At 60.9% G+C, this 57,671-nt stretch carries 45 protein-coding genes, 1 tRNA gene, 3 pseudogenes and 1 other annotated feature (1 of these 50 running past the window's edge); of the genes and pseudogenes, 23 read left to right on the forward strand and 26 right to left on the reverse strand.

Translation table 11 applies throughout. The features are described 5' to 3' along the window. Positions 1-1,611: pseudogene (locus tag ASG25_RS23025) on the forward strand (hypothetical protein); the annotation flags it as partial. 167 nt (positions 1,612-1,778) lie between these two features. On the opposite strand, the gene ASG25_RS20745 reads toward ASG25_RS23025, so the two are convergent. Further along, positions 1,779-2,792 carry a zinc-binding alcohol dehydrogenase family protein gene (locus ASG25_RS20745; RefSeq protein WP_062478946.1) on the reverse strand — a complete coding sequence of 338 codons (1,014 nt, stop codon included), beginning with the start codon at positions 2,790-2,792 and terminating at the stop codon, positions 1,779-1,781. A gap of 121 nt (positions 2,793-2,913) precedes the next feature. Here ASG25_RS20745 and ASG25_RS20750 point away from each other — a divergent pair, with 121 nt between their 5' ends. The 9 genes from ASG25_RS20750 (at position 2,914) to ugpC (ending at position 12,765) form a co-directional block, all read left to right on the forward strand. Continuing rightward, entirely contained in the window at positions 2,914-3,318 is a 405-nt protein-coding gene (locus tag ASG25_RS20750) for a helix-turn-helix domain-containing protein (protein WP_062478949.1), read from the forward strand. A 97-nt stretch (positions 3,319-3,415) separates the two neighbouring features. Then, the gene (locus tag ASG25_RS20755; RefSeq protein ID WP_062478951.1) at positions 3,416-4,357 is read left to right on the forward strand and encodes an MYG1 family protein; all 942 of its coding nucleotides are present in this window, start codon (positions 3,416-3,418) and stop codon (positions 4,355-4,357) included. Between the two features lie 26 nt (positions 4,358-4,383). Further along, positions 4,384-4,866, forward strand: coding sequence for a transcription elongation factor GreA (gene greA / locus ASG25_RS20760; RefSeq protein WP_062478954.1), 483 nt, complete (start codon positions 4,384-4,386; stop codon positions 4,864-4,866). A 131-nt stretch (positions 4,867-4,997) separates the two neighbouring features. Next, complete coding sequence (locus ASG25_RS20765; RefSeq protein WP_062478957.1) at positions 4,998-6,092, forward strand: LacI family DNA-binding transcriptional regulator; 1,095 nt, start codon at positions 4,998-5,000, stop codon at positions 6,090-6,092. Between the two features lie 137 nt (positions 6,093-6,229). Further along, the gene (locus ASG25_RS20770) at positions 6,230-7,498 is read left to right on the forward strand and encodes an extracellular solute-binding protein (RefSeq protein ID WP_062478960.1); all 1,269 of its coding nucleotides are present in this window, start codon (positions 6,230-6,232) and stop codon (positions 7,496-7,498) included. A 156-nt stretch (positions 7,499-7,654) separates the two neighbouring features. Continuing rightward, positions 7,655-8,566, forward strand: coding sequence for a sugar ABC transporter permease (locus ASG25_RS20775; RefSeq protein WP_062478962.1), 912 nt, complete (start codon positions 7,655-7,657; stop codon positions 8,564-8,566). Between the two features lie 32 nt (positions 8,567-8,598). Next, a complete protein-coding gene (locus ASG25_RS20780) occupies positions 8,599-9,417 on the forward strand; it encodes a carbohydrate ABC transporter permease (RefSeq protein ID WP_062479258.1) in 819 nt (272 codons plus the stop codon). Between the two features lie 10 nt (positions 9,418-9,427). Continuing rightward, on the forward strand, positions 9,428-11,674 hold the full coding sequence (locus ASG25_RS20785; RefSeq protein WP_062479261.1) for a glycoside hydrolase family 2 TIM barrel-domain containing protein: 2,247 nt from the start codon (positions 9,428-9,430) through the stop codon (positions 11,672-11,674). Between the two features lie 8 nt (positions 11,675-11,682). After that, the gene (gene ugpC, locus ASG25_RS20790; RefSeq protein ID WP_062478965.1) at positions 11,683-12,765 is read left to right on the forward strand and encodes a sn-glycerol-3-phosphate ABC transporter ATP-binding protein UgpC; all 1,083 of its coding nucleotides are present in this window, start codon (positions 11,683-11,685) and stop codon (positions 12,763-12,765) included. Between the two features lie 294 nt (positions 12,766-13,059). On the opposite strand, the gene ASG25_RS20795 is transcribed toward ugpC, so the two are convergent. From ASG25_RS20795 to ASG25_RS20820, 6 genes are all read right to left on the reverse strand, one after another. Continuing rightward, positions 13,060-14,430, reverse strand: coding sequence for an alpha-glucosidase/alpha-galactosidase (locus ASG25_RS20795; protein ID WP_062478968.1), 1,371 nt, complete (start codon positions 14,428-14,430; stop codon positions 13,060-13,062). A 16-nt stretch (positions 14,431-14,446) separates the two neighbouring features. Then, positions 14,447-16,117: an ABC transporter ATP-binding protein gene (locus tag ASG25_RS20800; protein ID WP_062478971.1), complete on the reverse strand. Its 1,671-nt coding sequence runs from the start codon at positions 16,115-16,117 to the stop codon at positions 14,447-14,449. A gap of 13 nt (positions 16,118-16,130) precedes the next feature. After that, positions 16,131-17,288 (reverse strand): ABC transporter permease, encoded by a 1,158-nt coding sequence (locus ASG25_RS20805; protein WP_062478974.1) that lies wholly within the window; start codon positions 17,286-17,288, stop codon positions 16,131-16,133. Continuing rightward, positions 17,285-18,298 (reverse strand): ABC transporter permease, encoded by a 1,014-nt coding sequence (locus ASG25_RS20810; RefSeq protein WP_062478978.1) that lies wholly within the window; start codon positions 18,296-18,298, stop codon positions 17,285-17,287. The genes ASG25_RS20805 and ASG25_RS20810 overlap by 4 nt, the downstream gene beginning before the upstream one ends. A 148-nt stretch (positions 18,299-18,446) precedes the next feature. After that, complete coding sequence (locus ASG25_RS20815) at positions 18,447-20,534, reverse strand: ABC transporter substrate-binding protein (RefSeq protein ID WP_062478981.1); 2,088 nt, start codon at positions 20,532-20,534, stop codon at positions 18,447-18,449. 120 nt (positions 20,535-20,654) lie between these two features. After that, the gene (locus tag ASG25_RS20820) at positions 20,655-22,121 is read right to left on the reverse strand and encodes an alpha-glucosidase/alpha-galactosidase (protein ID WP_062478983.1); all 1,467 of its coding nucleotides are present in this window, start codon (positions 22,119-22,121) and stop codon (positions 20,655-20,657) included. 188 nt (positions 22,122-22,309) lie between these two features. Here ASG25_RS20820 and ASG25_RS20825 point away from each other — a divergent pair, with 188 nt between their 5' ends. Further along, the gene (locus tag ASG25_RS20825; protein ID WP_062478986.1) at positions 22,310-23,224 is read left to right on the forward strand and encodes an AraC family transcriptional regulator; all 915 of its coding nucleotides are present in this window, start codon (positions 22,310-22,312) and stop codon (positions 23,222-23,224) included. A 219-nt stretch (positions 23,225-23,443) separates the two neighbouring features. Continuing rightward, entirely contained in the window at positions 23,444-23,587 is a 144-nt protein-coding gene (locus ASG25_RS22380; RefSeq protein WP_082475727.1) for a DUF1127 domain-containing protein, read from the forward strand. A gap of 108 nt (positions 23,588-23,695) precedes the next feature. On the opposite strand, the gene ASG25_RS20830 is transcribed toward ASG25_RS22380, so the two are convergent. Next, on the reverse strand, positions 23,696-24,532 hold the full coding sequence (locus ASG25_RS20830) for a LysR substrate-binding domain-containing protein (protein WP_280136453.1): 837 nt from the start codon (positions 24,530-24,532) through the stop codon (positions 23,696-23,698). Between the two features lie 834 nt (positions 24,533-25,366). Between ASG25_RS20830 and ASG25_RS20835 the strand changes: the two genes are divergently transcribed. The 3 genes from ASG25_RS20835 to ASG25_RS20845 all read left to right on the forward strand — a co-directional run bounded on the left by ASG25_RS20835 (position 25,367) and on the right by ASG25_RS20845 (position 28,555). Then, on the forward strand, positions 25,367-26,803 hold the full coding sequence (locus ASG25_RS20835) for a sodium:solute symporter (RefSeq protein WP_244479478.1): 1,437 nt from the start codon (positions 25,367-25,369) through the stop codon (positions 26,801-26,803). A 20-nt stretch (positions 26,804-26,823) separates the two neighbouring features. After that, positions 26,824-27,123, forward strand: coding sequence for a hypothetical protein (locus ASG25_RS20840; RefSeq protein ID WP_062478996.1), 300 nt, complete (start codon positions 26,824-26,826; stop codon positions 27,121-27,123). Positions 27,124-27,235: 112 nt separating this feature from the next. Then, positions 27,236-28,555 carry an LLM class flavin-dependent oxidoreductase gene (locus ASG25_RS20845; protein WP_062478999.1) on the forward strand — a complete coding sequence of 440 codons (1,320 nt, stop codon included), beginning with the start codon at positions 27,236-27,238 and terminating at the stop codon, positions 28,553-28,555. 413 nt (positions 28,556-28,968) lie between these two features. Here ASG25_RS20845 and ASG25_RS20850 read toward each other — a convergent pair. Beyond that, a tRNA-Ile gene (locus tag ASG25_RS20850) sits at positions 28,969-29,044 on the reverse strand. Positions 29,045-29,554: 510 nt separating this feature from the next. Here ASG25_RS20850 and ASG25_RS23635 point away from each other — a divergent pair. Beyond that, positions 29,555-29,680, forward strand: a complete 126-nt coding sequence (locus tag ASG25_RS23635) for a hypothetical protein (RefSeq protein ID WP_280136452.1) — start codon at positions 29,555-29,557, stop codon at positions 29,678-29,680. A 57-nt stretch (positions 29,681-29,737) separates the two neighbouring features. On the opposite strand, the gene ASG25_RS23525 is transcribed toward ASG25_RS23635, so the two are convergent. From ASG25_RS23525 to ASG25_RS20860, 3 genes and pseudogenes are all read right to left on the reverse strand, one after another. Then, positions 29,738-29,941, reverse strand: coding sequence for a cold-shock protein (locus tag ASG25_RS23525; RefSeq protein WP_062479000.1), 204 nt, complete (start codon positions 29,939-29,941; stop codon positions 29,738-29,740). Between the two features lie 204 nt (positions 29,942-30,145). Further along, positions 30,146-30,358: pseudogene (locus ASG25_RS23665) on the reverse strand (DNA adenine methylase); the annotation flags it as partial. A gap of 92 nt (positions 30,359-30,450) precedes the next feature. Continuing rightward, complete coding sequence (locus ASG25_RS20860) at positions 30,451-30,855, reverse strand: hypothetical protein (RefSeq protein ID WP_062479003.1); 405 nt, start codon at positions 30,853-30,855, stop codon at positions 30,451-30,453. A 239-nt stretch (positions 30,856-31,094) separates the two neighbouring features. Between ASG25_RS20860 and ASG25_RS23645 the strand changes: the two genes are divergently transcribed. After that, positions 31,095-33,635, forward strand: coding sequence for a HAMP domain-containing methyl-accepting chemotaxis protein (locus ASG25_RS23645; protein ID WP_062479006.1), 2,541 nt, complete (start codon positions 31,095-31,097; stop codon positions 33,633-33,635). A gap of 82 nt (positions 33,636-33,717) precedes the next feature. On the opposite strand, the gene ASG25_RS20870 is transcribed toward ASG25_RS23645, so the two are convergent. Then, a complete protein-coding gene (locus ASG25_RS20870; protein ID WP_062479009.1) occupies positions 33,718-34,869 on the reverse strand; it encodes a gluconeogenesis factor YvcK family protein in 1,152 nt (383 codons plus the stop codon). A gap of 72 nt (positions 34,870-34,941) precedes the next feature. Further along, positions 34,942-36,114, reverse strand: a complete 1,173-nt coding sequence (locus ASG25_RS20875) for an MFS transporter (RefSeq protein ID WP_062479013.1) — start codon at positions 36,112-36,114, stop codon at positions 34,942-34,944. 126 nt (positions 36,115-36,240) lie between these two features. Here ASG25_RS20875 and ASG25_RS20880 point away from each other — a divergent pair, with 126 nt between their 5' ends. The 3 genes from ASG25_RS20880 to ASG25_RS20890 all read left to right on the forward strand — a co-directional run bounded on the left by ASG25_RS20880 (position 36,241) and on the right by ASG25_RS20890 (position 38,099). Beyond that, the gene (locus ASG25_RS20880) at positions 36,241-36,993 is read left to right on the forward strand and encodes a DeoR/GlpR family DNA-binding transcription regulator (RefSeq protein ID WP_244479470.1); all 753 of its coding nucleotides are present in this window, start codon (positions 36,241-36,243) and stop codon (positions 36,991-36,993) included. A 285-nt stretch (positions 36,994-37,278) separates the two neighbouring features. After that, positions 37,279-37,782 (forward strand): ferritin-like domain-containing protein, encoded by a 504-nt coding sequence (locus ASG25_RS20885; protein ID WP_062479016.1) that lies wholly within the window; start codon positions 37,279-37,281, stop codon positions 37,780-37,782. Between the two features lie 74 nt (positions 37,783-37,856). Next, entirely contained in the window at positions 37,857-38,099 is a 243-nt protein-coding gene (locus ASG25_RS20890) for a hypothetical protein (protein ID WP_062479018.1), read from the forward strand. 112 nt (positions 38,100-38,211) lie between these two features. Here the strand turns inward: ASG25_RS20890 and ASG25_RS20895 are convergent, their stop codons facing one another. Then, positions 38,212-38,514 (reverse strand): hypothetical protein, encoded by a 303-nt coding sequence (locus ASG25_RS20895; protein WP_062479020.1) that lies wholly within the window; start codon positions 38,512-38,514, stop codon positions 38,212-38,214. A gap of 146 nt (positions 38,515-38,660) precedes the next feature. Here ASG25_RS20895 and ASG25_RS20900 point away from each other — a divergent pair, with 146 nt between their 5' ends. Further along, entirely contained in the window at positions 38,661-39,371 is a 711-nt protein-coding gene (locus ASG25_RS20900; RefSeq protein ID WP_062479022.1) for a Crp/Fnr family transcriptional regulator, read from the forward strand. Between the two features lie 1,554 nt (positions 39,372-40,925). Here ASG25_RS20900 and ASG25_RS20905 read toward each other — a convergent pair. From ASG25_RS20905 to ASG25_RS20955, 10 genes are all read right to left on the reverse strand, one after another. Further along, positions 40,926-41,264, reverse strand: coding sequence for a hypothetical protein (locus tag ASG25_RS20905; RefSeq protein ID WP_062479025.1), 339 nt, complete (start codon positions 41,262-41,264; stop codon positions 40,926-40,928). 267 nt (positions 41,265-41,531) lie between these two features. Then, complete coding sequence (locus tag ASG25_RS20910; protein WP_062479027.1) at positions 41,532-43,442, reverse strand: TniQ family protein; 1,911 nt, start codon at positions 43,440-43,442, stop codon at positions 41,532-41,534. 1 nt (position 43,443) lies between these two features. Beyond that, complete coding sequence (locus ASG25_RS20915; protein WP_162242213.1) at positions 43,444-44,439, reverse strand: TniB family NTP-binding protein; 996 nt, start codon at positions 44,437-44,439, stop codon at positions 43,444-43,446. A gap of 57 nt (positions 44,440-44,496) precedes the next feature. Further along, a complete protein-coding gene (locus ASG25_RS20920) occupies positions 44,497-46,692 on the reverse strand; it encodes a DDE-type integrase/transposase/recombinase (protein WP_062479034.1) in 2,196 nt (731 codons plus the stop codon). Beyond that, the gene (locus ASG25_RS20925; protein ID WP_156466916.1) at positions 46,673-47,323 is read right to left on the reverse strand and encodes a hypothetical protein; all 651 of its coding nucleotides are present in this window, start codon (positions 47,321-47,323) and stop codon (positions 46,673-46,675) included. The genes ASG25_RS20920 and ASG25_RS20925 overlap by 20 nt, the downstream gene beginning before the upstream one ends. 2,076 nt (positions 47,324-49,399) lie before the next feature. Further along, entirely contained in the window at positions 49,400-49,933 is a 534-nt protein-coding gene (locus ASG25_RS22385) for a YidB family protein (protein ID WP_082480440.1), read from the reverse strand. Positions 49,934-50,509: 576 nt separating this feature from the next. Further along, positions 50,510-51,730 carry a DNA (cytosine-5-)-methyltransferase gene (gene dcm, locus ASG25_RS20940; RefSeq protein WP_062479045.1) on the reverse strand — a complete coding sequence of 407 codons (1,221 nt, stop codon included), beginning with the start codon at positions 51,728-51,730 and terminating at the stop codon, positions 50,510-50,512. A gap of 445 nt (positions 51,731-52,175) precedes the next feature. Further along, the gene (locus ASG25_RS20945) at positions 52,176-52,703 is read right to left on the reverse strand and encodes a hypothetical protein (protein ID WP_062479048.1); all 528 of its coding nucleotides are present in this window, start codon (positions 52,701-52,703) and stop codon (positions 52,176-52,178) included. 1,000 nt (positions 52,704-53,703) lie between these two features. Further along, positions 53,704-54,198 (reverse strand): DUF892 family protein, encoded by a 495-nt coding sequence (locus tag ASG25_RS20950; RefSeq protein ID WP_062479051.1) that lies wholly within the window; start codon positions 54,196-54,198, stop codon positions 53,704-53,706. 51 nt (positions 54,199-54,249) lie between these two features. After that, complete coding sequence (locus ASG25_RS20955; protein WP_062479054.1) at positions 54,250-55,161, reverse strand: hypothetical protein; 912 nt, start codon at positions 55,159-55,161, stop codon at positions 54,250-54,252. A gap of 267 nt (positions 55,162-55,428) precedes the next feature. On the opposite strand from ASG25_RS20955, the pseudogene ASG25_RS20965 reads away from it, so the two are divergent. Next, positions 55,429-56,516 (forward strand): annotated as a pseudogene (locus ASG25_RS20965) (IS3 family transposase). Beyond that, positions 55,569-55,685 (forward strand) — a sequence feature (AL1L pseudoknot). (Overlaps the previous pseudogene by 117 nt.) A gap of 119 nt (positions 56,517-56,635) precedes the next feature. Here ASG25_RS20965 and ASG25_RS20970 read toward each other — a convergent pair. Next, on the reverse strand, positions 56,636-57,214 hold the full coding sequence (locus ASG25_RS20970; RefSeq protein ID WP_062479059.1) for a TetR/AcrR family transcriptional regulator: 579 nt from the start codon (positions 57,212-57,214) through the stop codon (positions 56,636-56,638). A gap of 114 nt (positions 57,215-57,328) precedes the next feature. On the opposite strand from ASG25_RS20970, the gene ASG25_RS20975 reads away from it, so the two are divergent. Then, a protein-coding gene (locus ASG25_RS20975) for an alpha/beta hydrolase (RefSeq protein WP_062479062.1) crosses the window boundary here: on the forward strand, positions 57,329-57,671 show its 5' portion. Its footprint extends 764 nt past the window's final position; the window shows 343 of its 1,107 coding nt (coding positions 1-343); its start codon is at positions 57,329-57,331; its stop codon lies off the right edge, out of view.

Genomic DNA, 57,671 nt, shown 5'->3' on the forward strand with positions numbered 1-57,671 from the left:
CTCACCTCCGCACAGATCGGCGCCCTGACCACCGACGGCATCGCCTCCTTCTCCACCGATCAGGTGGCCGCTCTCAGCGCGGCCGGCGTCGCGGCCCTCTCGTCTGCCCAGGTCAGTGCCCTCAGCACCACCCAGCTCAACGCCTTCACCACAACCCAGCTGGCTGCCCTGTCCTCGGCCGCCGTCGCCGGCCTCGACACCGACGACGTCGCCACCATCTCGTCCGCCGAGATCTCCGCCATCAACGCCAAGACGCTGGCCGGCCTCTCCACCGCAACCTTTGCCGCCCTCACGTCCACCCAGCTCGGTGGCCTGACGACTGCACAGACCGGATCGCTCGGCACGGCCCAGGTCAAGGCGCTGACCACCGCGCAGATCGACGGCCTGACCACCGCTCAGGTCGGGGCTCTCAGCTCCGCCCAGATCGGTGCGCTGACCACGGATGGCCTGGCTTCCTTCAGCACCGACCAGGTCGCAGCCCTCAGCGCCGCTGCTGTCGCGGCCCTGTCGTCGGCCCAGCTTGGTGCCCTGTCGTCGACCCAGCTCGATGCCTTCAGCACCAAGCAGCTGGCGGCCCTGTCCACTGGCGCCGTCGCCGGCCTTTCCACCGAAGACATGGCGACCATCTCCTCGACCGAGATCTCGGCCCTCAGCGCCAAGACCCTCGCCAGCATCGCCACGGCCAACTTCGCGGCACTGACGTCCACCCAGCTTGGCGGACTGACGGCCACGCAGACCGGATCCCTCGGCACGGCCCAGATCAAGGCGCTCTCGACCGCGCAGATCGACGGCCTGACGACGGCCCAGGTCGGGGCGCTCACCTCGGCCCAGATCGGAGCCCTGACGACGGATGGCATCGCTTCGTTCTCCACCGACCAGGTGGCGGCACTGAGCACAGCGGCGATCGCTGCGCTCTCCTCCGCACAGGTCGGCGCCCTGTCCTCGACGCAGATCGACGCCTTCAGCACGGCTCAGCTGGCGGCACTCTCCAGCAACGGCATTGCCGGGCTCGAGACGGGAGACATGGTGACGATCAGCTCGACGGAGATCACGGCTCTGCGCGGCAGCTCCCTCGCGGGTCTCTCGACGGCGAACTTCGCAGCGCTGACGTCCACCCAGCTCGGCAGCCTGACGACCGGCCAGGCCGCGTCGCTCTCGACGGCCCAGATCAAGGTGCTTTCGACCGCACAGATCGACGGCCTGTCGACGGCCCAGATCGGTGCGCTCACCTCGGCGCAGGTCGGGGCGCTGTCTTCCGATAACCTCATCTCGCTCTCGACCGACCAGGTCGCGGCCCTGAGCACGGCAGCCGTTGCCGCCCTCTCGACCACACAGCTGGATGCGATGTCGTCGGACCAGATCGGCGCTCTCACGGCGACCCAGGTCGCAGCTCTCGGTTCGGCAGCCATTGCCGCACTGTCCTCGCAGGACCTCCTGACCTTCTCGACCGCCGACATCGCTGCCATCAGCGCCAAGGCAATCGCAGGGCTCTCGACGTCGGATATCACCAACCTGACCACCGCCCAGCAGGTCGCTTTCACGACCGCGCAGATCCAGGCGATGAACACCGACCAGACAAACGCGATCGTTCGCGCTTACCAGTCGATCTAAAACGGACACCGCCATCCCGGACAGCCCGGATGGCGGTGCAGACCAACGATCGTTTCGCCGGTTGACGCTTCCGCGTCCGCCGGCGAAACGCGTTCTGGGCCTTGGAGAGAGACCCCATGTGCTCCGCACAGCCGGCCGACCTCCGCGACCGGCCGCGGCGGTCGGGGTCAGAAACCTTCGAGCACGATCTTCCCGCGCGCCCTGCCGCTTTCAATGACGGCATGGGCTTTTCTGAGATTGCCAGCATTGATGGGACGGAGCACGTCGGTGACCGTCGTCCGCAGTTTGCCGGCATCGATCAGCGCGGCGACCTCGTTCAAAAGCTTGCCTTGTTGATCCATGTCGGCCGTCTCGAAGATCGAGCGGGTGAACATCAGCTCCCAGTGGATCGAAACCGCCTTGCGTTTGAAGCTGACGACATCGAGACGATCCGGGTCATCAATCAGGCCGAAACGGCCCTGCGGCGCGATCAGCTCGACGATCTCGCCGAGGTGGCGGTGCGTTTCAGTCGTCGAAAAGACGAAAGCTGGCGCGCCGAGCCCCAATGCGGATATCTGATCCGCCAGCGGTCGGGAATGATCCACAACATGGTGCGCGCCGAGTTCGCTGACCCAGGCTCGTGTCTCCGCGCGGGAGGCCGTGGCGATGACCGTGAGATCGGTGAGGGCACGGACAAGCTGAATGGCAATCGATCCGACGCCGCCGGCCCCGCCGATGATGAGAATTGCCGGCGCAGCGCCGGGCACAGGCTTGCGGACATCAAGGCGATCGAACAGCATCTCCCAGGCCGTGATGGCTGTCAGGGGCAGGGCCGCCGCCTCGGCGTTGGACATCGAGACGGGTTTCCGGCCGACCAGGCGTTCGTCCACGAGATGATACTCGCTGTTTGCGCCCGGCCGCAGCAGGGAGCCTGCATAGTAGACCGCATCGCCCGGCCTGAACGCGGTGACGGCAGAGCCGACCTCGGCCACGCGCCCGACGGCATCCCAGCCGAGGACCTTGGGGGAACCAGCCTCGGGCGCCACGGACCTGCGGATTTTCGTATCCACCGGATTGACCGAGATCGCATCGACGGCGACCAGAAGATCGCGCGGGCCGGGCGCGGGCCTCTGAAGATCGAGATCGACGAGCGCGTCGTCGCGCTCGATCGCGCCGGCCTCGGTATAGGCAACTGCTTTCATGTTGGAACTCCTCGTTGTCTCGCGACCAGCTCGCCCGGTTGCGTCCGACTGCATATGGGCATACATTCCCGAAATTGGCATAAGCACAATGGTAGCCCATAGTGTCGAAAAGGATACCGTGATGGCAAAAGCCCGGCACTCCCGGTTCGACTGCAGTCCTGGTTGTTCGGTCGAGGCAGCGATCGGGCTGATCGATGGCAAGTGGAAGTCGGTGATCCTTTTTCACCTTCTGTCCGGCACGCTGCGTTTCAACGAGATCCGCCGCGCGATCCCCGCCGTGACGCAGCGGATGTTGACCCATCAGCTGCGGGAACTGGAGGAGGACGGTCTGATCTCGCGCAAGGTCTACGCACAGGTTCCGCCAAAGGTGGAGTACAGTCTGTCGCCGCTCGGCCGGTCGATGGAGCCTGTGATGCTCGCGCTGAAACAATGGGGGGATGCACATCTCGGCCTTTACGGGAAGCCGAAACCGGCGACCGGCACAGACGCGCCGCCTCCAGGCATTGGCGAGAGTACCGTCGCGTGAGGACACATCATCCGAAACGGGTTGAGGTCAGGCGGCGGAGTGGCTATCTCATGACCGGCGCACAGGCGCACTTCTCCCCAAAAGCAAGGCAGCCGGAATGAACCCCACTTTTCTCGTGACGCACTCCGGTGGCTTCCATGCCGACGAGCTTCTATCGAGCGTCATCCTGACGCGACTGTTTCCCGACGCAAAGATCGTGCGCAGCCGTGCGCCGGACTGGATCGCAGCGGGTGCCGATCGCATCGTCTACGACGTGGGCGGCGCCTATGACGCAGAGACAGGCATCTTCGACCATCACCAGCGTGGTGCGCCACTGCGCGACGATGGCCAACCCTACAGTTCCTTCGGTCTGATCTGGCGCCATTTCGGGCGGGATTATCTTCGTGCCACCGGTCTTCCCGACGCGCACATCGAGGCCGTTCATACGTCATTCGACGGCAGTTTCGTCCTGCCGGTCGATCTGGTCGACAACGGTGCGCTGAGCCCTTCGACGGCGGGTGTTCTCGCCGGACTGACGCTTCCGGCACTGCTCGAAACGCTGAAGCCGGTCTTCGACGACGCGGATCCGGAGGGGGAAACGCAGAGTTTCCATCGCGCCCTCGCCATCGCGCGTCATTTCGTCGAGGCGGGTATCGGGAAGGCCGCAGCCAAGCTTCGGGCCGAAGCCCTGGTGATGAATGCGATCGCATCGGCGGGGCAGGGGCGCATTCTGGAACTTCCGTTCGGGATGCCATTCCGATCGGCGGTGGTGAAGGCCGGGGCCGATCATCTGCTTTTCGTCGTCCATCCGCGCGACAAGGACTGGTGCGTGACCGGGATCCGTCGGGCGGACGAGGGGTTCGACCTTCGCGCCGACCTTCCGGCAGCATGGGCAGGCCTGGTCAATGCCGAGCTCGAAGCGGCCAGCGGGGTCGCAGGTGCGAGTTTCTGCCACAAGGGCCGCTTCATCGCTGCGGCGCGCACGCGCGAAGCCGCCCTTGCTCTCGCCGATATCGCCGTTCTCGAAGCGCAAGCCGAACAGGCGCGCGCCGTCGCCTGAAGGCGGTCGCGTCGGAAAGAGAAGTCATGAGTGTCGCCTTTACCAAGGAAGAAAGCTTCGAGACGGCGTCGGAAACGCTGATTCCCGACCGGCCGATCTCCCCGCATCCCAATCTCGTCACACAGGCAGGGTTTGCGGCACTGGAGGCGGACCTGGAAGCGGCGCGGACGGCCTACGCGGCGGCAAACCTGATCGAGGACGTCAATGAAAAGCGTCGCCAGGCGGCCGCGCCGCTGCGCGACCTCCGATACCTGTCGGCGCGCATTCGATCGGCACAGATCATGCCCGAACCTGCTTCTGCAGACATCGTTGCGTTCGGCAGCACTATTACGTTTGTCCGCGATGACGGCCGCATTCAAACCTACCGGATCGTCGGGGAAGACGAGGCGGACCCGAAGGCCGGAACGATCTCCCACGTCTCGCCTGTCGCGGTCGCCCTGATGGGCAAACCATTGGGTGATGTCGTCTCGGTTGCAGGGCAGGAGCTGGAAATCGTCGGGCTCGGCTGATCGTGCAGGAGCCAACGAAAAAATGTCATCGTCGCCGGGTTGTATAGTAAATATTTACTGACAGCCCGTCGGCAATCGGGCAGGTTGCGTTTTTTCTGCACCCTCCTCTCCGTATCGAGCGTCAGCATCTCATGGTCACGATCAAGGAAATTGCGAAAGCCGTCGGCGTGTCCTCGGCGACCGTTTCGCGGGTCCTGAACTACGATCCCGCCCTTTCCATCTCCGCTGCCAAGCGGCAGGCCGTCATCGAGACGGCGGAAGCGCTGAATTACGCAACGCCCCGCAATCGCGCCCGCCAGAACGAGGCATTGCAGCAGGATGCGGTTCCCGACGGTTCCGGCCCGCAGGGAAGCACAGAGCCGACGCCTCTTCCGCGGCTCGCCATCGTGCATTTCCTGGAGCCGTCGGACGAGGTGGCCGATCCCTATTATGTTGGCGTGCGCCTCGGCATCGAGAACCGTTGTCGCGAGCTGAAAACGGATATCGTCAAGGTCTTCCATTCCGACAGCATGCCGGATCCGGCCCTGCTGGCGGATGTCGCCGGCGTCATCGTCATCGGCAAGCACTCGGACAACGAGATCGCCTGGCTGGATGAACACTGCCGCCACATCGTGTTCGCCGACTTCGTGCCGCCGTCCGACCGCTTCGATTGCGTCCATAGCGATCTCGTCGCGGCCACCCACAAGATCCTCGATACGCTCGACAATCTCCATTACGAGCGCATTGCGTTCATCGGAAGCTACGAACATCTGAACGGAGAAACACAGCGGTTCGGAGAGCGGCGCTGCAAGGCCTATATCGACTGGCAGAAGGGGAGGGGCACGTTCGATGCGGATCTGCTGGTGCTGGGGGAAAGTTGCGATTCCGGACAGAACCTGCGGCTGGAAACCGGTTACGAGCTTGCCCGCCAGCTCCTGTCGCGCCGGCCGCTCCCCGACATCATCGTAACCGCCAACGACAACATGGCGATCGGCACCTATCGCGCAGCGCGCGAGGCCGATCTGTCGATTCCCGATGATGTGGCGATCGTCTCCTTCAACGACATCCCCGTCGCCCAGTTCCTGACACCGCCGCTGTCGACCGTGAAGATCCACGGCGAGCACATTGGCGAGACCGCGGTGAACCTCCTGCTCGAGCGGCTGGGTGGGCGGACCTATGCGAAAATGGTGACGATCCCGACCGAGACCGTCTGGCGCGGAAGCTGCCGCACGCCAGAGGCTTCGTGATCGCAGGTGCAGCAGACGTTTTTGCACCGCGATAAATATTTACTAAATTTCGGTTGCCCTGGGACAAAGTTTAGGAAATACTCCCTCCCAAGACAGGTGGAGCTGTCTCAATAACGGGGACTTCAGGGAGGAAGACCATGCATTTCCAGCGTATTTCCAAGACCTTCGCCGCCGTCGCTCTGGCGGGCTCGAGCCTTTTTGCCACCACAGCAGCCTTCGCCGGCGAAATCACCGTGTGGTGCTGGGATCCCAATTTCAATGTGGCGATCATGAAGGAGGCCGGCGCGCGCTACACCGCGAAGCATCCGGAGACCACCTTCAATATCGTGGATTTCGCGAAGGCCGACGTCGAGCAGAAGCTGCAGACGGCGCTGACGTCCGGCACGACGGACGCGCTTCCCGATATCGTCCTGATCGAAGACTATGGCGCGCAGAAATATCTGCAGTCCTTCCCCGGCGCCTTCGCGCCGATGTCCGATACGGTCGATTACGCCGGCTTTGCGCCCTACAAGGTCAAGCTGATGACGGTCGAGGACAAGGTCTACGGGATGCCGTTCGACAGCGGCGTCACCGGCCTCTATTACCGCAAGGACTATCTGGAGCAGGCCGGCTTCAAGCCGTCGGATATGCAGGATATCACCTGGGATCGTTTCATCGAGATCGGCAAGGTCGTCGAGGAGAAGACGGGCAAGAAAATGCTCGGTCTCGACATCACCGATGCCGGGTTCACCCGCATCCTTATGCAGTCCGCCGGCCAGTGGTACTTCGACGCGGAAGGCAATCTGAGCATTGAGAACAACACCGCGTTGAAGGCGGCGCTCGAGACGCAGCAGAAGATCCTGAAGGCCAATATCTACAAGCCCGCCGCGGGCTGGACCGACTGGGTCGGCACCTTCACGTCCGGTGATGTCGCCACCGTGACGACCGGCGTCTGGATTACCGGCACGGTCAAGGCGCAGGCCGATCAGTCCGGCAAGTGGGGCGTGGCACCGCTGCCGAGCCTCGGCATCGAAGGCGCGACACACGCCTCCAACCTCGGCGGTTCCAGCTGGTACGTGATCGAGAGCTCGGCCGAAAAGAAGGAAGCGATCGACTTTCTCAACGAGATCTATGCCAAGGACGTGTCGTTCTATCAGGATATCCTGACGACGCGGGGCGCCGTTGGATCGCTGATGGCGGCGCGCACAGGCGACGCCTACATGCTCGCGGATCCCTTCTTCGGCGGCGAGAAGGTCTGGCAGAACTTTTCGGATTGGCTGTCCAAGGTCCCTGCGGTCAACTACGGCATCTTCACCAATGAGGTCGACACCGCCGTGACGGCGCACCTGCCGTCGCTCGCGCAGGGCGCAGACATTCCGACGGTGCTGAAGGAAATCCAGTCGCAGGCCGAAGGGCAGATCCAGTAAGCGGTTCCTCCCCACCGCGCTGCGGTGTCGCGCCTCCCTCCGGGCGCGGCACCCTTTTCCGCCGTGGCACGAAGCCCGGGCGGCGAGGGCCGACACGCGTGACAGCGTAAGCGGTCCCGTGCGTCATCATCATCTCAACAGGTTCCGGTCGAAACCATGGCTCACGCGAAAACAAGTGGCGCGCGATCAGGCGGGCTGAAGCGCTATTACGACGTCAACGGCTGGCTCTTCATCGCACCGGCCATCGGCCTTATCGGCCTGTTCCTCATCTATCCGATCTTCCGCTCGCTCTACCTGTCGTTCTTTTCCGGCAAGGGCATGATGATGAAGTTCGCGGGCTTCGGCAACGTTGCGCGGCTCAGCAACGATCCGGTCTTCCTCAAGGCGCTGACCAACACGACGATCTTCTTCGTGGTGCAGGTGCCGATCATGATCGTGCTCGCGCTCATGCTGGCCTCCCTTTTGAACACGGACCGCCTGAAGTTCGCAGGCGTGTTTCGGACCGCCATCTTCCTGCCCTGCGTTGCCTCGCTCGTTGCCTACTCGATCCTGTTCAAGAGCATGTTCTCGATCGACGGCGTGATCAATCAGGCCCTGCTGGCCGTCGGCCTCATCGGCTCGCCGATCGGCTGGCTGACGGAGCCGTTCTGGGCGAAGGTCCTCGTCATCCTCGCCATCACCTGGCGGTGGACCGGCTACAACATGATCTTCTATCTCGCAGCGCTGCAGAACATCGATCGGTCGATCTACGAGGCCGCCCGCATTGATGGCGTTCCGGCCTGGGCGCGTTTCGTGCACCTCACCATACCCATGCTGAAGCCGGTCATCCTGTTCACCACGATCATCTCGACGATCGGCACGATCCAGCTGTTCGATGAAGTCTACAACCTGACCGAAGGCAAGGGCGGACCGGCCGACGCGACGATCACGCTGTCGCTCTACATCTACAATCTCACCTTCCGCTACATGCCGAGCTTCGGCTACGCCGCCACGATCTCCTATGTGATCGTCGTCATGGTGGCGGTGCTGTCCTTCCTGCAGTTCTACGTCGCACGGGAGCGTTCATGACCGCCGTATCAGCCGACCACGCTGCCCCCGCCATGTCCCGGTCGAGCCGTTTCCTGCCGCGGGCCGCCACCTATGTCACCCTGTCCGTGGCGGCTTTCGTCTCCGTCTTTCCCTTTATCTGGATGGTGATTTCCTCGACAAACACGTCGATCGACATCATCAAGGGCAAGGCGACCTTCGGGAGCGCCTTCTCGAACAATGTCACGAATTTCTTCGCCCAGGTCGACGTGCCGCTGGTGTTCTGGAATTCGGCCAAGGTGGCGATCCTCGCAACGTTGCTGACGATCGCCGTATCCTCGCTGGCGGGTTACGGTTTCGAGATGTTCCGGTCGAAGATGCGCGACAGGATCTATTCGCTCGTGCTCCTGACCCTGATGGTCCCGTTCGCAGCCCTGATGATCCCGCTGTTCATGATGATGGGGAAGGCCGGGCTGATCAACACGCACCTGGCCATTCTCCTGCCGACGATCTCGTCCGCTTTCATCATCTTCTACTTTCGCCAGGCCACGAAGGCGTTTCCGACCGAGCTTCGGGACGCGGCAAAGGTGGACGGGCTCAAGGAGTGGCAGATCTTTCTCTACATCTACGTTCCCGTGATGCGATCCACCTATGCCGCCGCGTTCGTCATCGTCTTCATGATGAACTGGAACAACTACCTCTGGCCGCTCATCGTTCTGCAATCGAACGATACGAAGACGATCACCCTCGTGGTCTCGTCTCTGGCGTCGGCCTACTACCCCGATTTCGGCGTGGTCATGATCGGCACGATCCTTGCCACCCTGCCGACCCTTCTCGTCTTCTTCGTCATGCAGCGCCAGTTCGTGGCGGGCATGCTCGGTTCTGTGAAATAGGATGTCGATAATGCGCAGATATGAAAGCTTCAACGGCGACTGGATGTTCACCGAAGGTTTCGACCCGGCCAAGGCGGGCCAGATCCTTGTCGGCGAACGCATCCGCCTGCCGCACACCGCCGTGGAGCTGCCCTACAACTACTTCGACGAGACGTCCTATCAGAAGGCTTTCACCTATCAGAAGGTCATCGCGTGGGAGCCGGGCTTCGAGGGCCGGGAAGTCTCGCTCGTTTTCGACGGCGCCATGGCCGACAGCGAGGTTTTCCTCAACGGCGAGAAGGTCGCCTTCCACCGCGATGGCTACACGCCGTTCGAGGCCCGGCTGACCGCAGGGCTCAAGCCGGGCGACAACCTCGTGACGGTCAAGATCGACGGATCGGAAAATCCTGATATACCGCCCTTCGGCGGCATGATCGACTATCTCTGCTACGCCGGCATCTACCGCGATGTCTGGCTGAAGGTCGCAAGCCCCGTCTCCATCCGCAACATGAAGATCGAGACGCCTGAGGCGCTGTCGGCCAGCAGGGTCACGGTTCGGGTCGATCTTGCAAACCCGCAGGAGAAGCCGACCGCCGGCACGATCCGCGTTTCCATCGCCGACAAGGCCGGTGCGGTCGTCGGCAGGGGAACGGCCGACGTCGACGGCGACAGCACGACGATTGCAATCGACGGCCTGTCGGGTCTGTCCCTCTGGGACATCGACAATCCCGTGCTCTACACGCTCACGGCAGAACTCGAGACGGCCTCCGGCACCGACGCGCTGTCCGGCCGTTTCGGTTTTCGCACGGCGGAATTCACGCCGGAAGGCTTCCTTTTGAACGGCAAGCCGCTCAAGCTGCGGGGGCTCAACCGCCACCAGGCCTGGCCCTATTCCGGATACGCCATGGGGCGGCGCGCGCAGGAGAAAGATGCGGATATCCTCAAGTTCGACCTGCGCTGCAATATCGTGCGGACCTCGCATTACCCGCAGGCCAAAAGCTTCATCGACCGTTGCGACGACATCGGCCTTCTCGTGTTCGAGGAAATTCCGGGCTGGCAGCACATCGGCGGGGAGGCCTGGAAGAAGGAATCCGTGGAGAACGTCCGCCGCATGATCGAACGCGACTGGAACCATCCGTCGATCATCATCTGGGGCGTGCGCATCAACGAGAGCCAGGACGATCACGATTTCTATGCCGAGACCAACCGCCTCGCGCGTGAACTCGACACGACGCGCCAGACGGGCGGCGTCCGATTCATCACCAATTCCGAGCTGCTCGAAGACGTCTACACGATGAACGACTTCATTCTCGGCCAGGAAGAGATGCCCGGCAACAACCGCGGCCGCGTTGTCCTGCGCGATCGGATCGAGACGACGGGCATCACAAGGCCGATCCCCTACATGATCACCGAGTATAACGGCCACATGTACCCGACCAAGCGCTTCGACCAGGAGCAGCGACAGGCCGAGCACGTCACGCGCCACCTGCTGATCCTCGATGCCGTCGCCGGCCGCGAGGATATCTCGGGCTCCACCGGCTGGTGCATGTTCGACTACAACACCCACAAGGACTTCGGCTCCGGCGACCGCGTCTGCTACCACGGCGTGCTCGACACGTTCCGCGAACCGAAACTTGCGGCCTATGCCTATGCATCGCAGGGCGACCCGACCGGCGGCGTGGTCTTGCAGCCGGTGACGTACTGGGCGCGCGGAGAGCGCAATATCGGCGGTGTTCTCCCGCTGATCATTCTCACCAACTGCGACTATCTGGAGATCACGTTCGGCGACTTCGCACCGAAACGCGTCGAGCCGGATCGCGAAACCTATCCGCACCTTGCGCACCCGCCCGTCATTCTCGACATGCGCAATGTCACGCCCTCCGAATTCGGCACCTGGGGCCGCATCTGGCGCGACGGTGTCATCACCGGCTATGTCAACGGCAAGGCCGTCAAGACGGTCGTGCTGCCGGCCGATCCGCTTCCCACGACGCTGGAGATCGCACCGGACGACACGCAACTGCGCGCCGGAGAAAAGGATGCCGTTCGCGTCATCGTCCGCGTGCTCGATCAAGGCGGCAACATCCTGCCCTTCTTCGAAGAGCCGATCCGCTTTGCCGTGGATGGCCCCGGCCGCATCATCGGACCGTCTCTGCAGAGCTTCAAGGGTGGGGTGACGGGCTTCTGGATCGAGGCTGGCGATGTCGCCGGCACCATCACGCTGACGGCGGAATGCGGCCTGTTCGCAGCCCAGTCCGTCACCTTTACCGTCAGCGCATAGGAGCTGGTATGGCCGACGTCATTCTCAAGGATATCCGCAAGACCTTCGGCGTGCTCGACGTCATCAAGGGCGTCGATCTCGACATCAAATCCGGGGAGTTCGTCGTCTTTGTCGGCCCGTCCGGATGCGGCAAATCCACCCTGCTGCGCATGATTGCCGGGCTGGAGGACATTTCGTCGGGCGTGCTAGAAATCGGCGAGCAGGTGATGAACGATGTCGATCCCTCCAAGCGCGGGATCGCCATGGTGTTCCAGTCCTATGCGCTCTATCCGCATATGACGGTGCGCGAGAACATGGGATTTGCGTTGCGCTTCGCCGGTCAGGACAAGGCCGAGATCGCGCGCCGCGTGGATGCGGCGGCGAAGATCCTCGAGCTCGGGCCGCTGATGGACCGCAAGCCCAAGGCACTCTCCGGCGGGCAACGCCAGCGCGTCGCCATCGGCCGCGCCATCGTGCGCGAACCGGATGTCTTCCTCTTCGACGAACCCCTGTCGAACCTCGATGCGGAGCTTCGGGTGCACATGCGGGTGGAAATCGCCCGCCTGCACAAGGAACTGAACGCGACCATCATCTATGTGACGCACGATCAGGTGGAAGCCATGACGCTGGCCGACAAGATCGTCGTCCTCCGGGCGGGCATCGTGGAGCAGGTCGGCGCGCCGCTCGATCTCTATGACGACCCCGCCAATCTCTTCGTCGCCGGCTTCATCGGCTCGCCGCGCATGAACGTCTTTGCCGGCCGGGTCCTCGGGGCCAGCGGAGCCGCCGCTCTCGTTTCGCTCGATGGCTTCGCCGACAAGGAAATAGCCGTGCCGCTGCAGGGGCAGGTGCCGCCTGCGGGCACGCCGATCCGTCTGGGTATCCGGCCGGAACACTTCACCGATGCGGGGGAGGACAGCCTGTCGATCACCATCGACATGTTCGAGCATCTGGGCGGCGAGACCTTCGCCTATGGTCGTTCGACGTCGGGCGAAACCATCGTCGTGACCACGCGCAACGGTCGCAGCCTCTCCACCGGCCACGTGCTGAAGGCGGGCTTCGACCCGACGCGGGCCCTGCTTTTTGCAGAAAACGGCAAGCGTATCCGCTAAGGCATGTCGCCCGAAAGTGCACAGCGGTTTCGGGAAACGACATGCGTCAAAACAAGACCTTGAAGGGCGTTGCGTGAATCGTTTTTCCAGTAACGCGCTTTAGGCTCCACAAGGTTCGAACGAAGACGCGCCGGGCCCTTGCGGGTTCCGGCGCGTCTTGCTTTGGAGGACCGGCGCGTTGTCGAAGGGGTCACTCGAACGACGGACCGGATGGCGTGGCGCCATCCGGTCCGTCGGCGCGGCGACGGCGATCGCCGTCTCGACCCGGGAGGGGAGGTCGCGCGCTCCGCGACGTCAGGCGGCGCGGACCTTCTTTTCGATGCGGGCCCACTGCGGAATCCATTCGTCATGGGCAATCAGCAGATCGTCCACCAGAGACCAGATCTGGTCAAGGTCGAGTTCCGCGGCCGTATGCGGATCCATCATGGCAGCGTGATAGAGATGCTCGCGGTTCTCCGTCATCAGCGCCTGAACGGTCAGTTCCTGGACATTGATGTTGGTGCGCATCAGCGCGGTCAACTGCGGCGGCAGGGCGCCGACGAATGTCGGCTGGATGCCGTTCTCGTCCACGAGGCAGGGCACCTCGGCCGCACAATTGTCCGGCAGCGAGGTGATGCAGCCATTGTTGCGCTGGTTGCCGTAGATCACCGACGGTTCACCGGTCCAGACGGAGTTGACGATCGAGGACGCGTATTCCTTGGACTTCTTCACCTCGATCTTGTCCGCCGACATATAGGCGGCTGCCTGCCCCTTCCAGCGCTCGATCTGTTCGACGCACCGCTTGGGATATTCGTCGAGCGGGATGCCGAACTTCTCGATCAGGTCCTCGCGGCCCTCCTTGATGAAGTACGGTGTATATTCGGCGAAGTGCTCCGAGCTTTCCGTGACGAAATAGCCCAGTCGCGTCAGCATCTCGTAGCGAACCTTGTTCGGGCAGCGCGGATTCCAGGTCGCCTTCGGGGCGTGGCCTTCGCGATAGCCGCGCAAGAGGTCCGGGTAGAGATCCTTGTACGAACCATCGGGCTGGCGGTGCTCGAACTTGAGGTAGAAGGCCATGTGATTGATGCCGGCAGACTTGTAGCGGATCTCCTCGTAAGGGATGTCCAGATCCTCGGCGAGTTCCATGGCAGTGCCCTGCACCGAATGGCAGAGGCCGACCTGCCGGATCTTCGGGTACTTCTCAGCAATCGCCCAGGTGTTGATGGCCATCGGATTGACGTACTGCAGCAGGATCGCCTCGGGGCAGACCTGCATCATGTCCTCGCAGATCGACCAGAGGTGGGGAACGGTGCGCAGGCCGCGCATGATTCCGCCGACGCCGAGCGTGTCTGCGATGGTCTGGCGAAGGCCGTATTTCTTCGGCACTTCGAAATCGGTCACCGTGCAGGGCTCGAAGCCGCCAATCTGGAAGGCGACCACGACGAAGTTGGCGCCGTCGAGCGCACGCTTCTGGCTGGAATGCATCTCGATGGTGGCCTTCGCGCCAAGCGACGAGACCAGCTTGCGAACGATGACCTCGCTTTCCTGAAGGCGTTCGGCATTGATATCCATCAGCGCGATCTTTGCCCCCGACAGGGCCGGACGCTGAAGGATGTCGCCGATGATGTTCTTCATGAACGTGGTCGATCCCGCGCCGATGAAGGTGATCTTGGGTTGTCTGGTCATGGGGGCCTCTTTCTGCTCAGGCTGCAACATTGAAGGCGGCTCGCACGAGCCGCTCGGTGTATTCGGTCTTGGGGTTGGACAGGACGTCGGCGACCGGGCCTTCCTCGACGATCTTTCCGCGCTGCATCACCGCCACACGGTGGCAGAGCGCGCGGACGACCTTCAGGTCATGCGAGATGAACAGATAGGAAAGACCGCGCTCTTCCTGCAGCTTGCGCAGCAAGTCGATTATCTGGGCCTGCACGGAGAGATCGAGGGCCGAGGTCGGCTCGTCGAGAAGAATGAATTCCGGTTCCAGCGCAATGGCACGGGCAATGGCAATGCGCTGGCGCTGGCCGCCGGAGAACTCGTGCGGGAAGCGCCCGAGAATGTTGCCCGGCATGCCCGCGCTTGCCAGCGCCGCATAGATCCGTCCCAGACGCTCGTCGCGCGTTGCGCCGAGCCGGTTGACGATGAGGCCCTCCTCGATGATCTGCCCGACGGACATGCGCGGGTTGAGCGAGGAGAAGGGGTCCTGGAAGACGATCTGCATGCGGGCACGCAGCGGCCGCATCTCGCTGCGGCCGTAGGACTGGATCGCTTCGCCATGGAACGTGATCTCGCCGCTCTCGGCATTCAGGAGCCGGATGAGCGCCTGGCCGAAGGTCGTCTTGCCCGAGCCGCTTTCCCCGACGATGCCAAGCGTCTCGCCACGTTTCAGCGAGAGGCTGAGATTGTTGACCGCAAGGAGTTCGCTGAACTGCGGCTTGAAGAACCCGCCGGATTTCAGGGTGAAGGCAACGCGGACGTTACGGCCTTCCAGGATGACGGGCGCCGTCTGCGCGATGGGCGCGACCGTGCCTTTCGGCTCGGATCCGAGAAGCTTGGCGGTATAAGGGTGGCGCGGATCGGCGAAGAGCGCTTCGGTCGAGTTGTGCTCACGGACTTCGCCCGAACTCATGACGTAGACATAGTCGGAGAACTGCCTGACGACGGTGAGGTCATGGGTTATGAGGATCACCGCCATGTTCATCTCGCGCTGAAGCGAGCGGATGAGATTAAGAATCTGCGCCTGCACGGTCACGTCGAGTGCTGTCGTCGGTTCGTCGGCGATCAGCACATCAGGCTTGTTGGAGAGCGCCATGGCAATCATGACGCGCTGGCGCTGGCCACCCGACAGCTGGTGCGGATACTGGTTGAGCCGCGCCTCGGGCTCGGGAATCTGGACATGGCGCAAAAGCTCAAGTGCTTCCGCCATGGCGGCCTTCCGGCTCATCCTACGGTGCACGAGGATGGCTTCGGCAATCTGCGCACCGATCGTATAGACAGGATTGAGCGAACTCATCGGCTCCTGAAAGATCATCGAGATCCGGTCGCCGCGCAATTTCCGCCGGCGATTTTCGGAGAACTTCAGAACGTCCTCGCCCTTGTAGGCGATGGTCGAGCGCGGGCTCGTCACGGCGCGCTTGGAGAGCAAGCCCATGATGGTGCGGGCGGTGACGGACTTGCCGGACCCGCTCTCCCCGACGATGGCGATCGTCTCGCCGCGGTAGAGCTGGAAGGACACGTCCTTCACGGCGCTGACCATGCCGTGCTCCACCTTGAAATCGACCGCGACATTGCGGGCGTCGATGATCGGCGCGTCCGCGTGCGCCGCGCGATCCAGACGCTCGGCAGGCGCCGTGACGGTGATATCCGATGTCGTCATGGTCACGCTCCTCTCAATAGGGATCTATGGCGTCGCGCAGGCCGTCGCCGAGTGCATTGAAGGCGAAGACCGTGATCAGGACGATGCCGACGGGCGACAGGATCCAGGGGTAGGATCCGATGACGGAGTAGTTCGAGGTGTCCTGCAGCATCAGCCCCCAGGAGATCAGCGGCGGCTTCACCGCGAAACCGAGAAAGCCCAGGAACGATTCCAGCAGAACCACGCTCGGGATGGCGAGCGTCACCGCGACGATGACGTGGCTCATGACGTTCGGGAATATGTGCTGGAGGATGATGCGTCGATCGCTCGCCCCGACGGCGATGGCGGCCCGGACATAATCGATCCGGGCGAGCGCCAGCGTCTTACCGCGCACCTCGCGCGACATCTGCGCCCAGCCGAGCGCCGACATGACAGCGACCACAAAGACGATGAACACATGCGTCGGCGCGGTGACCGGGATGAGGGATGTGAGCGCGAGGTAAAGCGGAAGCTGCGGGAAGGCCAGAACGAGCTCCACGAAGCGCTGCGTCCAGGCATCGAACCGACCCCCGAAATAGCCCGAGACCATGCCGACCGTCGTGCCCACCACGGTGACGATGAAGACGACCGTCAGGGCGATGGAAAGCGAGATCCGCGCGCCGTAGAGCATGCGGGACAGAACATCCCGGCCGAACTTGTCCGTGCCGAGAAAATGAATCGGCGAACCGTCCTGCGTCCCCACGAGATGACGATCGAGCGGAATGATGCCGAGAAGCTTGTAGGGAGCGCCCTTTACGAAGAGACCGATGATCTGCGGATTGTCGTAGTCGGGACCGATGATCGGCTGGAACGTGACGGGGTCGAGCGCATCCGTCTCGCGCACAGGATAGGCACGCGGCGGGAAGACGAAATTTCCGTCCCTGTCGGTGAAGCTCGGCAACTGCGGCGGAGAGAACCCGATATTGGTCGCCTTGGGATCCACCGGAGCCAGGAAGTCCGCGAAAACAGCGGAAAACAGCAGAAGGCAGACGAGGTAGAGGCCGAGCATGCCCGTCCAGGATTTCTTTAGTCGCCGCCACACGAGCGACATGTAGCTTTCGTTGCGATGCACGTCGGCAGGCCGCGCCTCGACGGCGTGGTGCTCGGCCTCGGCGGTCGCAACCGGCAGGGTCGCCTGGGTTTCGAAGCTCATGCTGTGGCTCCTCCCATCTGGCGAACGCGCGGATCAAGGGCAGCCAGCAGCAAGTCGGCGATGATGTTGCCGACGATCAACGTGGCCGAGAGGACGAGCATGAAGGTCGCGGTGACGTAGACGTCGCCCACCGCCATCGACCCCACGATCGCAGGACCGACGGTCGGAAGCGCGAAGATGATGGCCGTCTCGATCTCGCCGGTCAACATGTAGGGGAGAACGACACCCTGATACATGACCAGCGGATGCAGCGCGTTCGGCACGGCGTGCCGCAGGATGACCTTGCGCTCCGAAAGACCCTTGGCCCGCGCGGTCTCGACATATTGCGCGTTCAGCGTATCGAGCAGATTGCCGCGCATGACGCGCATGTTGTAGGCGAGGCCGCCGAACGTCGCGATGGCGATGACTGGCCAGACGTGTTTCAGAAGATCGACGAATTTGTCGAACGACCATGGCGCGCCACCGTATCGAGCCGACTGGAACGAGCCGATCTCGCTGACATTGAAGTGAAACACCATGATGTAGACGATGATCAGCGCCATGAGAAAGCGCGGTACGGTCATGCCAAGAAAGGAAATCCCGGAAAGCAGCGTATCCACCCAGGTGTATTGCCGCGTGGCCGCGAGGATGCCGAAGGTGATTCCGATCACGGAAGCGAGGATGTGGCAGACGAGTGCCAACGCCAGCGTGCGGGGCAGGCGTTCGCCGACCACATCGGACACCGGCTTGTTGTAGAACAGGCTGTGGCCGAAATCGCCGCGGGTGACGATGCCTGTGATCCAGTTCACATATTGAAGGGGCAAGGGCTTATCGAGCCCGTTCGCGATCTTGTACGCCTGTGCCTGGGCGTCGGCTTCCTCGAACGAGGCGCCTCCCTGGTTGATCGCCTGCGAGCGAATGTAATCGCTGTAATCGCCGGGCGGAGCCTGGATGATGGCAAAGGTGACGACGCTCAGTACGAAGAGCACCGGCAGCGCGGAGGCGATCCGCACAAGCAAAAACCTGAGCATGTCGTATCCTTAAGGAGAACCGACGCCGGACGCGACGCTGCCATGCGCCCTGGCGACCATGTTTTGTCTGCCGCCGGAGGTCCGGCGGCGGCGATCTCGAAAGGCAGGCCGGCAATCCTGCGACAGACCGGCCTGGCGCTGGACCGGCTCAGTTGATCGGGCCGGCTTCCCCGGGCTTGCCGGGCAATTGCTGCTTGAACAGCTCGTAATCGCCCTGCTTGTCGGCCGCGACGAAGACGCGTTCGCGCAGGATCGTATCCTCGGCCCAGTTGAACATGAAGATCGGCGCACCTGGGGGGATGTTGGAGAACCGCTTGTTGATGATCAGCGCGCCGGGATATTCGGTCAGACCCACCGTATCGACGTTCTCGGTTGCAATCTTCTGATACTGTTTCATCAGATCCGTCCGCTCGGCGTTGTCCTGCGACGCGATGAACCTGTTGACGATCGACACCATGTCTTTCTCGTAAGGCAGGAGATCAACCGTGCCGTCGGTGCCGGCGCGGTGGTTCCAGCTCGTGCGCGGGCCGGTCGGGGCGAGCTGTGTGGTGTTCTGGACGACGGTCGTCAATTCCGGATCGTTGCGGCGGATCGTCCAGTCGAACTGGCCGGCGTAATGGGCATTGTCCTTCTTGACGCCGTCGAGCGAGTTGAGCGTGACCTTGAGGCCGAGCTGCTCCATCTGGCCGATGATTCCCTCGGCAAGGTTCTTGTCCGTTCCATAGTCGGCGTTGGACAGAAGCACGATCTGCACGTCCTGCCCTCCGTCCGTACCGGCCGGGAAGTTGACGAACCCGTTGCCGTCGGTGTCTTTCAAGCCGACCTTTTCGAGGAGGGCCTTGGCGCCTTCCAGGTCGAACGGATAATAGACGGTCGACTGGCGGTCGTAGAAGCTGGTGCCGGACGAGAGCCCGCCCGGATAGATGGCGGTGAACGGACCCTTGACCAGTGAGTCGCCGATCTTCTTGCGATCGACCGCCATGGTGATCGCCTTGCGGAAATCGGCATTCCGGTTCAAGGCGCGAACGGCCTTGCCGCGCTCGTCCGGGTCACCCCATCCATTGCCGGAGAGGTTCATGCGGAGATTGTAGCCGATCAGGCGCGCGCCGAAGGCGAGGCGGGCAGGGGCGGTTTCCTGCGCGGCGCGCTTGAGGCTCTCGACGAAGTTTTCCGGCTGCTCGAGGTTCGAGAAATCGCCGGAGCCGGCAATGGCCTGGACGTCGCGGTCGGCCCAGGTCGAGAGCTTGTAGTGCAGTTCGTTGACATAGGGCAGCTGGTGCCCCGCTTCGTCGACCTTCCAGTAGTAGGGATTGCGGCGCAGCACGATCATGTCGTCCGGCCGATAGGACACGGGCACCCATGCACCCATCACCGGAATGTTCATGTAGTCGGCGGGAAAGCCGTTCTTGTACTGCTCGTAGGTAAAATCCTTGTTGTACTTCGGATGCTTGGTTTTCAGGATATGTGCCGGGCCGGGGCAGAAGGTGCCATAGGCCATGGCGAAAAGATGCTGGCGCGGGAACGCGTCCTTGAAGGTCCATTCGACCGTATAGGCATCGACCGCCCTCAACGTCGTGCCTTCGCCGAACGTTTCGGGCGAAGCGCCGTTGAGGGGCGTGACATTGGGATCGACGACATTGTCGTTCCAGTAGAACATGACGTCATCGGACGTGAACTCGACACCGTCGGACCACTTGGCGCCTTCCACCAGATGCATGGTGAGCTTGTGACCATCCTGCGACCACTCCCAGCTCCGTGCGAGGTTCGGAAGCGGCTCGACATCGGTCGCCTCGACCTGAAACAGCGGTGCCGTGCGCGTCAGGCACTCCGACATGGCGATGTCGATACCGCCCCAACCCTGGGTCTGACCGGCCGAGTAGTTCCAGCCTTCCGGCCGGCCGCCGATCACGTGGCGAAGCGTGTCGCCGTAAACACCGACCCCGTCCGGCATGTTGCCGGTCTTGTAGACGAGAGGCTCTTTCGGCAGACGCTGTTCCACGGGCGGCAGCTTGCCGGTCGCCACGAATTTTTCCGTCACCCAGTCCGGTTCGCTGTATTTCGGAAGCGCCTTGAACTCGAGAATGGAGTCGCGCGGCACATAGGTGATCTTGCCTTGCCCCGGAAAAGGCTGCGCTTCGGGTACGACCGTCGGCTCGGAGGCCGAGGCGGTCATTGCAAAGGCGGATACGCCGAGCATCAACCCGGCGACGGCTCTCAAATGGCGGTTCGTTGTCATGGTCGTGTCTCTCCCTCAAACTTTGCCGGCCCGGATTCTCCGGCTGCGGCACTTCCTCCGGAACGAGCCGGTCCGCTTCTCCTCCAGACGCGGGCCGGCCGGCGATATGGGCTTCTCTGCCTAGCCTGCGGCCTTGAGCTCCGCCTTTTCGGCCCTGAGCTCCTCGATGGAGCGAACCTCGCGGCGCGCGACGCCCTTCCAGTCACGGGTCTTGACCGTGGCGTGCTTCAGCCGCTCGCGGGCTGCCGGAATGGCATCAGCATATTGCGGCAGCCACTCCGCCTGGGCGACGACCATCTCGTCGACCATCTGCCAGACCTCGTCCGGGGTGCAGATCGCACCGACCAGCGGATCATGCAGCACGGCAAGCTTCAAAAGATCGATGTCGCCGGAGATCGCCGCGTGCACGGACATGCGTTGGACGTTGATGGAGGCGATACAGGTCGCCGCGCAGGCTTCCGGCAGCGTGATGCCCGCCACCATGTTGACGCCGAAGCGATCGACGAAACCGGGCGACTCGATGATGGCGTCGGCCGGGAGATTGGTGATGACCCCATTGTTCTTCACGTTGAAGTGGCCACGATAGACGCGCCCTGTTTCCAGCGCCTCCAGGATATGGCTGGCATGCTCATTGGAGCGCTTCGCGGGATCCAGTGGCTTGCCCGCACTTTCCAGGAACTGCGGGAACTCGGTTTCGAACCAGTTGCGCGTTTCCGTCGAGTAGCGGAGATAACCTCCGGTCTCCCCGTGGATCCAGTCCGACATGTCGATCCAGCGGGTAATTTCCTCCGGCCGCTTGCGGTACCAGGGCAGATACTCCGAGAGGTGTCCATTGCTCTCGGTCGAGTAGACGCCGAAACGCTTGAGCACATCGATGCGCAGCTTTTCCTGCTGCGAGAAGACGGGGTGCGCCTCGAAAGCGGCAACCAGTTCGTCCTTGCCGATCTTTCGGCCCTTGAGGCGAACATCCGTGAACCAGGTCTGATGGTTGATGCCCGAGCACACGAAGTCGAGTTCGCCGTCCTTGGCTCCGAGGATCTCGGCGATCTGCTCGCCGCCATGCTGAACGCCGTGGCAGAGGCCGATCGTCTCGACCTTGCCATATTCGATCGCCGCCCAGGTGTTCATGGCCATCGGATTGGCGTAGTTCAGAAATTTCGCGCCGGGCTCGGCAAGCTCGCGGATGTCCTTGCAGAAATCGAGGATGACCGGAATGTTGCGCTGGCCGTAAAGAATGCCGCCGGCGCAGATCGTGTCGCCGACGCACTGGTCGACGCCATACTTCAAGGGGATGCGGATATCATCGGCATAGGCACCAAGCCCGCCGACGCGGACGCAGCTGATGACGTAGCGCGCGCCCTCGATGGCCTTCCGCCGATCGGTCGTCGCCGTCACTTTGGTTCCGAGGCCGTTGGCCTCGACGATTCGGTCGAGGATCGTCTTGATCATCGAAAGGTTCTGTTCGCTGAGATCGGTCAAGGCGACCTCGATCTCCGCGAATTCCGGTACGGACAGAATGTCCGTGAAAAGCTTCTTGGTGAAGCCGACGCTGCCTGCGCCGATGATGGCGATCTTGAAGCTGCTCATGGCCGCTGGTGTCCTCCGCATAGGGCTTATCGTCTAGCCGGGTAAAATCGCGCGGTGCAATCGACGCGCAAAGCCTCCCCGGCTCCCCGCTCGAATGCTACCCACCGCTTTCCATACGCCCGGTATTGCTCCCTGAAGCCGCATTATGCGTATAATGCAGAAGTGAGATAGAGAGGGATTGTGCTTTTATGGGTAATTCTATGCTGCAGAGACTGATGGCGAGTGGGCCTTGTATGAAGACGGTTTCCCTGCCGCGCGGCCGGCATCGGCTGCACACGATGCCGACGAGCACCGGTTACGAAATTCGGGAAAAACCGAACTACGACTGGAACGGGCGCAAGCGGGGGCAGACGCCGTTCACGGTTCTCCAGCACACGATCGCCGGGGTCGGCAACCTGCGTTACGACGGGCGCACCTACCGTGTGCTGCCGGGCGAAACTCTTCTGGTGACGGTGCCGCACAATCACCGCTACTGGCTGGAGCCCGGCGAGCGATGGGAGTTTTTCTGGATTTCCATGAACGGCGAGGAGGCGATGCGTCTTCACCAGGCCATCCTTTCGGCGAACGGCCCGGTCCTAACGCTTCAGCCGGATACGATCGAGCACCTTGCCGATTGCAGCTACAGGCTCATCCATGGCGGGGGCGACATGCCGGGGCGCGCCTCCGCCATTGCCTATGAGGCCGCAATGGCGCTGTACGATGACGTCTTCGGCGCCCACCCTGTCTTCGGGCAGGAATACCGAACCATGCAGCACGTGCTGACCCATATCGCCGACAATCTGGAAAAGCCGCTGCCTGTCGAGGATCTCGCGCGCGTTTCGGGTCTGAGCCGTGCGCATTTTTCCCGTGTGTTCAGTGCGACCGAAGGCATGCCGCCAGCGGAATTCGTGCTGCGCAAGCGGCTGCAGCGCGCCGCCAAACTCCTGACCCAGGCGGCCAATCTCTCGGTCAAGGAAATTTCGCTGATGTCGGGTTTCGACGAGCCCAACTATTTCGCCAAGGTCTTCCGCCGGCACTTTGGTGCAAGCCCGACGGAGTTTCGAACGACCGGGATGTATGCGAGCGTGGGCGAGCCACGCCGTTTGGCGAAAGAAGCGATCTGAGCCGTCGGATCGGCTTGGCAAGGCATAAACTTGTTAAAGAAGTCCTACGTTCGCACCCCGTCGGTTGCCAAAACCGGCTGAGGCATGCGGGGTCTGCATATGTCACCTGAGGCAATTGCGCTGGTCGCTGCTGCCGTGCACGCGTATAAAAGTCCCAACGCAGCGAAGAGACGAAACAGGGGTTTCGCCGACGCTGCAGACCTCGGAAAGGGGATTATCATGAACGTAGCACGCTCTTTCAACAACTGGCGCAAGTATCGTCAGACCGTAACCGAACTCGGCCGCATGTCCACGCGCGAACTCAACGACCTCGGCATCTCCCGCTCCGAGATCACCAGCGTCGCCCGCGCCGCTATCCGCTAAGATCGACGTCCGGCTCTTCGACGACGTCAACAGACGACCCGCTGCACGCCCGCGAACCTCGCGGGCGTTTTGCGTTTCAGGCAACACCCGCGACACGGCCCGGCCGTTTCATTGGTGATGCGGCGCGATCCGGGCGATAATCAGGTTCGACAGGGCCTCCATTAACGCCGCGTCTGCACCGCGTCGGCGCACGAGCACGAATTCCACATCGGCCAGCGGCGGCAACCGGTCGGCGGAGACTTCGCGCAGACCCGTCGGCGCCATGCTGCGCGGCTGGACCAGAAAACCCATGCCGGCCCGCGCCGCCGCCGTCAGCCCGCTCAGACTGCCGCAGGTGCAGACGATCCGCCACGGTCGGTGCACCGCATCGAGCGACTCCTGCGCGATGCGGCGGGTGATCGAGGGGGGAGGGAAGGCGATCAGGGGCAGCGCCTCGCCGCGCGCCATGAGAAGATCGGGATCAAGAGCGAGCCAGACCAGCGGCTCCCGATAGAGCAATTGCCCGTGCGTTTCGCCGATATGCCGTTTGGCAAGCACGAGGTCGAGATCGCCCGCATCCTGCATCTGGTTGAGAACGGCGCTGAGGGCCACCGTCATTTCGAGGTCGACCAAGGGGTAGAGCCGAATGAAGTCGGCAAGGATCGTTGTCAGGCGACTGGCCACGACGTCCTCCGACACGCCGAGACGCAGCCGACCACGCAGTCGGTTTTCGCCGAAGAGCGCGACCACCTTGCCATTTAGATCGAGCATGCCGCGGGCATGGCCAAGCAAGGCCTCGCCCTCTGCCGTCAGCCGCACCTGATGCGTATCGCGAAACACCAGTTGCCGACCGAGCGCTTTTTCCAGCCGCTGGATGTGTTGTGTCACGGTCGACTGGCCAAGGCCGAGACGCGTTGCGGCCTCCGTGAAACTGCCGGTGTGTTCCAGCATGACGAAACTGGCGATGCTCCTTGCCCAATGATATGCGTCCTAACGGCAAGAATCGCTAGTTTTCACCCCATTCTTGCGTCGAGATTGCCCTCAGAAACGCGTCCAAGCAGTGTTGGTACTCTCGAAGACTTTGAGCGCTAGGTACCATTGCTAAACATTTTCGCTGCCGTCTGCAGCTAGGGGTGGCTCAAGAAATCTAGACAGCAGGGATGATTAGAGTATCTGCCTGACTTCTGCTTAGATGCCGAGAACATGAGATAACGTAAGGGAAGCACCCGAGCACCCAGGCCGTTGATCTCGTACGCACCAAAAAGATCCTTCGGAGAATATCGGCGTATATCGCGCGTAGAATAATCTAGCGGCTAGTTCGATTCTACTCGAGGCGCCGGATGGAACTGCCTGTTTGGGGGATATAACTCCTGCACGCGTTGCGACCGGTGGCTCATATCCATTCAAGGCGAAGGTGTCGGTTTGGATTGCGTAAAAGTCTGGGCTTATCGGCGCGCCCGTGTACGTCGCCGATCGCAAAAGTATGTTCAGTCATCCGGTAAAGCCTCGGTTTCCTCCGCACCTTGCCGCTCAGCGTTTAGGAAACCGTTCAAAGATCGTGACCTCGGCTGACGATCACCAGTGACATGGTTTCCCCAGCCATCTCCGCGGCGGATGGTTTTTGCTGGAATCACGGTAAATATGGGATGAACACGTTGGCCATTGTCAGGAGTAAGCTGAACTCTGCCTTCAATTGTCGATAAAAATGATATTTTTTATCTGCATACAGGGGGTACACTGATGGACAAGTCGATATTCACTACCAACGCCGCGCTTACGCCGGCTTTGGGCTACTCGACAATGATCGGGTTAGGCCTATTCTCTTTAGCGCTCGCTTATATCGTGCGCCTCTATCTGGTGCGTAACACACACGATTTTATCATCGCTGACAGGAGGATCGGCTTCGGCTTCGGAGTGGGATCTGTCATTGCCGTATGGACATGGGCCATGGCGGTTATGATGAGTTCGGCGATGACCTATCAGTGGGGTCTGTCCGGACTGTTCTGGTTCGTCGTCCCGAACGGCATCGCCGTCATGGCAATGGTCCCGTTCGCTCGCATTCTCAGACGCAATATGCCCGAGGGCTACACCATATCGGAGTTCATCGCGCTCCGGTTCCAGCAATCCAAGGTCGCCACCGGCATCGTTACCGTCACGATGGTGTTCGGCATCATTCTCGAGATTCTGATCAACCTCAAGGGCACATCCGTTGTCGTATCGACCGTGTTCTCGATCGACTGGCGCGTGGCGACCATCGTCGGCATCGTCTGCGTTCTAGCCTATTCCTACTTCGGCGGTCTCTGGACCAGCGTCATGACAGGGACGCTGAACACCCTCATGATCACAGTGCCTGCCGCGATCGTGGTCGTTGCCGTCTACGATAGAATCCCAGGCGGAGCCGAAGCGGTATTCTCCGCCGTCGGAGCGGCCGACCAGAGGAACCTGTCGGTCCTTCGTCCGGACGCCGCGGCGGGTTTCGGGATTACGCTGGCCTTCGGTCTGCTCGCGGCCACAGTCGCGGATCAGACCTTCTGGCAGAAGGTCTGGGCGATCAAGAGTCGTGACGTGTCGCGGACCTTCCTATGGGCCGGAGCGCTATTCTATCCGATCCCGATCTGCCTCGGGATGCTCGGTCTCGTGGGGATCGGCTACGGGCTCGTTCCATCAGACTTCGGTGGCGACATCGCCGCGGTTGGGCCTTACATCGTGTCCCACATAGGCCTGCCTCTGACCCTCATACTGCTCTACGTGCTGGTGATCCTCGCAGCCTGCTACTCGACGATCGACGGCGCGAGTGCCGCGCTTTCATCGATCGTGGCGGTCGACATCGTCAAACGGTATTTCCCGGGTACTTCCGAGAGCAAGCTGTTCGTCATCACGAAGCTTTCCGTTCTCGCCGGGGGTGTCATCGCTACGGTCATCGTGTTGGCGGGCATCGACTTCACGACGCTCGTCCTGACTACCTACGCGCTGAAAACGTCGGTTCTTTTGCCGCTGGTCTTCGCGATCCTCTGGCCGCGAACCAACACGATCGGCTTCGTCGGTGGCATCGTCCTGGCGATATTGATCGGCATGCCGATTTACCAGTTCGTGGGAGAACTTTCCGGAACCCTCGCGATCGTGGCCATCAGCGGGCTCACCGTCATCGTTGCCGGACTTCTCAAGCCACAGGCATTCGACATCGCGTCACTCAAGGACGCGAACGGCGCAACCTCGGCCCCGACGGCCGGCGAGTGATTCCAGCAGGAGCGAGTGAAATGACAGTCTACTCTATCATCGTCGCTTTGGGCGTCGTTGCGACCGCACTCTTCATCGCCGGTTTCGCAAGGGGTCTGCGCAATGCCATTGCCGAGTACCGGTCCGCGCAACCCGAGCCTAACGAGGTGCCATCCGACACATTCAGTGTCACAGCAGCCATCTCCGTTGTCGCATCGTCGATCGTGATCGCACTGGCCGGGTTCTCGCCGAAGTTCATATACCTCGGGCCATTCCTGGTCCTCGGCACTGCTGCTGCATGTGGATTGGCGTTCTTCCTCGAGAAGCGTGCGAAGCGTTGATTTGAGACCGGGTCTCCGTAGACAAGCAGAACGCTTGGACGGCCACCAGGCGGTCCATTTTCGTTACCGATAGGAACCGGCAGACCGGTTCTAGGACAGGAAAGCAATCTGAATGGCCAAGAAAAAAGCCCATCTTCTGGGATTCATCCAGCATGGCGTCAACAGCCATGCCACCGGCATGTGGCGGCACGAGCGTGACAAGATCGGCTGGAACTTCGCCCGCCCGGAATACTGGCAACATATGGGCCGCACGATGGAGCGCGGATTCTTCGACGCGATGTTCATCGCGGATGAGCTCGCGCCTTACAACACGCACGAAGACAGTTCCGACGCCATCGTGAAATGGGCAGTACAGAGCCCGACACATGAACCTTCGACGATCGTCCCCATCATCACCTCGGCGACGAAGCACCTCGGCGTTGGCGTCACTCTGTCGACCGCGTTCGAACATCCTTACTCGATGTGTAGACGCCTTTCGAGTCTGGACCACCTCTCGAACGGTCGTGTAGCCTGGAACGTGGTGTCCTCATACTCGAAGAGCGAGTGGGACGCGTATGGGCATACGATGACCGAGCGCGGCGGTCGCTACGACCGTCTCGAGGAATACATGGAGCTCTGCTACAAGCTCTGGGACTCCTGGGAGCCCGACGCGATAATCGCCGACAAGGCTTCAGGGATTTACGCGGATCCCGCCAAGGTGCATGTCGTCAATCACGAGGGGACGTTCTACAAATGCCATGCCCGGCATTTCTGCGCGCCCTCTCCCCAGGGTCGCCCCGTTCTCTGGCAGGCGGGCTCTTCCGACCGTGGCCGCGACTTCGCCGCCAAGCACGCCGAGGCGATCTTCGCGGTTCACCCCAACGTCGACCGGATGAAACAGTATGCAGGCGATCTCAACGAGCGCCTAACATCGAAGTACGATCGCCCGGAAGGCTCGGTCAAGCTGATCTACGGCCTCCAGACCGTGGTTGCTGACACGCGCGCCGAGGCGGAGGAGAAGTACGCCCGTATCAAGGAGTGCATACCGCCGGAAGGGGCGCTCGCCTGGATGTCGGGGCACTTCGGACTCGACTTCTCGAAGTTCTCCCCGGACGAGATCGTTCAGAACATCGAAGTCCCCGGCATCCAGGGTCTCTTCGATTCGATCATCTATGCGAAGGGCGGGGCGCCGGTGACCGTCGCGGAAGCGGCGATGATCTACGCACAGGGGATGGGCATGCCTGTCGCGGTCGGGACGGCGAAGGATATAGCCGATCAGATGGAGTTCTACATGGACGAAGGCGGAGCCGATGGCTTCATGCTGGCCGCCACCTACACGCCAGGTTGCTTCGAAGAGTTCGCGGATCTTGTCTCCCCGGAGCTGCAGCGGAGAGGCAGGCTTCGCGATCGGTACACCGGCTCCACGTTGAGAGAGAACCTGCTATCGAACTGAAAGACGCGTATCTAAGATGGACCGGCATTGAGGTGTCGGTTCATCAGCAGTCGAGCCCACGGTACGAGAACCTTAACGGCATCCTGGTTTAGCGTTTTCGTCGATGTCGATCTCGACACACGACGCTTGAGACGTAACGCCCGACCGCGAATCGATGTGGAAACCAGCGTCGAGTATCAGGTCTGCAAGCCTTCCGTCAGCGTAACCATCCAGTCCATTGATAGAACGATCCACGGATGCCTTGCACGCCGTAGATCCATTCCGACCGCCCTTGCGCCTGCTTTGCAAACCTATCGGCACTTTTCACGCAGATCAGTGTGGTTATACGTAAACCTAAGGAACGAAATTAGCTTGCGTGACCATAAGTCCAGGAAAGTTGGCGATTGTCCAGGCTTTATATTGCGACGCAGCAATGGTAGGCCCGGCAGGACTCGAACCTGCAACCAATCGGTTATGAGCCGACGGCTCTAACCATTGAGCTACGGGCCTTCGACGTCATTGTCAGTCGCTTGATGAGCTGTGACATCATGACCTGATCCAGGCAATCTCAGGTCCTTCGTAAGAGCGCTGTAAAACGAGGACGCCTAACCATGGTCTCATCAGGTCACGGTATCGACCGGAGTTACGCCAAAGTCGCGATGATCTATCGCGTATGCGCACGGATAGCTTTCGGAAGCGAATTTGCACCGCAGATGTCCATCCAGAAATCGCGCCGTGCGCCGCTTTAAGAGTCGTTAGGTTTGACGGCCTTGAACGTACGGCGCCTGCATAAGGTGTGAAAGGCCATTCCGAAGACCGGCTTGTTTTTCGCGGGCAAGCTGCCGGTACGGGAGAGTTCCAGGATGGACCGGTACCCGACCCCCACGGAAGGTGCTTGAGCGACGTGGCAACGCTGCAGATATTCGTCGGCGAACCGGGATCGTCGCCGAAGATGTCGGGTGAGGTTTCACCGCTCGTGGGGTAAAGTTCGTCTCCGGGTGCAATCCCGACGACGATGTCGTGACCCTCGAAACACCTGGCGGATCGTCGATAACCTGGGATTTCCGCTCGACCATCGGCATCGAGGAGGATGGGGGTCAAAGCGAACTGCTCTCCGGTTACGGAGAGCAGTTCGGTGCTCACTAGGCCGTCTGCGTCGCGCAGTGTTTGACCGAACAGACGATGCTTAGGCTCGACCTGAGCTCAAAGAACGGAAACGTTTTCCGCCTTGGATTTCCCCGTCTTCCGATCTTCGCCTACCTCGAAGCTGACCTTGTCGCCTTCGCGCAAAGATCCGCCTCTCGAAAGAGCCGAAACATGCACGAACACATCCTGCCCGCCATCCTCCGGAGTGATGAAGCCAAACCCCTTGTCGTCGTTGAAAAATTTCACTTTGCCTACTGCCATGCACGGCCTCCGTTTACTCGTTTGCTTGCATTGCGATACATACTGCGCAGGAGAGCTATCGGAAAGACCGGTTTGACATGAATTGGTCGATAACGCTTGCAGCTTTCGTATGGACGGAGATCCTAGCGACGCCGAGGAGAGAAGATGATCTAGATTTTGATCGGTTGTGCGGTGCGCTACCCTGCGGCCCATCGACTTCATGAGATACCCAACGCTTCCAGAGCCTAAAAACGGGTCCATGGCGCTTGCGAAATCAAGGTCGTCGAAGATCTCGAAGATCCAGGGCAGGAGCCGCTTTTTCGAGCCCATGTACCGTAGTTCCGGATGCTTCGCCGCCTTGATTCGGCATGAAGGGGGAGGCTGGTGCCCTGATCGGGACGACGTTGGCGAAATCGATGGTGTGTGCTGCGGATTCATTCATGCATCGATGGTGTCTGTGTGATGGCGAAAGTGTAAAGCCTCCTTGGATGATGCCCATAGAAAAGCGTGAAACCAGGGTCGGGAGCGCGTTAGCGGAGATAAACCGACCGACAGGCCATGCTAAGCAGCGCCTGGTCTACCTCCGGACTGGCTTGGTACAAGTGGTGGTTCAGCATAACGAGAAGCTTCGGTTTCCTGCTCCGGAAGCTGCTTGCGGCGACACGGCTATGTCGAGTAACGGCGCCGACCGGATGCGACATGGGCTTGGCCCGGTTTCGCCCCCGCCGGTCTGCAGAAAATGGCGAGCGTCCACGCAGGCGCGCGTCGACAAAGCGACCGCCGAACTCATTGCTCCAGTAGATCAGCGTTTCTCCATCGGCGGAAATAGTCAGTCGGCGAATGTTCTGAATGCTGTCGGCAAATGCGGCGAGGTTCTGATTGGTGGGCTGTAGGCTGCAGATCGCGCCAAGCGAGAGATCATGCGCAGATTCCATGACATCCGAAATGGTCTGTTCAGAGTCATTTGGGGATTTCAGAACGCCTCAAGGCACCAACGGCATTATGGTGACACGGGCGCTCGTAGCTACGAAGAAGTTGCCCGAAGCGCTGAATACGTCGTCTTGATTAACTGTTGCTCAATGGAAATCGAAAAATAATGCTTCAGTCCTGCATGATGCTGGTTGTTGCCACCGCTTACACATGACGTTGTCGGGCGGGTCGGCGAAGGGTTTCCATGTCTTTCATCGACCGCCTTTTGCAGGGCCGCCGCATCGTCACCAAGGTTTTGCTGTTCGTCGTTCCCCTGGTGCTTCTGATCGCCGGCGTCGGCGTGGCGGGCTTCTTCACCTCGACGATGCTCAACGGACACATGACGGTGACGCGCGCGACGATCGACAACATCCGGGATTTCGACAATCTTCAAAGCGCTTTCCAGGAAATGACGCAGCGGCCAGACGATGCAACGCTCTCGGCCCTGAAACAGGCCATCAACCGACTGGACAAAGGTGTCGGGGCTCTGAAAAACCTGGTCTCATCTGAAGATCTCCGGCGCATAGATACCGTCGTGAAGCTCGCGCCTGCTATTCAGGTCCACACGGAGTCGCTGTGGACGATCAAGAACGAGCGCGACGCAAACGCCCGCCGAATCGCCGCCAGCCTGACAACCGTCAAGATGATCGCGGCTGACGTGAACCAGAAGCTCGGAAATCTGAACAAGAAATTCGACGGACAGGAAGCCTTCGCAAAGAGCGCCTTGTTCGATTCATTTGCCTATACCTCCGTGGCCGAGCGACTGGCGAGCCTGCGCAGCGCGATCACGAAGGCTGCGTCCGACGACGCGACCATCAAGGCATCGGCCTCTCAGGCGGGTGCCCTGCTGGCCGAGTTCGATGTCGTCAAGCCGTTGGTGGCCGCGAAGGTCATGACCGGGCTCGAACCCGTGCGCGCGGCTGCAGAGCGCCTGCGCGCGGCGGCGGGTGCGCCGGGTCCTGCAGACCCGGCGATCCTTGCACAGACGTTGAAGCGGGAGGCCACCGGTCTCGATCCCCTTCTTTCCGATTTGCAGGCGAAGATTTTGAATTCGTCGGCTGCGGCGGCGGACCGGTTCGTCAAACTCGAACCCGATGTCACGATGCTGCAGCAACTCCTGGCCCAGGTGCAGTCGTCGTTGGCGCTGGTGGATGCCTTGCAACTTCATATCGAGCGTCTCGGCGCGCAGTTGACGGAAGCGGCCCGAGACGTTGTGCTTGCCGATATCGCAGCCTTGCAGGCCTCCAGCCAGAGGGTCGCGGAGCTTGGCAGCAGAAATGCGACGATGAGCGCGTTTGCACAGAAGCTCGAGCCCGAACTGACCGCGCTCAGGACTGCGGCCAACGCCATGCTGGTCATCGAGACGAACTGGAACACCGCACGTACCGCGGCAACCGACACGCTGTCTGCAGGAATGGGCAATCTCCAGAGCTTCATCTCGCAGGCCCAGGAGATCGGCAAAGCCGATAGCGAGCGCTCCGCCCACCTCTCGGTCGTTGCGATGGTGCTTGGCACCATCCTCGCTATCGTCGGCGGCCTGATGCTAGTGGAGACGTTGCGCGGCCCGCTGAAACGGGTGACCGACGTGATGAAGAAGCTTGCCGAGGGGGATCTCGATGTCGGGATCGAAGGTCGTGACCGCGGTGACGAGATCGGCGAAATGGTGCGCTCCGTCGCCGTCTTCCGTGACAACGCCCGTGAAAACATCCGTTTGGAGCAGGAGGCCGCAGCCGTCCGCGCGCGGTCCGACGCCGAAGGCGCGCGTGCAGCTCAGGAGCGGGCGCGGATTGCCGCCGAGCAGGAACACGCTTTGACCGCCCTTTCCGATGTTCTCGCGCGGCTTGCCAACGGCGATCTACAGCAGGGGCTGAGCGAGGATCTTCCGGACGATTTCATCGACATGGCCAAGACATACAACACGGCGACGCAGGCCCTGCGCTCCACGCTGCTCGACGTGCGCACGACGACAAGCGAGATCAGCGACAGCGCCGGCAATCTCTCCGCTTCAGCCGACGATCTCGCGCGCCGCACGGAGCAGCAGGCTGCCGCGCTCGAACAAAGCGCGCGGGCGCTGCGCCACCTTGATACCCTTGTGGGCTCGACCGCCGAAAGCGCCCGAAAGACTGCCGTCGCAGTCAACGAGACCGAGCAATTCGCCGTACGCTCGGGTGATGTCGTGACCCGCGCCATGGGTGCCATGGGCGAAATCAGCGCATCGTCTAACCGGATCGCCACCATTATCGGTGTCATCGACGAGATCGCCTTCCAAACCAATCTCCTCGCGCTCAATGCGGGCGTCGAGGCGGCGCGGGCAGGGGAGGCGGGTCGCGGCTTTGCCGTCGTAGCCCAGGAGGTACGCGAGCTCGCACAGCGCTGCGCGGGCGCGGCGCGGGAAATCAAAGGTCTAATATCGGCCAGTGCCATACAAGTGGAGACCGGCGTCAATCTCGTCGGGGAAACCGGGCGCGCGCTCTCTCTCATCATCGGCCACGTGACCGACGTCCGAAAATTGGTGACCGCGATCTCGTCCGCCACCGGCGAACAGTCTACCGGCATCGGCGACGTCTCCAAAGCCGTCGAGTCCGTCGAGTACATCACCCAGCAGAACGCGGCGATGGTGGAGGAAAACAACGCGGAGATCCACGGGCTGCGTCAACGCGTGGAAATTCTCGTCGACAAGATCGATCGCTTTCGTGTTGAAACTCCGTCGTGGTCCGAAGATAAACGGGCCGGACGCGCTGCCTAGCGTGTGCGCTCCGTTCAGGATCATACCAGCTAGAGTTCCTGCAAGCTTGCGTTCTTCCGTTCAAGCGTCGCACCGGATGTCGTCAGCGCATGGGTGTGACGCTAATCGTATCGTGCCTTAGCAAGCCGAGTATCTGCTCGGCGACCAAGTCTCCGTCATGTTGCCCTCGGTTCCAAACATCCTCGAAGTCATCTTCCACGACGACATAGCCGGTACGTTCCCCGGCCGCGTGGTGCCGAGCGGCGAGGTAGGGAAATCCTGCCACCGATTTATCGCAGGGAGACAGCACCCGGTTCGCCAGGACCTTGAGCGAAGGAACGGCGCCCGTGACGGCTACGCTTCCCCATTTGCCGACGAAGCGGTCCACGAGGTCGACAAGTGTCATCCCCGTCGTCTCTCGGCACTGCAGCACGTTGCCGACGAACAGGACCGGACAGGCGGCGCTCTCCACCGCGCTCACCACACCCCGAACAAGAAGGTGAGGCAGGACGCTGGTGTAGAAACTGCCTGGACCGAAGGCTATAAGATCGGCACTCCGTATGGCCTCGGTAACAACAGGATTGGCGAGTGGTTCTCGCCCGGCCGTGCCGGCGAGTCGAATATCTTCTATCCCGAGTGCTGCGTCTGCTTCGGAAAGCTTGGTCAGGGCGTCCTGAGGCGAGCGGCGTTCGCCGTTCCTGAGGGTGCCCGACAAGATCAGATCGTTTTCCAACGTTGACGGCCAAACATCGCCATGGATGTCGCAGAGCTTCCGAAACACGAAGATCGCCGTGTTGACGTCGCCGTTATGTGCGATGCAGGCACCTGTGAGTATGAAGTTGCCAATGCTGCCGTTCCTGAAGTCGAAGTCGTCCCCTACCGCCGTGGCGAAGGTGTTCAGGTAGTTAATAACGGCGCCCCGCAGACCCGGTTCGATGCGTTGCAATAAAGGATGATTTCCGTCTGCATAAAGCCGGAACTCGGTCCGGGCTGCCTCGGTCCCGGCGGTGCCGGAGACACGGGTGTTGAAGATCCTCACGACGTCGCCGGAACGACGTTCGCCATGAGCCATCGTCATCAACGCCTGCCTGATGTCTCCGACGGACAGGATATTGAGCCTCTCGCGGATAAGCCTGGAGCTGCCGCCACTGTCCCAGGCGGGAACGACCCTCGTCAGGTGGACATCTTTTCGAGCCAGCGCGAGATTGATAGAACGGCAAGCGCTGCCGCCGGAAAACATAACGATGCGCTGCATGAGACCCTGTGCCTTTCGATCTGACCGCCTTGCGTGCGGCGGAAAGAAGCCGCCCGAACTACCTGACCTTCGCTAGCTCCGGTTCCGGCGCGTGAAGGGCCAGCTGACTGACACGAACACCAGACCGGCTGCTACAAAGGTGAAAGCCGCCGCGATACCAAGATGATGGGCGAGGAAACCGATGGCGGCGGGACCTGCGAGTATTCCGGCATACCCGAGGGTCGTGATGGACGAGATGGCGAGGCTTGGCGGCATCAGCGTTTGACGGCCCGCCGCGGTGAAAAGCACAGGCACGATGTTGGCGGCCCCGGCGCCGACGATGAGGAAGCCGAGGTATGCGAGGCTTTGGCTGGGAGCAAAGACCGCGAGCAGGAAACCAGCTGCCGCTATCGCGCCTCCCAACACAACGACCCGCATCCCACCGAAGGTCCTCACGATCCAGTCACCGGACAAACGCCCGGCGGTCATCGCCGCTGCGAAGACGGCATACCCGTACCCGGCGCTCGACTGATCGACGTCATGTCGCTCGATAAGCAGAATCGCGCTCCAGTCGAGAACGGCACCTTCGCTGAGAAACACGAGAAAGCACAACATGCCGATAAAGGCGACGATGCCGCGGGGCAGTACGAACAGCGGCGTGTCCCCCATCTCCTGATTGCCATAAGGAAGGAGACCTCCGATGGACACGATGAGCAGCGCAAGGACGAGGCAGCTAATCGCGCAAGCCGCAATGACAGGCATCCAGCCGGCACCGAGTATGAGGCTTATCCCGCCGGCGCCAACGATCCCTCCGACGCTGAACAGGCCATGGAAACCGGACATCATGTTGCGCCCGCTGTCCTTCTCGACCATGACCGCTTGTATGTTCACGGCGACGTCCACAGCTCCCACGCTCGCACCGAAGATCGCCAGTGCGACGGCGAGGACGGGAACCGTGTCGGCAACAGCAAGGACCGGGAGTGCGCAAGCCGTTGCAAGCGAACTCGCGATAATTACCGCCCGGCAACCGAATCTGTTGGCTAGCATGCCGACCAGCGGCATGGATACGAGCGACCCCAGCCCCAGGCACAGCAACAGGAGGCCGAGCGCGCTCTCGTCAAGGCCGATGCGTTGTTTGGCGACAGGAACCAAAGGCGCCCACGCGGCCATCGCGGACCCCACGACCAGAAACGTCGCACGCGTGGCCCATTGTTCTCGGAACCCCGAGGACCGTCGGGCGGAATTTAGATCATGAGGGGGTGCCATTGATTTACTCGATGAGCCAAGACGTCATTGGCAGCTGGACGAATTGAGGGGAAAGTTCGAGGTCGTGTCACCGCTATGGCACTTTGTGCACAAACGTGCAAGTGTGCATAAACGAGCAGGATGGGTATGATGCTGACTGACGAGCGTCTGGATCGGATACGAGGGCAACTGGCGGCGAACGGGAAAGTTCTCGCGAGCGACTTGGCCGCGCGGTTCCGCGTGTCGGAGGATACGATCCGGAGGGATTTGCGCGAGCTGGCCAAGCTGGGCGAATGCCGGAAGGTTTACGGAGGCGCGCTTCTTCCATCACCCGACCTCGGTTCGCTCCAAATGCGCAGCAACATGCAAAAAAGCAGCAAGCTGGCGTTGGCCAAGACCGCTGCTGGTTTGGTGCGACATGGACAGACGCTGTTTATCGACGCCGGGTCGACAACTCTCGCTGTCGCCCAGGCATTGGATCGATCACATAGGCTTACGATCGTCACCAACGCTCCGGCTATCGCGATCGCACTTGCTGATCATCCGAACTGCACCATTCTCATGTTGGGGGGCATTTATAGTACCGAGAAGGGTGCCTGCCTTGGCTCTCAAGCTGTTCGGGAGGCATCGCGTATTTTCGCGGATCTCTACATCCTGGCTGCCTGCGGCGTCGATACGACAGCCGGAATTACCTCTCTCGACGTGGAAGAAGCGGAGCTGAAGCGGACGATGATCAAACAAGCCAGCCTCGTCCTGGTCGCCGCGACACGCGAGAAGCTTGGCACCACCGCACCGTTCAAGATCGCCGAGGCATCAGACATAGACCACCTTGTCGTGGAGCGCGGTACCTGCGACGAGGCCGCCTTCGAAAAGGAACAGGTCCAGGTGCACAGCGTCTGATCCTCGCAAGCGCTCCCATAGGCGCAGCCTGCCGCAATGCTTCGTCACGCCAGCGCTGCCGCGTGAGCTCCGTATCCGCCGTTCCCCCAACGTAACCGATTTCGACGGGATACAACAGGACGGGGCAGGGCGCGGTACCTGTTCCGTCTGACCCTAAGAGCCGTGCTTTTTCGCAAGCGTCTAACGTAGGGCATTGTTTTCGCGCCAGCGGTCGCATCGCCACGGGACTGGAACCTCTGCGCCTTTCTGAAGTTTACCGTGCCTCACCAATGTAAGGAGCGTCTAATGGCTGAGAAGACCCTTGAAACCCTGTTTCACGACACACTCAAGGACATCTATTTTGCGGAGCGGCAGATATTGAAGGCGCTGCCCAAGATGGCACGCGCCGCCACTTCCGAAGAGGGCAAGGAGGCCCTCCTGAAGCACAGGGACCAGACGGAGGGCCAGATCGAGCGCCTGCAGCAGGTATTCGAACTCATCGGCAAGCCGGCCCGCGGCAAGACCTGCGAAGCGATCCAGGGGATCATCGCCGAGGGCGAGGAAATCATGGACGAATACGTGGGTTCCGTGGCGCTTGACGCCGGCCTCATTTCGTCCGCCCAGGCCGTCGAACACTACGAGATCGCCCGCTACGGCACGCTGAAGAGCTGGGCCGGTCAGCTGGGTCTTGACGAAGCCGTGGCGCTCATCGACGCGAACCTGCAGGAAGAGCTGGAAACCGATCAGCTGTTGACCCAGCTGGGGGAAGCGTCTGCCAACCCGAAGGGCGCCAAAGGGAAGACAGCCTGATCCCCTGTCATCCCGGAGCCGCTTTCGAGCGGCTCCTTCTCCATGTGGACCACTCCCTGACTGGGCTAAAGAACATGCGTTATTATTTCGATTTTACCAACGGGCACGGCCTGGTCCGCGACGATGAAGGTCAGCTTCTCGATAGCCCGTCTCTGGTTGAGCAGGAAGTCAGCCGCATACTGACCGACGTCGCACGCGACGAGTTGCCGGCGACATTCCAGGGCGAAGTGAAGGTGGATGTGCGCGACGAAATGGGCGCCTACATCTACTCCGGCAGCATCGTCTTTGAAAAGCACTGGGTCACTCGTCCGAGTTGAACGACGGCTTATCGCCTGCCGCCACGGCTTTCCAGATGTCGTCGGAGCATCCGGTTAAACTCCTCAATCGGACGCAGCAGACCGGTCGGATGACGGATGTCGAGCGTGAGTATCAGGCCCTGCTCCTGAAGCTCTTCCAGACGCCGCCCACTTCTTCAAAAGACGCGAAAGCCTCAACACGACCGTCAAAAAACGGAAGCGTGAGGAGTTTAGCAGGGGCCCCTTGGAACACGCTGGACTGTTTGTCTGCGTTAGCATTGGCAGCCAGGTTCTGCCGCCCTGCGGCAAAGCCTTCGAGCCAGTTGAGGCGGAGATCCGGCTGGTCATGTTTGTAAGGACAGGAGCCTGCAAAACCACCGCTCGCCTGTCCTTCGATCAGGCCTTCATAGAAGCTGCCGTCCAGATCAATTGCCAACGTGGCAGTCCGTTCTGCTGCTGAAGCCGGAGTGATGGCTGGCTGTCTTAGTCAACTGCAAATCCCGAAAAGGCCGGAGTGGTGGTGCCAACGGCATCCGAGACTTCATCGTCCAACGAACGGGATCTTCCCGGTAGGCTAACAGCTTGTTCAAGGTCCAGGAGCTGCAGGCGAATGGCATCCTTCAGCGCTTGCCAGAAGCAGAGCTGGCCAAGCTGTTGCCCCGGCTTGCTCACGTGCACCTGGACGTCGGAACTCAGCTCGAAACTGCGTTTGAGCCGGTGAAAGACGTTTATTTTCCGCTGAGCTTCATAGCTTCCGTCGTCGCATCGTCGCCAACTGGAAACCGGATCGAGACGGGTCTCATCGGTCCTGAGGGATTTACCGGAACAGGGCTTTCCTTTGGTGATCGCCAATCCCCCTACGAGCTCGTGGTTCAGATGACGGGATCAAGTCTCGTCCTGTCAGCCGACAGTTTCCTCGAGGTTCGGGAAACGTGCCCCGTGCTCGGCCGCATGGCGATGCATTTTGCGCGCTCTCTGAGTATCCAGGTCAGCTTCACCGCGTTGGCCAACGGCCGATACACGATCCAGCAGCGGCTTGCGCGTTGGTTGCTGATGCTTCAGGATCGCAGCAAGGGAAACGATATCGCCATAACGCACGCATATCTATCCGTCATGCTGGGAGTGCGTCGTTCCGGAATCACGGAAGCAATCCACCTGCTTGAAGGCGACCATCTCATCCGGTCGACGCGCGGCAACATTGTGGTGCTTGATCGACAGGCGCTTCTCAGGCTTGCAGACGACGCGTATGGTGTACCGGAAACGGAATACCACAGGCTTATGGGGACGCTCTAAGTACCTGCCTGCGCGCTGGTTTCCTCGCCATTCCGCAGCGGGGACATGGAAGCTGGGCCAGCAAATTGACCCGCTGCCTTCACCATGGTTCCCTTGCTCCACACATCACCGATACCGGTACACACTGGAGGCCGCAGCGATTACCCAGTTAGAAGCGCCGCGGGTACCGCAGCAAGGCCGGGAAATACCCGCGGCAAAGTCCTGCGATGCTCATCGTTACTATTTGAATAGGCCTCTCTGTTTGATCGGAGGAACTTCGAACCTGTACGTGATGAAGTTGTGACTGACTTCGAAGACCTACCAGTGCCGCTCAACATGCATATACGAGGACGGCAGAGATCTCGGCCTGGCAACTTGGGATCCACAGGTTCCCCAGTGAACGGTCATGACGAGCTTGGTCGTCGGATGAGATCGAAGGCCATCTCGAAGATCTTTGCGATAAAGCTTTGTCGGCATGGTCGAGCACAACGAGGTCGGCGTATCTAGAGGGAATGCTTTGCCCTGCGGAGGGCGACGTTGTCATCTGCAGGTGGGCGTTTGCACGGCAATTGATACCGCAAGGGCAGTCGTGCGTTCGATCGGGTTTAGCGGGAAGCCGAGCTCCTTCTGGTGACGACGTACATATGACCCCGAACGTGTCAGGCGCGGCTGTCGCGGCAAAAACCCAACCGGTCAACATCGACTGGAAGGCAAGCGCGAGCGTCAGCAGGATTACTGTTAGTCTGGTCTGATGGTTGTTTGCCGAGGTGACACGCCTTAACCGCATACGCCGACAATGGCAGAAAAGAAGCGGGCTGTCAGGCGCAGGCGATCGGTTTCGAGAGCGGCGGAGATCTTCTGCAAGTTCAGCGGAGAGTAGATTTCGATTGCACTTCGAGCCGGCATTGCGATGGAGTTGGCGATCCTGGTGCGTCGGATCTGCCATGCTGCACCGATGTACCCTGCGGTCGACGGTGCTTCGCTTCGTCGGGCGGTCCGTCAGCGTTATGGTCGGAATATCGACGACTCGGTGTATGCGGCCTCCGCTCAGGCTGTTGCCACATTTCAGTATCTCTGAAGCTGCCGGAGCGGACTGTCCGGATGCAGCACGATCGCCGTCCGGCTTGTGACGAGAGATCGGCTGCATGGTCGAGGTATCGGTGCAGATAGCGATACCGTCGGCAGCCCGAGAGACAGGGCGCGTTCTCCAGCCGTCGAGAGAGCTTGCTTTTATCGTCGGAACCCTGCGCGGCCTACAGGATACTAGAGGGAGCGCAGGGTGTTCGTTCGTTTGAAAACTCCCGACATGCGGTTCGCGGTCGCGAAATCACGGTCGGTTGTCGTCGAGGATTCGAAACCCGGTTCATCGCAGCTAATCGCCGCACTGGGTGTATGCTCGTCGATCAGTTGGGCTTCCCCATAGTCTTCGTCGCTGACAGGCTTACCTCGCGCGTCAGATCCGGTGCAGCAAATGGATCGGCTATCATGGCGAGCGACAACGCGATAGCATCCTTCAGGACGGTGTTCGAAACGGTTCGCCACACGGCGGGGTCACCGATCATGTCCTCGAACGTTTCATAGAAGTGTTGATGTGGTTCGATGTGCCGATGGCCACGCGCGTGGTGGGACGGTCAGTTCGGCAAGCGAAAGGTGGTCGTACGCGTGTTCCGGTAGTTTGCAGGCGACGACGTACAGGTAGAGCGGGTCGCCGAAATCCGTCGTGTGGCAGAAGTAGACCCCGTCGACGCAGACGTCCGGATCGTCTACCAGGCGCATCCCGACCTCTTCACCGAAACGGGCGTAGGAGTTGTCCGGCAACCGGAGTGCGGGAAGCTGCGGAAGCTCGCTACAGGCGATATCGCACAGATCGGGCGACCTGTCGGCCATACCGTACGTTAGGCGGTCGCTCGCCATGAACTTCCCCAAACAAACGGCACTGTACCGGCGAAGCCCAGCCGCGCCTCCAAACCGGTCTCGTCTCTCTTGAGCGGGGTCGGGCTGAAGTTCCGGCTTCCCTCTTGCGTCCTAGCGCTCGGCTCCGGCTGCGCCGAAGCGCGCCCGCACGTGTCCGATAAGGTGCGGATAGATTCTGGGATGCGAAGTGAACGGCTTGGACATGAACCTGAACCGGCCGATATCCGATAAACGACAGCACTTGCGTCTTGTTTAGCAGGTCGCTTTTCACGAACGACGCCGACTGTCTTTTTCTCGAGCGACCCGAGCCACGATTTCGCGGCATTCGGCTCTCCAGTAGATTCTTGTTTCTCCGGCACCCTTTTTCGGGTTCGCATCTGTTTGGAACATTTGTGATACATCGGACCGGTCCAAGATTGACCGCAACTTTGCAGGGGAAACCCGTGCTTCGTAAGCGAGCGAAGGAAGAGACGCGTAGAAGGTTGAAAACTCGTCGACCTTTGCTCTGTGGTAATAGAAACGGGGTCCGTTGAAAGCGCGGCCCGACGCGGCGAAGCCGGTCAGAACGCCGATTTCAAGGAGGCGCCTGACAGTCGCCGCCCGCAGCCTCAAGTGTTTCATGACCTCGTGTTGAGGCAGCACGTTCATCGACAACTCTTCAGCATCTTGTTCCTGCGCCCCAGGTGCCGGAAGCATGTCGAGCATATCCTGACGGCTGACGTAGACGCCTCTGAAGCCGCTCACGTTCCGCCGCCGTACCGCCCTGACCCTTCCGGCCCGGATGCCTGCCCATAGATCGACGGGTTTGAGGCCGGGCCATTCCTGCGCATCTAGGAGCGAACGATAGTCGTGCCCGACGCGGGGAACGGAGTCTAGTGCCGAAATGTCCCCCAAGAGGCTCTCGATGCTTGCGTGGCAGAAACGCCTTTTTCCTGAAGCGGTTTCATGTCCTACAAAGCGTAGGAAACCGGCCGTGCCGAAGTCGACTAGCTGATAGCGGTCGAGGCCAAGGCTGGCAGAGGCGGCTGCTGTTAGATGAGCGGACCTGACCCAGCCGAACAGCCGCTCGAGTTCTTCTGGCGTGATACGGGCGGTCGACGGACGTCCTCCCGGTGCGTCCTTCGCAGGATCCGGGATGAAACCAGATTCCCCAAGCACCCGCGCGACGTATGACGGCGGCACGTCATACCTCAGACTGATGCTGTCGATCGAATCAAAGGGACTGGTGTACACGGCGCCGAGGAACTCCTCGCCGTCGGCGAGACGTAAGGCTCCAAAGGCATCCCGCTGGAAGATATCGAGAAGAGGCTGCCAGTTGGGATCACCCACATGAATGCTCAGCAGGTTATAAAGCGGACCGTATCGCCTCGATTTGCTGACCGTGCCCGTACGTGTAGGGATTGACGCGCGCTGTTCGATACAACGGAACATCGCCGCTTCTCCCTTCGAGATGAGCGCGAACCCCGCCCGCACGAAGTGGTTTTCCTGCCTTGGAGCCCTTTCAAATCTGTAATCGTTCTCGAGGAAATGGCCGAGCTGCTCGCAGAAGTTCACGGCGACGTACAAAGGAACCCTCTCCAGAACGCCCGTCACGAGGTCGAGCCGTGCCATGAGGCGGTCCAATAGGTACCTGTCGAACGCATCGATGCCTGTTCCGGTGCTCCCTTCCGCTTCTGAGCGGATCTTCCCGGCGTTGTCGGAGACGTACCGTGCGAAATCGGGCAGGGAGCGAGCGTTTTCCTTTTCGCCGGTTACCAGACGGCATCCATGACGGTTGCAGGTCCCGATGAGGGTCCATTGCCACCAGAACCGCTGATACGAGCGTGCCCCAACTGGACCGGCGCCGCGTGCAATGTCCTCGGTCACGCAGAGGGGGCAATATCTAGGAAGCTGCCTGCTCAGATGTCTGACCGAGATATCGTGCCCGTTCAACATCACGAAATTTGGCCGGGCGCTGACAGCCTCGCGGAAGTCGCTTTCCGTAAGCCCGGCCATTTCCAGGAGGTAACGCTGACCGGACGAGGCAGGGCGGCGTCCCGACTTCGCCCCTGCCAGCCTGTATAGATCGGCGACCGAGCTCAGGCAGTTGTACGCCGACAGCCTCGAAACGAAGCTTGCGGGTGTCTCGTATTCGCGCACGGGCGGAACGAGCGTGAACGTCGCGATGGTACTGCTCATCTCATCGGACCCCGAATGTCCTCACGTTGCGTTTCGCGGCGGCCTTGTAGGTGTCGCCGCTCACCATGGCATCCGGCAGCTGGATACCCTGCCAGTTGGGGGCGGCGAGGACGTTCAGCGCGTTGTCCCGTTCACCGGACAACATGACGAAGACGTCGGCGAAGTCGTCGTGGGTGACCTCGTCGCGGTCGGAAAGGATGACCGCCTCGCAAGCCAGCCTCGTGAAGCTGACGAGGCTACCGAACTGGTAGTTGGCGGCTTTGAGCAGTCTCGGATAGAAGTCGTCATCGCCAATACCGCTGTGCCGCAGGCCCGCATGCTCCCTGATGATGCCGACGCAGACCTTCTCCACGAGCTCAGCGTCGTCCGTGGGCGAGAGACCCGTTAGCGGGAACGGGAAGGTCCTGCCGCTGAGTTCGGGGTTGGTATCCCTGAAGGCGGTGAGTTGTGGCGTTCCGGACAGGATGATCTGAACGGGCCATGGAGCCCCGATCTGGATGAGCTGCTTGACGGCATCCTGGATGCCGCGGATCTGGATCGCGGTACTGCTGCGCAGAGCGTGCTGGAACTCGTCGATATGAACGAACATGACGCGTCTACGCTCGAACCACTTCATAGCCAGGTCGATCATCTCCGGAACCTTGCCCGCCGCGACTAAGGGAAACCCGCATTTCTTCACGATCGCCGCGATCAGTTCTGCGGGCTTGGCGTTGGGAGGCGCGTCGAGGGAGACGTACGGAAGCATCTCCACATCGGGATTATTCGGGTCGCGGTAGGGCTGGAACGCTGGATGCGCCTCCATGCTCCTGATGAGATGGGTCTTTCCCGACCCGGAGATCCCGGTGATGACGATCCCCGCGAGCTTTTCCGATTCGATCTGCGTGTTCATCATGAGCTTGGCGTAGAGGGCCGCCACTTCGCCGTCCCGCTTCGACTTGATATGGCGGGAACGGAAAGCCTTGATGCGCTCGACCTTCGCAAGGTCGCCCTGGTCCATGTGGGACGCGAACTTGGCCTGCGCCATCTGCCGTGGTGTGAGGCTCATCTGCGATGCTCAGAGTTCGATGTCGCCGGCGCTGCCGAGGCGGCCGCCCGACTTCCCGCGCGATTTCGCGGATTCCTTCCGGCCGTTCACGGTTTTCTTCGCCTCTTCGGCGGCCAGTCTCGCCTCGGTTTCGGAGACGATGTCGTCGAAGCCGAACGCGCTTTCACCGATGAAAGCACCCCCGCGGCCGATCGCTGCAACGGGTGTCATCGCTCCCGCCGCCGCCTTTTGAACCGAGAACCCCGCCTTGTTCTTGAGGCCCCGTTCGAAAGATTCGATCGCCTCGCGCGAGATCACCCGCAGGCCCAGGGGATTGTTGAGAGCCGCGGAGGTCCCGCCTTCCCGCATCTCGTTGAGCGTGACGTAAAGAACGTCGAGCGTCACCGCGGTCGACTCCTTGAACTGCGAAGTCGCCCTATCCAACATCGCCATCCACTCTGGCACGCTGATCTTCGGGGCGAGGTCGATCGTGTTGTCCGCCACGTACCAGTAGCCGTCCCTCTTGAACGAAATCGAGCTCATGTCGGCCAGGTTCACCCGGACCGGAACGTCGATCTGCCCGTGCTTGAGGAGCATCTCGGCGAGGACGGGAGAGTGGTACTGCACATGAAGATAGCGGAGCCCGTCGCCGTCGAGCGTGCGCTCGAACTGCATGCCGAAGATGTGACGCATGACGTCGGGTTCGATGAAGGGGCGCACCTTGTGCATCTGCGTCTGCCTCACCCAGGCATTGTGGGGAGTCTCGCCTCCCAGCCCTTCATGGGGAGTGTTGTGGTAGATGTCGAGGATAGCGCGGACGTAGTGCTTCTCGAAGCGGTCCAACGGGAGTGACGCCGTGGCGACGGAGTCGTAGTCGCCGCGTTCGACGATGTCCTTGAAAGTCCGCCCCTGAAAATGGCGGACAATACGACGATGCCCGCGGAAGCTGGATTCCACATGTCCGCGCGCCTGCGGCTGACCCGCTGCGGGTCGGGTGTGGTCGATCTCGCATTCGACCATGATATCGGCGACCTCGTCGTTGACGAGGCCGGAGCCCGCGTCGGTGTACACCATCTCCGGACGGCAGCGTCCGATCCAGGACGAAATCGCTCCGACGTGCTGCGACAGCTCGCGTTTGTCCTCCATCATCATCCGGATGACATCCACGGTCGTCTGCGAATTCGGCGCCGTGCAGAACTTCATCGCGAGAATGTAGCGGGTCGCGAGGTCGATCGCGACGACCACCCAGACCCTGATACGCCTGACGGCCTCCTTTTCCACGTCGCTGAGCGTGTCCCAGACATGCGCGTATTGGAGGAGGGCCATCAGGTCGACCTGCTTTTCGTCGATGTCGACGCGCTCGCCCGGACGGAAGAAGCCGAAGCCGCCTTTCGAAAGCCCGAACTTCATATCCGCCTTGGCGCGGCCTTTCCGGCCGCAGCAGACATGGTAGGCGCCGAGCTCCTTGACCATTCGGCGCATGACCTTGAACGAGGGGGCCAGCAACCTGTGCTGGCCCGGTCCGCGTGTCGCGTTCGCATTCGCGATCATCGCGAGAGCCGTCTGGTGGACATCGCGCTGCGTCGGCTTGTCACGGGTGGCGTAGGTTTCCGCGGCCTGCTCCCACAACGCAAGCGACTCCGCGTCCACCATGTTCGGCCTTTTGGGGCCTTCGTCTCCGGAGACAAGGACTTGTGCCTTCTTGCCGGAATCGTAGTATTTCCTGTACATCTTGTTGAAGTGGCCGACAGACGGCACTCTCTGGCCCGTCACGGTTTCGCCGGCGAGGATCTTCCGAGTGATGTCGAGAGCCCTGATGGCCAGTTCCTGCATGTGCGGACCGAGGTCGTCCACGGTTCGCGGCACGCCTCCGGCGGTCGCCCTGTCGAGATCGTCGTAGGCCTTGATCAGCTCGTGGTAGAAGTTCGCCTTCGCCCTCTTTTTCACGGAGTTGCTTCGGAACGGCAGGCTTGGATTGGCGACGCACTTTCTGCGATGCTTGCTGTGGGCCCCCTGCTCGATCTTGATCTCGCCGCGTTCGTGCTGCTCGAAGAACTCGAGCTGCGTGTAGTGGGCGAAGCGTGGCGGCTCGTTCTCCGTTTCGAGAACGACTTCGCCGTCCCTGTCGGAGAAAAGTCTGTAGTAGACGTTGCCGATCGTCACGCGGTCCATGACGGTGACGGCGATCGGCATGAAGGAGAACGGCTTAGGCTGCGGTCGGGACATGGCGGTGGAGCTCCTGTTCGAGGACTGGGCGGTTGACTGTGACGAAGGAGTAGTCGGCGAGCCGTTCGAGAGGTCTCACGATCTCGAGCACTCCGCGGTCGATAAGGCTGTAGATCGCCTCCCGGCGATCCGCTTCGTTCGGCGCTCGCTCGAGCAACCGATGAACGTATACTCGGCCATGGACGTCCATGAGCGACTTGAGGGCGGTGACATAGTCCTCGTGGTTGTCGTTCTGTCGTGCCTTGAGGATGCAGCGCGCGTTGGCTGCTCGGCCGGGCGTTGCCAGCCCCTCATGAACCCAGGCGAGGCGGAACCCGAGTCCGGTGCCGAGCCCGTCGAAGAGCGCCCTTACTCCCTCCCTGTCGTGCCAATGCTTCACGTTGTAGGCCGTCTCGGTCCCGTCGCGATGGAACGCGTAGTAGTCGAAGCGATGGGTGCGGACTTCTCCAAAGCGGTCCGTCCATTCCACGGTCGGCCATTCGCAGCGAAGCTCCGCAATCGACGGATCGGCGAGCAGCACTGTCGCCGCCCGGTGAGCGAGTTCGCTCCAGTGCTGCAGGTCAGCTTGCGCGGCGGCCGAAACCTGGTTGCCTCGCGCCGAAGACTTGGAGCTCACGCGGTTCATTTTCACGGGATGCTCCTTTCGACGGGCAGCGGTCCATGCTGCGAGAAAGCGTGTTTCAGGGCGGTCGTACGCGTCCCGGTTATGTGCCAGCTCCTTCCGTCGATGACGACGCGACCCACGGACAGGAAGTCCGGACGCGAGGAGGGCATCACGGGACCGGCGACCAGTTTTGGAACTAGGCCCGCCCGCTGCTGCTTGATGCACTCGTTGGTAATCTTCGCCTTGCTCATCCAGGAGCTCCCTTGGCCATCGGCTGCACGAACCCCCGGCGGCTGTCGCCAGGGGTTGTTGCGAAACGGCACGGGTTCGCTACCGCTTTCCAACATGGGATCGGAGTCCGACCCGGGGGTTCAGGATAGAGTGTACCCCGACCAAAACCCCTCACATGACGGTCTTGCGGGCGCTATACACGGTTCGCTCGTGGCGAGGCTCGCGTTCACAGCGGCGCGAAGTGCGGGACGTCATGCCCCGCACCGTCTGAAACCTCCTTCCCGCCGAGGGAGGAAGGCCACGCCTTAGCGGCGTATGAGAGGGAGAGCGGAGATCGAAGGGGCGATGGTGGGTAGAGCGTTCCGTTCCAGGCGTGCCGCAGGGCTGGTATGTGCCTTGTCGATCACGGTGCGAGCGGCGGAAGTCGGAAACATGTGCATTCCCCGGAATGGCGCGTTCTATTCGGATTCTTTAGGGAGAGGGCTAGCCGCGGTCGGGCTGACGGCGGAGACCGTAACGTCGGGTTCTAGGCGTGTATCGCCTGTGACCGTATCATCAGAGTCATGAACTGCATGGGATACAGCTCCTTGTTTCGACTGATACGGCTTGTAGCCACAACATGACCGTTTGGCTACGGGCACAAGCGCAGATCGGACCTCATATTCACCGCCATGGTTAACGGTCCCGTCTGTATTCGTGAATGGCCGTCGACCTGCCTGCTTCGACGCGCATGCGGCGAGCGCATTCTCGTGCGTGAGACAAACGTTCCGTGCGGCGGTATATCGCCTACTGCCGCGAATAGAACATCTGTCCGTGGAGGCGTCGTTCAATACGATGACGAAGTCCATTGAACCCTGGAGTTCGCTCGGGCAGATCATTGCCCGTTTCCGAATGGCGAACGAGCTCGACTCTTCAGCCTGCACTGGGGTGAAGGGGGCGGGAGCACATGGTCGACTTCTTACGCGGCGAGTGAGAACCTCATGGGACGTTCGAAGCGCGCGTAGTCTGCGTCGGGCGGATATCCCGCACGGCGCAAGTGACCCTCGTCGTCGATCTGAAGCTCGCAAACCAGGACGACGACGAGATAGGCGCGAGCCTCGGCTTCTTCGCGCGTGAACGAAAGCGCCTGAGAGACATCATGCCTCCGGGGAGCTACAGGGACACTCCGACCTCGTTGTTACCGTCCCGTTCATGTGTGGCGCGCGGACAGCCTGCGGTTCGGCAAAGGTCGTCTTCTCGAACAAGATAGGAAGGAAAGGAACCTTGCGAAACAATTAGGAACCGGTCGCTGCCGCAGGTCTGACGAGATCCGGGCGATGACGCCGTCCGCATGACTGCAGATCTGCGAACCTTCGGCTAAAACTTCCCCGCCTCGAAGAAGACAGCATTGCGGCTCGATCGCAGCGTCAGCGAGGTAGGGTACGATAGAGGCTGGAACCACTCCGAGCTCTGATGCGCTACGTGGAGGTACCGCTTGCGATAGGTCAGAGGCTTGGTAGACGCGTTTCGAAGCGGACTGCAAGCGTGTGTCAGAACAGGATCACGAAGCGTTCGCCGACCGCGTCCGGAAGGCAATCGCCAGTCTGCACGACGGCAATCACGCCGTGCGGGGCAAAAGAACACCGTGCGTTCGACAAGTGCCACAACCTCGGACGATAGGATCGTCCAAACAGCCAACGTCGTGGCGACGGTCGCAAGCACTGTGTGGGGATACGGGATGCCGTCTCGTCGCCTCTCTCAAACTATGAGAGTTCCACGCCACGGCTCCGTTGTCTCCCTTCCGGACCGCCAAGTAAAGGGCAATTTCCGGGTCCGATCCGACGACTGTCTCGTCTGCGTATGTACGGGCAATCGACTTGCGGTTCAGAGCGATCAGTTTGATCGGGCGGATGCTGACTTAGGCGGCTGTCCGTCGCCGTCGGGAAGTGTTCCGTCCGGTGTCAGGTCGTCCACCGCGGTCGGAAGCGTATTGCTCAGGCGACGCAGGATTTCCTCCGCGGACAAACCCGTTCGTGACGACAGGTCTTCGAGGGTGTCATGGTCGATAACCTCCGAGAGCTGCCGATTGTCGACGGGCTTGTTCTCGCCGTGTTGAATCCAGGATCTCGCCGTTTCGCCGTGCCCTTTTTCCTCAAACTGGCGGAGCAGATCACCCAATCCACCCGCAAGTCCGCCCCCGAGTCCGCCGCCAAGCAAACCTCCAAGGCCACCGAGCCCACCACCGCCGCCACCCGTGAGGGTGCCCAGCAGGTCGCCCAGTCCGCCGTCGGAAGATGGCTGCTGACCGGGTTGACCTCCCTGCGTCGGACTGCGGACACCCTTGAGAAGTTCCCCGATCTTGTCACGGTTCTGATAACCTGCGACCGCAAGTATGCCCAGGAGGGCCTTCAATGCATTGCTTGCCATTCCATTCTCCTTCGATGACGGGAAGCCGGATGCTCAGAGGCGTTTTTGCATCGGTGCCGTTGTACAGCACCAGACACCGCCACCCGTTTCGGAAAACAAACCCCCTGAACCTTCGTTCCCGGGAAAGTGACGAAGCATCCAGCCGGGGGGAAATCGCTCAGCAGCCATGCTCCCTACTGACCGAGGACTGCAAACACATGCGGTCGATCGGCTGCGCTACATGACCCCTACGCTCGCTACCATCGTGAACGGTCGCAAGCAGTGCCGGGACGGGGACCGGATGCCATGGAATGCCTCTGGCCGGGACACAGCTGAAGTACGCCTCGGCTCCATGCGATATGCCGACATCGAACTTCAGATCGGACGGTATCGATGAAGGGGCGCAGGGCGGACCGCCAACGCCGCTGCTCGGGATAGCAAATGCAGAGCCCAGCCCACGACGCACTCCATTGATCGAACAGCATGATAAGCTGTTTCTGGCGGCACAGTTCGGTGACCGTTCCCTCGATGGCGAACCGGTACCGGCGCTGTTTGAAACGGCGCCAAGCGCGGCTTCCCTGCTGTCTACGATTGCGGCTACCCTCGAGGTCTGCGCGACAGACCGCGGACTGGCTCGGTAGGCGACTTGATGCCTCCTCCGGGGGCGCCGTTTTTCTCAAGGCACTCCTCTCTGAACCGCGCATGCGTGCGCAGAGACACGCGAAGCGCTGACTGCGTTTTTACGGGTAGCTCCTTGAACGACGTCATACCTTCGAGAGCCGCTATCTCGACAGCCGTATCGGCGAAGATCCTGCCGCCTAGCATCCGCCTGGCCCGGTTTGTCTTGGTGCGCATGTCATCGATCGTGCTTTGTGCCATGCCGCGGGCTAGCAGCCATTCCGTATACTGCCGCTCCAGGACAGGTTGGCTAACACCGCGTTCTCGATCCATGATCACCGTTCCGATCGCCCGTGCGAGCGGAACGGGAACGGCATTCGCGACCATCCTGTCGCGGTCGGATACCCTCACCGCGCTCCAATCAAAACAGGCGGGGAAGCCCTGGAGAGCGCTGACTTGATCTCTTGTCAGTTCGGTCGGCGAAGACTCGCTGTGCGCATCGCTGGCTATCAATTCGTAGTCCGGCGGCATCCTGCGGGCGTAAGTGGAGCGAACGGTAGGGGCGGGGTCGCCCGATGGCCAGACCCGTCGCTTGTACATGTGTCGAGGATGTACGTAGAACGTGTCGCCGACCGTCGGGCCAAGGATATCCCTTGCGCACGTCAGGCGCGGCAACGCCGCAGCCATCAGCGAATCCGTAAGGAACCCGTTCGCTTCGTCCAAACAGCCGACCACGATCAACCGTTCACGCGTCTGGCCTACCCCGTACCTCGCCGCGTCGAGTTTCTGTATCGTTAGTCCGTACCCCGCATGCCGGAGCATTGCGCTGGCGTATCTCCAAGCCCTTGAATTCAGGACGCCGGGGACATTCTCCATCAACAGCCATTTCGGGCGGACAATGCTGATCAGCATTCCGTAAGCGGTCGTGAGGTCGGCACGTTCTCCTTCGAGACGCTTTCCCGCCGAGCTGTAGTCTTGGCAGGGCGGACCGCCCGCGATGAGATCCGGGCGGAGATCGAATAGAAACGGAGCGATCTTCTTGATGTCGTTCAGGTCGGCTATGCTGGCGGCGCCGACGTTCTCGCTGTAGATCTTGACCGCCGCGATCCAGGCATCAACCGCATGTACCACCTCGATACCGGCTTGTTTCAAGCCGATGGACAACCCGCCCGCCCCGCAGAACAGTTCTATCGCACGCATCCGCCATCTCGCTTGCCTGACACCAGTGCAACTTCACTGGGGCAGTGCGGTTAAGATTTCGTGAGGCGAACGGAACCGGAGATGTGGTTCGGCGCGACAGTTGACTTAGCCGAGGGTTATGCAGCGCTCCCTGGGGCAGTTCCAGAGGATGGCCCGCCACGATGAGTTCTTCATCTTGGTTGCCCCCTTGCTCGAGAATCGGATATAAACCGGCTTTACAGAAGCGAGGTCCAAGTTGTCAGTCAGCGCGCGAGTCTGGACGCGGGGAGAGTTCGAAAGTCAGCCTCTTCTGCTGTTGGAAGAAGCCAGGTCCGGGGGGACGCAAAGGATCACCGATGCGGATGGAGTGTTCGAACTGGTTTTCGTACCATCCGCGGGCAGGACACCCGTAGGGGAGCTTCTTGCGCGCGGCGGCCCTGACACGGACGACGAACTTTAGCGCGGCTCATCGCCCTGGCGCGTTCACCATGTCTCTTTGGAACTGGTCCTCCGCTCCCTTCACGATGATCCACGTGTCGCCTGATGGATCGTATAGACCCGGAAGCGGAAAGAACTTATTGATGCAGACGAAATCCCAAACATCCAGTGTCGCGATTGGAATATCGTGAACGATGGACATGGCGGCGATGAAGAGGTCCATTCCCGGCTTTTTATCTTTGGCCTGTTCGTTGACGTACCATAGATGCTTGAGGGGCCGGCAGCAGTTCATTTCGGCGAGTGTACGGGCGACGGCGGGAGTGGCTTCGGGGTAGTGGTATTCCCCTTCAAGGATATGATCCAGCCATTGTGTCAGTGCCGTTGCCTTCACCGGTTGTTCTTTGCCGACCTCGATAATACCCTGCTGAATCTCAAGTAGGACCGGGAAGGGGATCGCAATGGAAGCTTGGTTTTTTAGCCAATTTGATATTACATGATTCTGTTTTTTAGCGGGCTTAGACGCGTGGCTTAGAACGTTTGTATCTAGCAGAAACATGCATCGCGCCTAATCAGAGAAATTTCTCCAGTAGGTTTTGTATTCTGACCGGCCATGGTTAATCAGCGGTAAAGCATTGTCGAATGAGACCGAAGACGCGTGAAGCTAGAACCATCTAGTGCGGCATCGTGCGCTGTGAATCGTCAGACGGACAGAACCCGCTCGCTCGTTTCAAAACGAACTGACGATAGCGCGCTGGTGCGCGGGGGGCTTGGACGGTGTTGCGGTTACTGGAAAACCGCGCCGAACACGAGTCAGCATTCGCCATAACAAGGCGGTTTACTTACACACAGTGCGGGGCTGCTGAACGATGCGGCATTGATATGCGCGTTTCCCGAATGGCCTCCGATCCGCGTCGGACGTTAATGCATCGTTAATCACGGTCAGGAAGGAGCATCGCAAACCAATCTCGCAATTCTAGGTATCGGCCAGTGGTTAGGCAAGGGAGCAGGCCGTGAGTGACATATACGCGTCTTGGCTGAAGCAGGCTGAGACCATCACAAGCTATCGTCAAATGTACGACTTCGCGCAGACTCTGTCTCGCTCGTCACCGAACAAACTTCTTCAACGGGCAGCCAAGATCGTCGTCAGTCAACTGAGCGACATTATCGACCACCCTATCGCTCCTGCATACAAGCTCGCGAGGGCAAGAGGCAGCTTCTTACAGCTAAAGCTGAAGCTCCTCGGTGTCCTTGACACACAAGCAGATGAAGGTCTCCACAAGCCGGCTGACGTCATGTGCCGCTCCTCCCGTCCCCTGTCAGTCATTCCATGCACTCTATGTCCGTCACCCACAGGTTCGCATTAGAGCGTCTCCTCGGCGTGTTAAGTCATTTCCGCAGACGCGGTCTCTGGCTTGCTTCAGGTTTCAAAAGGGGAAACCCCTCAGAGCATTGATCTCCGAGAGGTTTCCGGCAAGCTTCAACTCGAAGTCCATACCATCATTGAGGTAGGGCCGCTCGAGCGGCCCTACCTTCATCGCGCATAAAAAATCCAGCGTTCAGCGCTCGGCGTTTTGATTTACGACCGAGGTCGCAATCGATGTCAGCGTAAGGTCGGTGGACTGCTCCTCATCAAGCGTGGTCTGCAACAGGCCGGCGGCATCGTTCAATCCGAGTTCCAGCGCCCACGTGCGAAGGGTGCCGTAACGCGACATCTCATAATGCTCGACGGCCTGCGCGGCCGCCAGCAGTCCAGCGTCGAGAGCCGGCGACCCCTCGTACTCTTCCATGATCTCGGCACCTTCGTCCGTGATGCCGAGGATAGCATCGCAGGTCTTGGGTTCCGGGGTCTTGCCGATGATCTTGAATACCTGTTCCAGGCGTTCAACGTGGACCTGCGTTTCAGACAGGTGTTTCTCAAAGGCAGCTTTTAGCTGACCGTTCGTGGCGGCCTCGTGCATCTTCGGAAGCGTCTCGACGATCTTGCGCTCGGCGAAGTAGACGTCCTTGAGAGTGTCGTGGAAGAGCTCGTCGAGGGTCTTGGTAGAAGCCATGTTGGAAATCTCCATTGGGATATTACGGACGCGGACAATTCCGGTCGGATTTTAGATGGTCCGGCGCGTGGTTTCCGTTTCCACGAAGCCGCTATGCTTTGTACCGGTCGTGCCGCCGAACCAGGACGCGATCGCGCCAAGGACCAGGGCTATGAAGGCGAGGATGGCTCCAGCAGAAACGGCTGCCGTGGCAGTCTGCGCTGCGTCAATGGCTTTCTGCTTGGCCGCGGCCATGTTCTCGCGGTAGGTCTTTTCATACTGGTCGACTTGTGTCCGGGCCTGCTCGACCGGAATGTTCTGCGCGCGGGCAACCGCTTCCGCCGCACGGACGCGGGCATCTTCCGCAGTCGCTTCATCACCGGTCATCACGGCTTGGACGGCTGAAACAGCAGCGTCCTGAAGAGCCTTAGGATCGCTCCCGGTCGAGGTACGGACCTGCTGCTCGATGCCAGCCATCGGATTGGCGGAGTTTGCAATCGAAGGCGCAGCAACACCTGCGGCCGTTGCAGCGGTCTGGCCAACGCCTCCGATGACGCTCGTCAGGCCGCTGAACGCACCTCCGATGACGGCGCCGACCGATGTCGTCAGCAGATACAGCACGACAAGAGTAGTAACAGCCCAAGACGTGAGGCCATGATAGCCGCCTGTCGAGTTGCTCGGACGTCCGGACAGGCGGCTGGCGACGTACCCGCCAATAAAGGCTGAAATGATACCAGCGACGACGAACCAAATGCCGCCAGCGATCGAGAAAGTCCCGGCAGCAGGATTGTCGGACATCGCGGGATCAAGCACTGCGGCACCAATGCCGACACCAAGGAGGTTTAACAGGAATTGAACGGCAAGCGCGATGACAACACCAGCGAAAACCGATCCCCAAGACACCTTGTGGAATCCAGCTGTTACGCCTGGGTCGACACTACGCAGATTGTCGTATGATAGATTGGTGGAAATTGGTGTCGTCATGGCGGGTTCTCCTGATGATCACAGTGTTGTGAATCCCGGACAACTCTTTGACAGCACACATGTTCCGATGCCTTGAGCCGAACCGGGTTTGCCGGAGGCTCCAACTTCTGAAAAAGTGGAGCCACCATGAGCAGGACAACGAACAAGTTTTTACCTGAAGTCCGTCAGCGTGCCATGCGTATGGTGCTAGACCACGAGGTCGAGCATCCATCACGCTGGGCTGCCGTTTGATCTATCGCTGCCGAGATTTGCTGCTGGCCAGCCACGCTGCACGAATGGGTTAAGAAGACCGAGGTCGATAGTGGCAAAAGAGCAGGCCTGCCGAGCGATATCGCCGAGAAGATGAAGGCTCTCGAGCGGGAGAACCGTGAGCTTCGTCAGGCCACCGAGATTTTGCGCAAAGCTTCGGCCTATTTCGCCATGGCGGAGCTCGACCGCCCCTTCGAGCGATGATTTCTTTCATCGACGAACACCGGGGTGTGTTCGGGGTCGAGCCGATCTGCAGACTGCTGCCGATCGCCCCATCAAACTACTACGAGAATGTCGCCAAACGTCTGGACGTGGATCGCCTGTCGATCCGCGCCCGCAGCGATATCGGCCTGAAGATCGAGATACGGCGTGTCTTCGAACAGAACTTCCGCGTCTATGGCGTTCGCAAGGTCTGGCGGCAATTGCAGCATGAAGGCTTTGACGTCGCCCGCTGCAGTGTCGGCAGGCTTATGAGGTCAATGAGCCTGCAGGGCATCATTCGGGGAAAGCCGATCCGCACGACGTTCTCGGACAAGACGGCTCCGAGCCCGCTTGACCGGGTGAACCGCCAGTTTAAAGCCCCAGCACCAAACAGGCCGTGGGTTTCAGATTTCACATATGTCGCCACCTGGCAGGGTTTCGTCTACGTGGCCTTTGTCATTGACGTCTTCGCTCGTCGCATCGTCGGCTTGCGGGCAAGCCGGACAGCACATGCGAGCTTCGTCCTCGATGCGCTGGAGCAGGCACTTCATGATCGGCGTCCCGCTCATGGCAGCGGCCTCGTGCATCACTCGGATCGCGGCGTTCATTACGTGTCCATTCGGTATTCCGAGCGATTGGCAGAAGCTGGTATAGAGTCATCTGTCGGAAGTGTCGGCGACAGTTACGACAACGCCCTCGCAGAAACGATCAACGGTCTTTACAAGGCCGAGGTCATTCATCGCCGTGGACCATGGAGGAGCTTGGAAGCGGTCGAGTTCGCTACCCTGGAATGGGTCGACTGGTTCAACCACCGACGCCTTCTGGAGCCCATCGGAAACATACCGCCAGCCGAAGCCGAGGAACGCTACTACGCCATGTTGGACGAACCAGCCATGGCCGCATAACTTAACCGAAATGGCCTCCGGCAAAACCGGCGCAGTTCAAAGCCTTTCACGCCAATCAGGGGAGGGAAGCTGCGCAGTTTACGTTGATCCACTATGAATGTGCTTTTGACTTAAGCATTTCATCGTCCCGAGATAAGCCAGCTTACGATCAGAAAGGCAATGTCGTCGACCGCGTCCTTCAGACCGATGCGTCCTGCCATCACCTCGTTCGATGCTGCTTCCATAGCTCCGATCAAGCCGACACAGCGGCGCCGCACGGTTATCGAATCTAGTTTAGACAGCGGTATGATAGCGTCAGCATAGAAAACCGCATGGTCGTCCCTCATTTCGCGATGGTACGCATCCATCATCGCGTCACCTTTCAATGCTGCGCCGATCGCGTGCCATTCTGGGCCGATCGTGACTGCACATTCAATGTATGCAGTCGCGAGAACCCTTGCGACCTGATCAGGTTCGCATGGCGTGTCCTGCAGCGCTACCGCTAGGGCTTCAACCTGGCGGTCCATCGCTTCTTTGTAGAGCGCCATCATGAGACCTGACCGCGTCTCGAAATGATCATAGGCAATCGGCTTGCTCACCCCAGCCCGTTCGGCGAGCCCTCCGAGTGTCAAGGCATCTGTGCCCTGCTCGCGCACGATGTCGGACGCGACGTTTAAGAGCTGGGCTCGGCGATCAGCCCTTGGCAGTTTCCTGGACATTTCCGATCCTCCCCGCTTGACATACATAGAACTTACGAATAGTAACCTACTAACAGTATCACGATGGGCGGCGCAGCGGAAGCTCTCGCTGCGTTCATCCGAGGGAGATCCTACATGTTGTTCACGCGTCGAATTCTTCTTGCGGGCCTTGCGGCTTTAACTCTTGGCGCCGCCACCCCAACATGGGCTGAGGCGCCGCCGATGCCGCCCTCCGCTCTCGTCTCCACCAACGGTATCAACCTAAATGTCTACGAGGCTGGATCGGGGCCAACCGTCGTCCTCCTGCATGGCTTTCCGGGCCTCGCCTACACCTGGCGGCACCAGATCCCTGCGCTGGTTGCGGCAGGCTACCGGGTGATCGTGCCCGACCTTCGCGGCTACGGCGCGAGTGACGCTCCGGCCGATGTCGAAGCCTACGATGTCGCCAGCCTGACAAGTGACCTCGTGGGGTTGCTTG

Source organism: Rhizobium sp. Leaf384, assembly GCF_001424065.1.
Taxonomy (GTDB): domain Bacteria; phylum Pseudomonadota; class Alphaproteobacteria; order Rhizobiales; family Rhizobiaceae; genus Ferranicluibacter.

What these genes read in the sequence shown, in the direction of transcription:
- ASG25_RS20745 (WP_062478946.1), bottom strand. Translation starts at nt 2,792, where the DNA reads ATGAAAGCAGTTGCCTATACCGAGGCCGGCGCGATCGAGCGCGACGAC.
- ASG25_RS20750 (WP_062478949.1), top strand. Translation starts at nt 2,914, where the DNA reads ATGGCAAAAGCCCGGCACTCCCGGTTCGACTGCAGTCCTGGTTGTTCG.
- ASG25_RS20755 (WP_062478951.1), top strand. Translation starts at nt 3,416, where the DNA reads ATGAACCCCACTTTTCTCGTGACGCACTCCGGTGGCTTCCATGCCGAC.
- greA (WP_062478954.1), top strand. Translation starts at nt 4,384, where the DNA reads ATGAGTGTCGCCTTTACCAAGGAAGAAAGCTTCGAGACGGCGTCGGAA.
- ASG25_RS20765 (WP_062478957.1), top strand. Translation starts at nt 4,998, where the DNA reads ATGGTCACGATCAAGGAAATTGCGAAAGCCGTCGGCGTGTCCTCGGCG.
- ASG25_RS20770 (WP_062478960.1), top strand. Translation starts at nt 6,230, where the DNA reads ATGCATTTCCAGCGTATTTCCAAGACCTTCGCCGCCGTCGCTCTGGCG.
- ASG25_RS20775 (WP_062478962.1), top strand. Translation starts at nt 7,655, where the DNA reads ATGGCTCACGCGAAAACAAGTGGCGCGCGATCAGGCGGGCTGAAGCGC.
- ASG25_RS20780 (WP_062479258.1), top strand. Translation starts at nt 8,599, where the DNA reads ATGTCCCGGTCGAGCCGTTTCCTGCCGCGGGCCGCCACCTATGTCACC.
- ASG25_RS20785 (WP_062479261.1), top strand. Translation starts at nt 9,428, where the DNA reads ATGCGCAGATATGAAAGCTTCAACGGCGACTGGATGTTCACCGAAGGT.
- ugpC (WP_062478965.1), top strand. Translation starts at nt 11,683, where the DNA reads ATGGCCGACGTCATTCTCAAGGATATCCGCAAGACCTTCGGCGTGCTC.
- ASG25_RS20795 (WP_062478968.1), bottom strand. Translation starts at nt 14,430, where the DNA reads ATGACCAGACAACCCAAGATCACCTTCATCGGCGCGGGATCGACCACG.
- ASG25_RS20800 (WP_062478971.1), bottom strand. Translation starts at nt 16,117, where the DNA reads ATGACGACATCGGATATCACCGTCACGGCGCCTGCCGAGCGTCTGGAT.
- ASG25_RS20805 (WP_062478974.1), bottom strand. Translation starts at nt 17,288, where the DNA reads ATGAGCTTCGAAACCCAGGCGACCCTGCCGGTTGCGACCGCCGAGGCC.
- ASG25_RS20810 (WP_062478978.1), bottom strand. Translation starts at nt 18,298, where the DNA reads ATGCTCAGGTTTTTGCTTGTGCGGATCGCCTCCGCGCTGCCGGTGCTC.
- ASG25_RS20815 (WP_062478981.1), bottom strand. Translation starts at nt 20,534, where the DNA reads ATGACAACGAACCGCCATTTGAGAGCCGTCGCCGGGTTGATGCTCGGC.
- ASG25_RS20820 (WP_062478983.1), bottom strand. Translation starts at nt 22,121, where the DNA reads ATGAGCAGCTTCAAGATCGCCATCATCGGCGCAGGCAGCGTCGGCTTC.
- ASG25_RS20825 (WP_062478986.1), top strand. Translation starts at nt 22,310, where the DNA reads ATGGGTAATTCTATGCTGCAGAGACTGATGGCGAGTGGGCCTTGTATG.
- ASG25_RS22380 (WP_082475727.1), top strand. Translation starts at nt 23,444, where the DNA reads ATGAACGTAGCACGCTCTTTCAACAACTGGCGCAAGTATCGTCAGACC.
- ASG25_RS20835 (WP_244479478.1), top strand. Translation starts at nt 25,367, where the DNA reads ATGATCGGGTTAGGCCTATTCTCTTTAGCGCTCGCTTATATCGTGCGC.
- ASG25_RS20840 (WP_062478996.1), top strand. Translation starts at nt 26,824, where the DNA reads ATGACAGTCTACTCTATCATCGTCGCTTTGGGCGTCGTTGCGACCGCA.
- ASG25_RS20845 (WP_062478999.1), top strand. Translation starts at nt 27,236, where the DNA reads ATGGCCAAGAAAAAAGCCCATCTTCTGGGATTCATCCAGCATGGCGTC.
- ASG25_RS23525 (WP_062479000.1), bottom strand. Translation starts at nt 29,941, where the DNA reads ATGGCAGTAGGCAAAGTGAAATTTTTCAACGACGACAAGGGGTTTGGC.
- ASG25_RS20860 (WP_062479003.1), bottom strand. Translation starts at nt 30,855, where the DNA reads ATGGAATCTGCGCATGATCTCTCGCTTGGCGCGATCTGCAGCCTACAG.
- ASG25_RS23645 (WP_062479006.1), top strand. Translation starts at nt 31,095, where the DNA reads ATGTCTTTCATCGACCGCCTTTTGCAGGGCCGCCGCATCGTCACCAAG.
- ASG25_RS20870 (WP_062479009.1), bottom strand. Translation starts at nt 34,869, where the DNA reads ATGCAGCGCATCGTTATGTTTTCCGGCGGCAGCGCTTGCCGTTCTATC.
- ASG25_RS20875 (WP_062479013.1), bottom strand. Translation starts at nt 36,114, where the DNA reads ATGGCACCCCCTCATGATCTAAATTCCGCCCGACGGTCCTCGGGGTTC.
- ASG25_RS20880 (WP_244479470.1), top strand. Translation starts at nt 36,241, where the DNA reads ATGATGCTGACTGACGAGCGTCTGGATCGGATACGAGGGCAACTGGCG.
- ASG25_RS20885 (WP_062479016.1), top strand. Translation starts at nt 37,279, where the DNA reads ATGGCTGAGAAGACCCTTGAAACCCTGTTTCACGACACACTCAAGGAC.
- ASG25_RS20890 (WP_062479018.1), top strand. Translation starts at nt 37,857, where the DNA reads ATGCGTTATTATTTCGATTTTACCAACGGGCACGGCCTGGTCCGCGAC.
- ASG25_RS20905 (WP_062479025.1), bottom strand. Translation starts at nt 41,264, where the DNA reads ATGGCGAGCGACCGCCTAACGTACGGTATGGCCGACAGGTCGCCCGAT.
- ASG25_RS20910 (WP_062479027.1), bottom strand. Translation starts at nt 43,442, where the DNA reads ATGAGCAGTACCATCGCGACGTTCACGCTCGTTCCGCCCGTGCGCGAA.
- ASG25_RS20915 (WP_162242213.1), bottom strand. Translation starts at nt 44,439, where the DNA reads ATGGACCAGGGCGACCTTGCGAAGGTCGAGCGCATCAAGGCTTTCCGT.
- ASG25_RS20920 (WP_062479034.1), bottom strand. Translation starts at nt 46,692, where the DNA reads ATGTCCCGACCGCAGCCTAAGCCGTTCTCCTTCATGCCGATCGCCGTC.
- ASG25_RS22385 (WP_082480440.1), bottom strand. Translation starts at nt 49,933, where the DNA reads ATGGCAAGCAATGCATTGAAGGCCCTCCTGGGCATACTTGCGGTCGCA.
- dcm (WP_062479045.1), bottom strand. Translation starts at nt 51,730, where the DNA reads ATGCGTGCGATAGAACTGTTCTGCGGGGCGGGCGGGTTGTCCATCGGC.
- ASG25_RS20945 (WP_062479048.1), bottom strand. Translation starts at nt 52,703, where the DNA reads ATGTTTCTGCTAGATACAAACGTTCTAAGCCACGCGTCTAAGCCCGCT.
- ASG25_RS20950 (WP_062479051.1), bottom strand. Translation starts at nt 54,198, where the DNA reads ATGGCTTCTACCAAGACCCTCGACGAGCTCTTCCACGACACTCTCAAG.
- ASG25_RS20955 (WP_062479054.1), bottom strand. Translation starts at nt 55,161, where the DNA reads ATGACGACACCAATTTCCACCAATCTATCATACGACAATCTGCGTAGT.
- ASG25_RS20970 (WP_062479059.1), bottom strand. Translation starts at nt 57,214, where the DNA reads ATGTCCAGGAAACTGCCAAGGGCTGATCGCCGAGCCCAGCTCTTAAAC.